Origin of the sequence: Paenibacillus hemerocallicola (genome assembly GCF_006265175.1) — a bacterium.
GTDB classification, from domain to species: domain Bacteria; phylum Bacillota; class Bacilli; order Paenibacillales; family NBRC-103111; genus Paenibacillus_AB; species Paenibacillus_AB hemerocallicola.
The window spans coordinates 1-57,671 of record NZ_VDCQ01000047.1; the positions used below are offsets into that span (position 1 = coordinate 1).

Annotated in this window: 46 protein-coding genes and 1 riboswitch (1 of these 47 running past the window's edge); of the genes, 38 read left to right on the forward strand and 8 right to left on the reverse strand. The window is 57.6% G+C overall.

Going from position 1 to position 57,671, the window contains the following annotated elements; translation table 11 throughout:
• From FE784_RS42960 to FE784_RS26820, 12 genes are all read left to right on the forward strand, one after another.
• Positions 1-81, forward strand: an 81-nt coding sequence (locus FE784_RS42960; protein ID WP_218103820.1) for a hypothetical protein, incomplete at its 5' end; no start/stop codon positions are given.
• Positions 82-297: 216 nt separating this feature from the next.
• Complete coding sequence (locus FE784_RS26770; RefSeq protein ID WP_139605325.1) at positions 298-618, forward strand: hypothetical protein; 321 nt, start codon at positions 298-300, stop codon at positions 616-618.
• Positions 619-840: 222 nt separating this feature from the next.
• A complete protein-coding gene (locus tag FE784_RS26775; protein ID WP_139605326.1) occupies positions 841-1,332 on the forward strand; it encodes an Lrp/AsnC family transcriptional regulator in 492 nt (163 codons plus the stop codon).
• Between the two features lie 21 nt (positions 1,333-1,353).
• Positions 1,354-2,574, forward strand: coding sequence for an aminotransferase class I/II-fold pyridoxal phosphate-dependent enzyme (locus FE784_RS26780; RefSeq protein ID WP_139605327.1), 1,221 nt, complete (start codon positions 1,354-1,356; stop codon positions 2,572-2,574).
• A gap of 115 nt (positions 2,575-2,689) precedes the next feature.
• A complete protein-coding gene (locus tag FE784_RS26785; RefSeq protein WP_246132197.1) occupies positions 2,690-2,971 on the forward strand; it encodes an aspartyl-phosphate phosphatase Spo0E family protein in 282 nt (93 codons plus the stop codon).
• Between the two features lie 79 nt (positions 2,972-3,050).
• Positions 3,051-3,269 carry a hypothetical protein gene (locus tag FE784_RS26790; RefSeq protein WP_139605328.1) on the forward strand — a complete coding sequence of 73 codons (219 nt, stop codon included), beginning with the start codon at positions 3,051-3,053 and terminating at the stop codon, positions 3,267-3,269.
• Positions 3,270-3,307: 38 nt separating this feature from the next.
• Complete coding sequence (locus tag FE784_RS26795) at positions 3,308-3,823, forward strand: type 2 periplasmic-binding domain-containing protein (protein WP_139605329.1); 516 nt, start codon at positions 3,308-3,310, stop codon at positions 3,821-3,823.
• Positions 3,824-3,977: 154 nt separating this feature from the next.
• Positions 3,978-5,546 (forward strand): spore germination protein, encoded by a 1,569-nt coding sequence (locus FE784_RS26800; RefSeq protein ID WP_139605330.1) that lies wholly within the window; start codon positions 3,978-3,980, stop codon positions 5,544-5,546.
• Positions 5,547-5,575: 29 nt separating this feature from the next.
• The gene (locus FE784_RS26805) at positions 5,576-6,745 is read left to right on the forward strand and encodes a Ger(x)C family spore germination protein (RefSeq protein WP_139605331.1); all 1,170 of its coding nucleotides are present in this window, start codon (positions 5,576-5,578) and stop codon (positions 6,743-6,745) included.
• A 15-nt stretch (positions 6,746-6,760) separates the two neighbouring features.
• Positions 6,761-7,006 carry a hypothetical protein gene (locus FE784_RS26810; RefSeq protein ID WP_139605332.1) on the forward strand — a complete coding sequence of 82 codons (246 nt, stop codon included), beginning with the start codon at positions 6,761-6,763 and terminating at the stop codon, positions 7,004-7,006.
• A gap of 27 nt (positions 7,007-7,033) precedes the next feature.
• Positions 7,034-8,140, forward strand: coding sequence for a GerAB/ArcD/ProY family transporter (locus FE784_RS26815; protein WP_139605333.1), 1,107 nt, complete (start codon positions 7,034-7,036; stop codon positions 8,138-8,140).
• A 204-nt stretch (positions 8,141-8,344) separates the two neighbouring features.
• The gene (locus FE784_RS26820; RefSeq protein ID WP_139605334.1) at positions 8,345-8,569 is read left to right on the forward strand and encodes a hypothetical protein; all 225 of its coding nucleotides are present in this window, start codon (positions 8,345-8,347) and stop codon (positions 8,567-8,569) included.
• A 100-nt stretch (positions 8,570-8,669) separates the two neighbouring features.
• On the opposite strand, the gene FE784_RS26825 is transcribed toward FE784_RS26820, so the two are convergent.
• Positions 8,670-9,647, reverse strand: coding sequence for a hypothetical protein (locus tag FE784_RS26825; RefSeq protein WP_139605335.1), 978 nt, complete (start codon positions 9,645-9,647; stop codon positions 8,670-8,672).
• Positions 9,648-9,874: 227 nt separating this feature from the next.
• Positions 9,875-10,080, forward strand: a riboswitch (cobalamin riboswitch).
• 154 nt (positions 10,081-10,234) lie between these two features.
• On the opposite strand from FE784_RS26825, the gene FE784_RS26830 reads away from it, so the two are divergent.
• From FE784_RS26830 to FE784_RS26875, 10 genes are read left to right on the forward strand one after another with little or no spacing between them, the layout of a single operon-like run.
• Complete coding sequence (locus FE784_RS26830) at positions 10,235-11,203, forward strand: ABC transporter substrate-binding protein (protein WP_139605336.1); 969 nt, start codon at positions 10,235-10,237, stop codon at positions 11,201-11,203.
• A gap of 1 nt (position 11,204) precedes the next feature.
• On the forward strand, positions 11,205-12,245 hold the full coding sequence (locus FE784_RS26835; RefSeq protein ID WP_139605337.1) for a FecCD family ABC transporter permease: 1,041 nt from the start codon (positions 11,205-11,207) through the stop codon (positions 12,243-12,245).
• Positions 12,246-12,249: 4 nt separating this feature from the next.
• Positions 12,250-13,071 carry a heme ABC transporter ATP-binding protein gene (locus FE784_RS26840; RefSeq protein ID WP_139605338.1) on the forward strand — a complete coding sequence of 274 codons (822 nt, stop codon included), beginning with the start codon at positions 12,250-12,252 and terminating at the stop codon, positions 13,069-13,071.
• A gap of 27 nt (positions 13,072-13,098) precedes the next feature.
• Positions 13,099-14,157: a nicotinate-nucleotide--dimethylbenzimidazole phosphoribosyltransferase gene (gene cobT / locus FE784_RS26845; RefSeq protein WP_139605339.1), complete on the forward strand. Its 1,059-nt coding sequence runs from the start codon at positions 13,099-13,101 to the stop codon at positions 14,155-14,157.
• A 36-nt stretch (positions 14,158-14,193) separates the two neighbouring features.
• Positions 14,194-14,748 carry a bifunctional adenosylcobinamide kinase/adenosylcobinamide-phosphate guanylyltransferase gene (cobU, locus tag FE784_RS26850; protein WP_139605340.1) on the forward strand — a complete coding sequence of 185 codons (555 nt, stop codon included), beginning with the start codon at positions 14,194-14,196 and terminating at the stop codon, positions 14,746-14,748.
• A 30-nt stretch (positions 14,749-14,778) separates the two neighbouring features.
• Positions 14,779-15,768 (forward strand): adenosylcobinamide-phosphate synthase CbiB, encoded by a 990-nt coding sequence (cbiB, locus tag FE784_RS26855; RefSeq protein WP_139605341.1) that lies wholly within the window; start codon positions 14,779-14,781, stop codon positions 15,766-15,768.
• Entirely contained in the window at positions 15,741-16,550 is an 810-nt protein-coding gene (gene cobS, locus FE784_RS26860; RefSeq protein ID WP_139605342.1) for an adenosylcobinamide-GDP ribazoletransferase, read from the forward strand. The genes cbiB and cobS overlap by 28 nt, the downstream gene beginning before the upstream one ends.
• 18 nt (positions 16,551-16,568) lie before the next feature.
• Positions 16,569-19,307, forward strand: coding sequence for a cobyric acid synthase (locus FE784_RS26865; RefSeq protein WP_139605343.1), 2,739 nt, complete (start codon positions 16,569-16,571; stop codon positions 19,305-19,307).
• Positions 19,304-19,876, forward strand: coding sequence for a cob(I)yrinic acid a,c-diamide adenosyltransferase (locus tag FE784_RS26870; protein WP_139605344.1), 573 nt, complete (start codon positions 19,304-19,306; stop codon positions 19,874-19,876). The genes FE784_RS26865 and FE784_RS26870 overlap by 4 nt, the downstream gene beginning before the upstream one ends.
• Positions 19,873-20,844, forward strand: coding sequence for an RluA family pseudouridine synthase (locus FE784_RS26875; RefSeq protein ID WP_139605345.1), 972 nt, complete (start codon positions 19,873-19,875; stop codon positions 20,842-20,844). The genes FE784_RS26870 and FE784_RS26875 overlap by 4 nt, the downstream gene beginning before the upstream one ends.
• Here FE784_RS26875 and FE784_RS41140 read toward each other — a convergent pair.
• On the reverse strand, positions 20,832-21,002 hold the full coding sequence (locus FE784_RS41140) for a hypothetical protein (RefSeq protein WP_176706541.1): 171 nt from the start codon (positions 21,000-21,002) through the stop codon (positions 20,832-20,834). The two genes, FE784_RS26875 and FE784_RS41140, sit on opposite strands and share 13 nt — an antisense overlap.
• A gap of 212 nt (positions 21,003-21,214) precedes the next feature.
• On the opposite strand from FE784_RS41140, the gene FE784_RS26880 reads away from it, so the two are divergent.
• The 6 genes from FE784_RS26880 to FE784_RS26905 all read left to right on the forward strand — a co-directional run bounded on the left by FE784_RS26880 (position 21,215) and on the right by FE784_RS26905 (position 29,769).
• The gene (locus tag FE784_RS26880) at positions 21,215-21,592 is read left to right on the forward strand and encodes an arsenate reductase family protein (RefSeq protein ID WP_139605346.1); all 378 of its coding nucleotides are present in this window, start codon (positions 21,215-21,217) and stop codon (positions 21,590-21,592) included.
• 66 nt (positions 21,593-21,658) lie between these two features.
• The gene (locus FE784_RS26885) at positions 21,659-22,753 is read left to right on the forward strand and encodes a site-2 protease family protein (RefSeq protein ID WP_139605347.1); all 1,095 of its coding nucleotides are present in this window, start codon (positions 21,659-21,661) and stop codon (positions 22,751-22,753) included.
• Positions 22,754-22,828: 75 nt separating this feature from the next.
• Positions 22,829-24,022: an aminotransferase class I/II-fold pyridoxal phosphate-dependent enzyme gene (locus tag FE784_RS26890; protein ID WP_139605348.1), complete on the forward strand. Its 1,194-nt coding sequence runs from the start codon at positions 22,829-22,831 to the stop codon at positions 24,020-24,022.
• Positions 24,023-25,303: 1,281 nt separating this feature from the next.
• Positions 25,304-26,578, forward strand: coding sequence for an MFS transporter (locus FE784_RS26895; RefSeq protein WP_139605383.1), 1,275 nt, complete (start codon positions 25,304-25,306; stop codon positions 26,576-26,578).
• Positions 26,579-26,615: 37 nt separating this feature from the next.
• Positions 26,616-27,551: a polysaccharide deacetylase family protein gene (locus FE784_RS26900; protein WP_139605349.1), complete on the forward strand. Its 936-nt coding sequence runs from the start codon at positions 26,616-26,618 to the stop codon at positions 27,549-27,551.
• Between the two features lie 181 nt (positions 27,552-27,732).
• Entirely contained in the window at positions 27,733-29,769 is a 2,037-nt protein-coding gene (locus tag FE784_RS26905; RefSeq protein ID WP_139605350.1) for a Na+/H+ antiporter, read from the forward strand.
• A 361-nt stretch (positions 29,770-30,130) separates the two neighbouring features.
• Here the strand turns inward: FE784_RS26905 and FE784_RS26910 are convergent, their stop codons facing one another.
• Positions 30,131-31,123 carry a helix-turn-helix domain-containing protein gene (locus FE784_RS26910; protein WP_139605351.1) on the reverse strand — a complete coding sequence of 331 codons (993 nt, stop codon included), beginning with the start codon at positions 31,121-31,123 and terminating at the stop codon, positions 30,131-30,133.
• A gap of 143 nt (positions 31,124-31,266) precedes the next feature.
• Here FE784_RS26910 and FE784_RS26915 point away from each other — a divergent pair, with 143 nt between their 5' ends.
• The 5 genes from FE784_RS26915 (at position 31,267) to FE784_RS26935 (ending at position 41,580) form a co-directional block, all read left to right on the forward strand.
• Positions 31,267-33,327 carry a glycoside hydrolase family 65 gene (locus FE784_RS26915; RefSeq protein WP_139605352.1) on the forward strand — a complete coding sequence of 687 codons (2,061 nt, stop codon included), beginning with the start codon at positions 31,267-31,269 and terminating at the stop codon, positions 33,325-33,327.
• A gap of 593 nt (positions 33,328-33,920) precedes the next feature.
• Positions 33,921-35,057 carry a DUF6807 domain-containing protein gene (locus tag FE784_RS26920; RefSeq protein ID WP_139605353.1) on the forward strand — a complete coding sequence of 379 codons (1,137 nt, stop codon included), beginning with the start codon at positions 33,921-33,923 and terminating at the stop codon, positions 35,055-35,057.
• 100 nt (positions 35,058-35,157) lie between these two features.
• Positions 35,158-37,671, forward strand: coding sequence for a glycosyl hydrolase family 95 catalytic domain-containing protein (locus tag FE784_RS26925; RefSeq protein WP_139605354.1), 2,514 nt, complete (start codon positions 35,158-35,160; stop codon positions 37,669-37,671).
• A 14-nt stretch (positions 37,672-37,685) separates the two neighbouring features.
• The gene (locus FE784_RS26930) at positions 37,686-40,232 is read left to right on the forward strand and encodes a glycosylhydrolase-like jelly roll fold domain-containing protein (RefSeq protein ID WP_139605355.1); all 2,547 of its coding nucleotides are present in this window, start codon (positions 37,686-37,688) and stop codon (positions 40,230-40,232) included.
• Between the two features lie 19 nt (positions 40,233-40,251).
• Positions 40,252-41,580, forward strand: coding sequence for an ABC transporter substrate-binding protein (locus FE784_RS26935; RefSeq protein WP_139605356.1), 1,329 nt, complete (start codon positions 40,252-40,254; stop codon positions 41,578-41,580).
• Between the two features lie 94 nt (positions 41,581-41,674).
• Here FE784_RS26935 and FE784_RS26940 read toward each other — a convergent pair whose 3' ends face one another.
• The 5 genes from FE784_RS26940 to FE784_RS26960 all read right to left on the reverse strand — a co-directional run bounded on the left by FE784_RS26940 (position 41,675) and on the right by FE784_RS26960 (position 49,238).
• The gene (locus FE784_RS26940; RefSeq protein WP_139605357.1) at positions 41,675-43,519 is read right to left on the reverse strand and encodes a right-handed parallel beta-helix repeat-containing protein; all 1,845 of its coding nucleotides are present in this window, start codon (positions 43,517-43,519) and stop codon (positions 41,675-41,677) included.
• A gap of 19 nt (positions 43,520-43,538) precedes the next feature.
• The gene (locus FE784_RS26945) at positions 43,539-44,564 is read right to left on the reverse strand and encodes a ComEC/Rec2 family competence protein (RefSeq protein ID WP_176706542.1); all 1,026 of its coding nucleotides are present in this window, start codon (positions 44,562-44,564) and stop codon (positions 43,539-43,541) included.
• A 104-nt stretch (positions 44,565-44,668) separates the two neighbouring features.
• Positions 44,669-46,303, reverse strand: coding sequence for a type 2 periplasmic-binding domain-containing protein (locus tag FE784_RS26950; RefSeq protein WP_139605359.1), 1,635 nt, complete (start codon positions 46,301-46,303; stop codon positions 44,669-44,671).
• 1,140 nt (positions 46,304-47,443) lie between these two features.
• Positions 47,444-48,331 carry a carbohydrate ABC transporter permease gene (locus FE784_RS26955; RefSeq protein WP_139605360.1) on the reverse strand — a complete coding sequence of 296 codons (888 nt, stop codon included), beginning with the start codon at positions 48,329-48,331 and terminating at the stop codon, positions 47,444-47,446.
• 13 nt (positions 48,332-48,344) lie between these two features.
• Positions 48,345-49,238, reverse strand: coding sequence for an ABC transporter permease (locus tag FE784_RS26960; protein ID WP_246132201.1), 894 nt, complete (start codon positions 49,236-49,238; stop codon positions 48,345-48,347).
• A gap of 289 nt (positions 49,239-49,527) precedes the next feature.
• Between FE784_RS26960 and FE784_RS26965 the strand changes: the two genes are divergently transcribed.
• The 5 genes from FE784_RS26965 to FE784_RS26985 all read left to right on the forward strand — a co-directional run.
• A complete protein-coding gene (locus FE784_RS26965; RefSeq protein WP_246132198.1) occupies positions 49,528-51,804 on the forward strand; it encodes an AraC family transcriptional regulator in 2,277 nt (758 codons plus the stop codon).
• A gap of 706 nt (positions 51,805-52,510) precedes the next feature.
• Entirely contained in the window at positions 52,511-54,277 is a 1,767-nt protein-coding gene (locus FE784_RS26970) for a sensor histidine kinase (RefSeq protein WP_139605362.1), read from the forward strand.
• On the forward strand, positions 54,219-55,349 hold the full coding sequence (locus FE784_RS26975; RefSeq protein ID WP_139605363.1) for a response regulator: 1,131 nt from the start codon (positions 54,219-54,221) through the stop codon (positions 55,347-55,349). Before FE784_RS26970 ends, FE784_RS26975 begins: the two co-directional genes overlap by 59 nt.
• Positions 55,350-55,369: 20 nt before the next feature.
• Positions 55,370-57,070, forward strand: coding sequence for an extracellular solute-binding protein (locus FE784_RS26980; RefSeq protein WP_139605364.1), 1,701 nt, complete (start codon positions 55,370-55,372; stop codon positions 57,068-57,070).
• A gap of 57 nt (positions 57,071-57,127) precedes the next feature.
• On the forward strand, positions 57,128-57,671 hold the 5' portion of the coding sequence (locus FE784_RS26985; RefSeq protein ID WP_139605365.1) for an alpha/beta hydrolase. 296 nt of this gene lie beyond the right edge of the window; the window shows 544 of its 840 coding nt (coding positions 1-544); it begins with the start codon at positions 57,128-57,130; the stop codon falls past the right edge of the window.

Sequence of the window (57,671 nt, forward strand, 5' to 3'; positions counted from 1 at the left end):
GTAAGTAGTCTTGATTCTGGAGTAGGTAGTCTTGAGTCTGGGGTAGGCAGTCTTGATTCTGGAGTAGGTAGTCTTGAGTAGCTTGAGTAGGTTCGCTTGAAGACGCACTTCTGAAAAGGCGCTTCTGGAGAGGCAACTCGGAGAAGTACGCCGGAAGAGGCGCTTGAAGATACGTACCGGACATGGCTCTATAATTCGTCTGAACACGCTTAGTATGCACGTGTTAGGTACTCCGTTGCGTTCCCTCTGTTGCATAATTATGCACAAAAGTGTATAATTACATCGAGGTGAACGATTATGAAAATCGCGTTTGACAATGCTTTGCCGGACAAAGCGAAGGTGGCGACTTTGATCGAAGCGAGCGGTCTTGAGGGCCATTGGGACGCCAACCGCTTTTTTGACGCGTATCCCGAGCAATGCCGCTTCATTTCCGCTTACGACCGCGACGAGCTTGTAGGCGTCGGCCGGATCGTCGACGGCGGGGAAGCCGGCGACGGAGACGGTGCGAACAGCCGGCTCGACATCGTCGTTTTGCCCGACTACCGGAATCGCGATATCGTCGGAACGATTTTCAAGCTGCTGAAGCGCCGTCGGTCTCTGCTTGCCAAGCGGGCATGATGCCGGATCGGCAGACCGTCACATACAATCCCCGGAAAAGCCGCGGAACAAGCGGCGAAGCCATCCGACGCTTGCGCGTCAAGCGTGGCCTCGACCGCGCAACCCCGGCCCGTTCCGGGGTTATTTTGCTTTGCTTCGCCCTTGAATTGGTGTATAGTGGTTTTAACGTTTTTTTCAGCGATTATGGGGAAATCCGCGAACCGTACAGGAGGTACACTCGACATGGAAGAATTGAAGCTGAAAGTGCTTGAGTTGCTGAAGGAAGACGCTCGTCGGACCCCGGATCTGGTGGCAACGATGCTTGGCGTCGATGTCGAAGAGGTCCGGCGAGCGATTAAGGAGATGGAAGCGGAGCATATCATCGTCAAGTACGCTACCGTCGTCAATTGGAGCAAGGTCGACGACGAGAAGGTGACCGCGCTGATCGAGGTGCAAATTACGCCCGAACGCGGCCGCGGCTTCGACGCGATTGCCGAACGCATCTATCTCCACCCCGAAGTGAAATCCGTATATTTGATGTCCGGCGCTTACGACCTTCTGGTCGAGGTTGAGGGGAAAAATTTGAAGGAAGTCGCTTCGTTCGTGTCGAGCAAGCTGTCGCCGATCGAAAGCGTGCTTTCCACGAAAACGCACTTCATCTTAAAAAAATATAAGCAGGACGGGATCATCTTCGAAGATCACGTCGAAGATTTCCGGATGCATATCTCTCCATAATGATCATAAAGGAAGATTCGGATGATTAAACAGGAACAGGTAAAAACGGAAACGGTCCGTGAGACGAAATCGATGACGCGGTTTTTGAATCCGCTCGTACGCGATATGCCGCCATCGGGCATTCGCAAATATTTTGATTTGGCCAGCGGCAACAAAGAAATAATTTCGCTCGGCGTAGGCGAGCCGGATTTCGTCACGCCTTGGCACGTCCGCGAAGCGGCGGTCGCCTCGCTCGAACGGGGACGGACGACTTACACCCCGAACGCCGGTCTGCCGGAGCTGCGCGAAGCGATTGGCGAATATTTGCACAACCAGTTCGATGTCACCTATGAGCCGAAGAACGAAATTATGGTGACGATCGGCGGCAGCGAAGCGATCGATCTGGCGCTCCGTACGTTCATCTGTCCGGGGGACGAGGTGCTGGTGCCTGAGCCATGCTACATTCCGTATTCGCCGATTACGACGATTACGGGCGGCGTGCCGGTCGGCATCGAGACGTTCGCCAAGGACAATTTCAGGCTGACGCCGGAAGCGCTCCGCGCCAAGCTGACGCCGCGTTCGAAGGTGCTCATTCTATGCTACCCGAGCAATCCGACCGGCGGGATCATGAGCTACGAGGATTTGCTGCCGATCGCGAAAATCGCCGAAGAGCACGATCTGATCGTCATCTCCGACGAAATATATGCCGAGCTGACGTACGGCACGCGGCATGTATCGATCGCCTCCTTGCCCGGCATGAAAGACCGGACCATACTGGTCAGCGGCTTCTCCAAAGCGTTCGCGATGACCGGCTGGCGGATGGGATATGCTTGCGGCCATCCGGAGATTATATCGGCCATGCTGAAAATCCATCAGTATACCGTCATGTGCGCCCCGGTCATGGGCCAGGTCGCGGCCTACGAGGCGCTGACGAAAGGGCTCGAGGAAAAGGACCGGATGATCGAGTCGTACAATCAGCGGCGCCGTCTGGTCGTAAAGGGCTTTCGCGAAATCGGTCTCGAATGCCACGAGCCGCAAGGAGCTTTTTACTTATTTCCTTCGATTGCGTCTACGGGACTATCTTCCGACGAATTCTGCGAACGGCTGCTCCGGGAAGGCAAAGTGGCCACCGTGGCCGGGCACGTGTTCGGATTGGGAGGGGAAGGCTTCATCCGCTGCTCCTACGCGTCGTCGGTTTCCCAGCTTCAAGAGGCGATTCACCGTATCGACGGATTCCTGAACAAGCTGAAGACGGAAGCTTGACTGCAACGTTCGCAGTTGTAAAAGGATTACACTTTCTCCAGTTCCTTTGATATAATGGGAATAACTCGCATTTGCAAACAGCCGCAACATTCAATCCAAGGAGGGATGGGCAACGATGGTCATGGATGTCGAATTCGGCAATGATTCGCACAGTGCCGCCACGGACATCGGCAATGCTCTACGACCGCTGCGATGGCCCAGCCGCCTCAAACGGAAGTCCCTACCGGGCGCAGCGTACGCTGCCACCGCTTTGGAGGATGAAATAGCGAGCTTGCGCCGCAGGATGGAAGATGCTTTTGTGCAATGCGATTCCTTGACTTCAGAGCCGGTTATGGAAATTAGCCGGATGCTGGATGCGAAAATTAACGAGTATATGAAAGCCGTACGGAAGAACTAGGGCGACCTGGTTCTTTTTTTTGTGGCTTCGGCAAGTCAGGCGGCTGCCGCTCTCGGACGATAGACGGAGGTTACGACGAATGGATTTGAATCATTGGAGGCTGATTTACGAGAACCCGCTCTCATCGCCGAAGGACGTGGAGCGGTTCCGGCAGAGCGTCGTTCACGATAGCTTGACCGTTTCGCAAACCAATCTCCCGTCTCTGCATGAGCGGATCGGCGGCGGCAAGCCGAAAGTCCCGGACCAGCACGGCGTGTCCTTCGAAACTTTCGTTTCTGTTTTTCGCATGCTATCATAGAAGGGTGATGGACTGCGGAGTGGAGGGAAGACATACAGATGAAAGCAAAATGGGGCAGGGGCGGTGTGCTGGCGGCGGTGCTTGTTTTGCTGCTGGCGGTGGCGACCGCATGCGGGGGGCCGAAGGCGGACGTATCCGTTTTTATGATGTTCCCGCAAAATTCGCCGTTCAACAAGCAGGACGAGGTGAAAAACGCGCTACAGGCGAAAATCGGCGAAGCGCCGACCGTAACCGTTTCGATCAGCCCGATGTTCGAGCCGCAAAAAATGTTTGTCGAGCTGGCTGCCGGCGATCACGGCGTGTTCGTGCTGCCGAAGGAGCAATTCGACGGCTTCAAAAAAGAAGGCGGCTTCGTGCCGCTGGACGACATATTGAAGAAGGAAGATTTCCCGAGCGGCGTGCATGACGGGCAGCTCGTGGGCATTCCGCTCAAAGATTCGAAGCTGCTGAAGGACGCGGGCTACAAAGGCGAGGAGATCTTCGCGTTCGTCACGCAACGGGTGAAGGATAAAGAGAAGGCGAAGCAAGTGCTGAAAGTGATGGCGGAAAAATAGAAGGAAGGGCCGTGCCGGTAGGCGCGGCCTTTTTGATCCCATGCGAATGCGTACGTATTCCCTCGCCATGATGGAATGTTGTGCATATAACCCGACCTATTGAGCCATACTATTTTCCAATATTAGTTAGCCAATCGAAACAGGGTGAACTCCGATGAGCAGGGAAACTTCGGATGCTTCCAAAGCAAACGGAACGGCGGATAGCTGCGGAACGTCCATCGGGAATCGGGAACGGCAAGGGGACGGACCGAAACGGCCGATTTCCGATCGACTGGAGGATAATGTCGGTTACTTGGAAACCGTATTCGCAAACAGCTGCGACGTCGTTTTCAATAGGGGGACATACGGTTCCGAGCCGCAGCGCACGGCTTGCTCGGTTTATTACGAGTCGCTTGTCGAAACCCGGAAGATGAATGCTATAAAAGCATCGCTTCAAGATATAGTCCCTCCTGAAGCGGGTACCGGAATGGCGGTCGATTCGGAGCAAATCAAATCCTTCATCGGCCGTCAAGGGATTACCGACAATCAAGCGACCCTAATTGACGACTTGGAAGTTGCGGTAGAACATATTTCGAGCGGACATGTCGTCATCTTCTTTCATAGCTGGAACACAGCTTTATCCTACAGCGCGCTTTCCGTCGAGAGCAGGCAGGTCCAGGAACCGATCAACGAGGCGACCGTTATGGGGCCGAAGGAAAGTACGGTCGAAAACCTGCAGATCAATATCAATCTCCTTCGTCTTCGCCTGAGAACCCCCAAATTTAAAATAGAATCGATTACGGCGGGCGGAATGACGAGAACGGCTGTCGTTTACGGCTATATCGAAGGCCGCGCGGATCCCGAAATGCTGTCGGAATTCAAAAGAAGAATCGAGCAAGTCAAGCAGGTTGAAATATTGGAATCGACCTATATCGAGCAGTTGATCGAAGATTCGACCTGGTCGCCCTTTCCCCAACACCGGTATACGGAACGTCCGGATGTAGCGGTGGCTGCCATGCTGGACGGCAAGATTGCGGTTCTTGTGCAAGGCACGGGCGGTATTTTGCTATGTCCGGGCTTGTTTACGGAATTTTTCCAATCCAGCGAAGATTATTATCAAAGAACGGTTATTTCCACGATGATCCGATGGCTTCGGATAGTCGCTTTTATTTTGGCTTTGACACTGCCCAGTATTTACATTGCTCTATCGACCTTTCATCCGGAACTGATTCCTACGGTACTGCTGCTGGCGATCGTCGATTCGAGGGAAGGCATACCGCTGCCGGCTTTCTTTGAAGCGCTCGTTATGGAATTTTTCTTCGAGCTGCTGCGGGAGGCGGGAGTAAGGCTGCCGAGGCCGATCGGCTCGGCGGTCAGCATCGTGGGGGCGCTTGTCATCGGGGAAGCGGCGATCAACGCCGGCATCGCCTCGCCGAACATGGTGATCGTCGTTGCTCTGACCGGCATCGCTTCGTTTGCGATTCCCCAATACAGCATCGCCATTGCGCTGCGGATATTAAGATTTCCGCTTATGGCATGCGCGGCGGTAATGGGAGGCTTCGGGATGATGGTTTGCTTTCTGTTCATTTTGCTTCATCTTTGCAAGCTTCGTTCGCTTGGACAACCGTACCTGGCGACACTCGCTCCGTTTCGGTTCGCCCAATTGCGGGACGTTATCGTGAGGGCTCCGTTAAAAGTGTTGCTGCGGTCGACACGCAAACCTATTCAAAAACCGGTCAAGTAGCCCGACGATATATCCGAGAAGGAGGGGCCATGAAAAAAATTGCGGTTCTGTTTTTGCTCTCGGCCCTCCTTCCTGCCCTTGCCGGCTGTTGGAACAAATACGAGCTGGATCAGTTCGGTTTTGTAATGGCGGTCGCTCTGGATCAAGGGGAAGACGGAAATCTCGATTTGACGACTCTCTTGTACCGTCCCGCTTCCAGCAAAGGCGGCCAAGGTGGAAGAGGATCGGAAAAGCAATCCTCGAACATTTTGATCAAGACGACGGATGATTCTCTTTTTGAAGCGATTCGCGACATACCGCTCAAATTGGGAAGAAAAGCGCAGTGGGGTCATATGCGCGCCATTTTGATCGGAGAGAAGCTGGCCATGTCGGCCGATGTCGGCAAGCTGATCGATTTTTTTTACCGGGATCACGAGCCGAGACATTCGACATCCATCTTGATTGCCAAGGGCCGTGCGGATCGAATATTGCAAAATGAACCGGTCATCGAGGAGACGACGGGCCAGCAGCTTTTGCTGACCTCGCAAGTGGCCCATAAAAATTCCGCCAAATCCATCGAAACTACGCTGCTCGATTTGGCGCTGCAGTTGAACAGCCCGCAAAACGATACCTTCATTGCCTACATCTATGAAGATCCGATAGAAACGGGCATGTTCACCGCGGCAGGTCTCGCCCTCCTCAAGAATGGAAAAATGAAGGGCATTGTGCCCGCGGATAAAGTGGAGGGTCTCGCCATGCTGAGAGACGAGTATAAATCCGGAATTGTCGAAATCCGCTGCCCGGGCAAACCAGGCGAAATAGAGACGGTTGAAATTCTTTCCCTGTCAACCAAACTGAAACCGAAGCTGAGGGAGGACAAGGTTGCCGTACAAATCAAGACGGAGGTGGACGGGGGAGTCGGCGAATTGAAATGTACCGAAATCAAAACAAGGGAGGATGAAGCCGAATTTGTCGGCAAATTGGAAAAAGCGATCAAACGGCAAATGATGACGACGATTCGTTATCTCCAATCGGAACAAACGGATGTTATAGGGATAGGAAACAAGATTTTCAGGATGGATCCCGACAAATGGAAAACGATGAAGAAGACGTGGGAGCGGCAATTTGCCGAGATCCCTTTCGATATTCAAGTCGAGTTGAAGCTCTTGACATCCGGAACGATAATCAGCAAACCGGCTGTATGGAAAGAGACCGAATAAAACGGAGGTTCCGATGTGAAAGAACGTATCATTGTCATGTTGATTGCCTTCGGTTCGATTGTTCTGTGCAACAAATCGTACTGGAAAAGCGGGATGAACAAGAGGGAGAGGTCCGTTTCTATCATCCTTATGCTCATTGCTTTATACCTGGGTATCCAATATGCGGCGAATCTGAATATGCTCGGGCTTTATGAGCTGGTTGATCTAGTATTTACCGATACGGCCCTGACGATCGATAAGTGGCTGACGGTGTCCGAATAATGATTGTGCCGTTGCGGAGGAGATACTGTGAACGAACAGGAAACGGTTAGTCCCCGGCAAATGGGCGTTCTTTTTTTTGCCTATATGACCGGCTCTTCCATCATCAACATCCCGGCACCGCTAATCGGCAAAGCGGAGAATGGCGCGTGGCTGTCGATCCTGATGTCCGGCGGAATCGGAATGGGGTTGTTGGCCTGCATCCTTTATTTGTACCGGAAATATCCGCATATGTCCTACGTAGATTACAGCCGCAAGCTGATCGGGGTATGGCCGACCGCGATCCTATCCGTGCTCCCGCTGCCGTATATGATCCATATGCTGACGGGGATCGTTCTGGATATCGGACTGTTCATGAGAAGCTCGATGATGAGAGAAACGCCGGTTTATGCGTTTTCCTTTCCGGTCCTGCTGCTGTCGGCCTTGACCGTCCGGGCCGGTATTGAAGTCATGGCCAGAATGTTTGCCTTGATTTTGCTGTTGGTCATCTTTTTTATCGGCTCGGTTCTGCTATTCGTCGCGACCGATTATAACCCGGCTTATCTGATCCCGGTTATGCCGGACGGGATAAAACCGGTGCTGAACGGCGCTTTTTTCACGTACGGCTTTCCATATGCCGAATGCTTTCTGTTCGTTATGCTTCTTCCGTTCGTTCGCGAGAACTCGACCGGTGAAGTAAAGAGGTCCATGAATGCAGCATTGATTCTGAACATTTTTACGTTATGTATTTCTACCGTTTGCACGATCATGATATTCGGTCCGCTCGCCGGGGTGAAGAAGTACTCCTTGTACGAAATTGCCCGTACGATCGAAGTTCAGGAGATTATTTCGAGGATTGAGTCGGTTATCGGCATGTCGCTTATTTCCGGTTCCTATATGAAAACGACGATTACGCTATATGGGGTAAGCCTGTTCGTCTCGCAGTTGTGCAAGCTGAACGACCATCGGACCATTGTGATGCCGCTCGCGCTCATCGTTTTTTTGTATACGCTGGTCGGCTTTGAATCGGCCCAACAGTGGGTGGACATCATATCGATCGTTCATCCGATATGGGGATCGGTCGCGTATGTGTTTCCGCTTATTTTGATAACGGTTATCGCTTTGTTCAAAAGAAAGTCGGGCGGGAGTTATCGGTGACGGGATTTTAAGCCCGAGACGTGCTGAATAGTAAGGGGACGGGTCGTGCCGGCAGGCGCGGCCTTTTTGTTCCGGTGTCGAATCCGGGATCGAATCGAATACACGGATGAGGCTTCCCGCACAGGCGGAAAGTTTTTTGTTTAAGTCCGTTTTTCTGATTGACCGGCGGACGGCGACACGACGCCATCGGTCGGCAAGGGCGGCTTGTTTGCTTTTGCCAATACGGCTCCGACCCTTGTCACGATGCTCGATGACGGAATGAACAACCAGACGATCGTAGTCAGGCTCGCGGTTAATACGACGATCGTGTATGGAGCCTCCACGATCCGGACGAAAGGCAATGTCGACATTGTCGGTGCAAATTCGAATCAGTTCATAACCTTTAAATGGATATCGGGCATTTGGTTCGAAATATCAAGAAGCTTTTAAGCAGCAAGGGCAGAGCGCATACGGAAAGCGATGGCGGGAAAGGAAAGGCAAAAGCCGTGCCGGTGGGCACGGCTTTTGCCGGCCGCATGGACCATAGCGGTTACCGGTCGATACCCGGCAGCAAGCCGGGAATATGCTCCCGCCCGTACTGCACGATGAAATCGTCCAGCTTCTCGGTTTCCCCATTCGGCTTATACCGGTCGGCCCCGAATTGCAAATCGCTGCTGTATGCCAAGGTTTGATTCCCGACTTCGAGGTGAATCTTGTACAAATACCCGGAAGTGCGCTCCGGGCCTTCGCATGGTTGCAGGACCAAGAGGCGCAAGTGCCTGTGTACGATTAAGCCGATTGTATACGAATCTTCGATCGTCAGCCGGCTGCCGTCCCCGTAACGGACTTCGATTTTCGCGACTTGCTCCAAATCGCTGCCGAGGATGGAAGTCACCGGAATATAAGGGTCCTCCTCTTCCGGTTGGTCCGTAACGCTGAGCTCCAGAAGCTCGGTTTGGCCGGGATAGCTACTCAGGATTATGCCGTAGCTCCATGCCTCGACCCGCTGGCCGAGCGCCAAATCCCGAAATGTCAGTTCCTTGCGATCCGAGGCCCGCACAATGATCCCGTCCTCGTACATTTTGGCCCAGACCGCGCCGGGTGCACCGTTAGGCAGTCTGTTGACGGCATCGACGATCAGCACGCGACCGAGAGCCTCGTCGATGGCCGTGATGCGACCTTCGATCTCCGGCTGCTCGGGCGAGGAATAAGGCTCGAGGACAAGCGGAAAAGGGCGGCCTGCCGCAGCGTACAGCGCATTTCCGAGACTCTCCAGCCGTTTTCCGTCCGGCTGCTCGCGGTGGTTGTAACGGTTGCGCACCATGACGCGCAGCGCTCCATCCCGTACATAAATCCCCATAGGCTGCAGCGACTCGGCCGCGAATGTGTCCTGAAGCATGATGACGCGACTGTAAATGTCTTGCAGCTCTTGTTCGCTTAGTGCGGGCGGAGCGTCGACGGTAGCCGCTTGCCGCGCCGACGCCGTAATGCCGAGTGCGAGCGCGATCGACAGGATGACTTGAAGCACGGTCGATCCCTCCTTTTGAGCGCGGGTTTCATTTACCTGATTATGTAGACGTTTGCTCCCTTCAATAGTTGTTTAATAATGGAAAAATTTCCGTGAAAGACTTCTCCCATCCGATGCGAATATTCCCCGTGAAGCTCCGCCCCGATGCAAAATCTATTGTCAGAAGCCCGGATTTGGCCTATAATCGATCCGTAAGCCGGATGCAAGGCTTGCCAAGTTTTGCGAAATACCGGAATTGTCCAACAGGTGCCCGAACGTGTCAGGCGATCGGGTTAAAAGGGAAGTCGGTGAGAATCCGACACGGTCCCGCCACTGTGAAATAGGAGCTTTCTCACGATGCCACTGTCCGAGCCCCGGACGGGAAGGCGGGAAAGCTGCGCACAATTGTCGTGCACCTATGAGTCAGGAGACCTGCCTGTATGGCGTAGCATAAGGAATCCTTCGAGGAAAAGGAACCGGCTCATTCGGGAAAGTGATCTCATTCGTGCCCATCGTGCGATTGCCCGTATTTGCTGATCCCCCATCCTTCCAATAGGATGGGGTTTTCTTTGTGGAGGAATAGCGGGGGAAAAAGGAGAGGGAAACGAATGAAAAAATTGGGAATGCTGCTAATGGCGCTCGCCCTGTCGCTTGCGGTCGCGGCTTGCGGTCAGAGCAAGCCGGCGGAAGGCGTCAAGGAGCCGGTACAGGCATCCGGGGGAGCGGCCAAAGCCGGAAGCGAGACTACGGGCAAAAGGACGACATATCCGCTAACGATCAAGGACGGCTCCGGCAAGGAATTTACGTTCGCGAAGGCGCCGCAGCGGATCGTATCGCTCTCGCCGACGGAGACGGAGGTGCTGTTCGCGCTCGGACTCGGCGATAAAATCGTCGGCGTATCCAATCTGGACGATTATCCCGAAGAGGCGAAGAGCAAGCCGAAGATGGGCGATCTGCAGGGGAACGCGGAATCGATTATCGCGGCCAGTCCGGATATCGTGTTCGCCGGGCTGTCGCTGAACAAAAACTCGGTAACGAAGCTGAACGACCTGAAGATGAACTTGTTCCAGACGAACCCGAAGACGGTCGACGAGGCGATGGAACGCGTGATCCTGTTCGGTCTCATTAACGACAAGCAGGAGCAGGCGGAAAAGGTCGTCGCGGAGATGAAGAAAGAAAAGCAGCAGGTCGTCGACGCGTTGAAAAGCTTGAAGCCGGAGCAAAAGAAAAAAGTATACATCGAATTTTCTCCGGGCTGGACGGTCGGCAAGGGCGAGTTTCTGGACGACATGATCACTCTCGCGGGCGGAATCAACGTAGCGTCCGATCTGCAGGGCTGGAAGCAAATCAGCGAGGAGAAAATCATTCAGGCGAACCCGGACGTCATCTTCTTCGCGAAGGGCGTGCCCGATCTGGAGAAGACGATCCGCGGACGGGGCGGTTGGGACAAGATCGCCGCGATCCAGGGCGGCAAGGTGGTCGGGCTTGACGACAATTTGCTGTCGCGTCCTGGACCGCGCATTACGAAGGCGCTCGTCGATATGGCCAAAGCGCTGCATCCGGATCTGGTGAAATAAGATGAAGCGAAGGCTGTTTGTATGGGGAGTGGCGGGCTTGCTGCTCCTTCTTCTTTCCGTCGTCGTCAGCTTGTCGCTCGGGTCCGCGCATATTCCGGTTGCGCAAGTGTGGGGCGTGCTGCTCAAGCAGATCCCTTATATAGGAAGCTCCGTTCCGGTCACGTGGCCCGAATCGTCGGAGCAAATCATTATGAAGGTCCGGCTGCCGAGAATCGTGCTCGGGATATTGATCGGCGCCGCCTTGTCCGTTGCGGGGGCCGGGTTCCAGGGCGTGCTGCGCAATCCGCTCGCCGATCCGTACACGCTCGGCGTCGCCTCGGGGGCATCGGTCGGGGCCGCCTTCCTGATCTCGTTCGGACTCCACTATGCGCTGTTCGGCATGTGGTCGATTCCGATCGTGGCGTTCGCCACCGGACTCGCGACGCTATGGGTCGTCTTCCGGCTGGCCGGCGTTCAAGGCCGCTTTCGCACGGAGACGGTCATCTTGTCCGGGGTAGTCGTCTCTTCCTTTCTTAGCGCAATCGTATCCTTCATGGTCGCCCTGAATTCGGACAAGATCGTCAACGAAATCTTATTCTGGCTCATGGGCAGTCTCGCGCTGAGGGGATGGCCCTACACGACGGTGATCCTGCCGTACTTGCTGATCGGGGCGGTCGTGCTCATCGCCTTCGCCCGTTCGCTTAACCTGTTCGCGCTCGGGGAACGGCATGCCGCGCATCTGGGGGTGCGCGTGGAGCGGACGAAATGGATCGTGCTGCTCGTCTCGACCGTATTGACCTCCGCCGCCGTCTCGGTATGCGGGGTCATCGGCTTCGTCGGTCTCATTACGCCGCATCTGGTCCGGCTGATGGTCGGCCCGGATTACCGGCTGCTCATTCCTTTGTCGCTGCTGTTCGGCGGCATATACGTGCTGTGGGCCGATACGCTCGCCCGCATGGTGCTCAGTCCGACGGAAATTCCGCTCGGCGTCGTCACCGCTTTTCTCGGGGCGCCGTTCTTCGCTTATTTGTTATCCAGACAAAAGAAGTTGTTGAAAGGTTGATCGTATGATCGAGGTGAATCGTCTGTCGAAATCGTTCGACGGCAGAACTGTCGTAAACGAAGTGTCGTTTGCCGTAGCCAAAGGGGAGACGCTGGGCATCATCGGGCCGAACGGGAGCGGCAAGTCGACGCTGCTCAAGCTCGTATCCGGCGTGGACCAGCCCGATTCGGGAGATATCCGGCTGCAGGATAAGGCGCTGAAAGCCTATTCGCGCAAGGAGCTGGCCCGGATGATCGCGGTGCTGCAGCAGGATGCGCTGCCGCCGATCGGCTTTACCGTGCGCGAGGTGCTCGAAATGGGCCGTTTTCCGTTCCAAAACTGGCTCGGCGAAGAGGCGGAGGACCAATCGGGCTTCATTGACGGCATATTGGAGCATTTGCGACTCGCGCCGTTCGCGTCCCGGACGCTCGAGCATTTGAGCGGGGGGGAGCGCCAGCGCGTGGCGCTGGGCAAGGTGATGGCGCAGCAGCCGAGACTGCTGCTGCTGGACGAGCCGACGACCTATCTCGACATCGGCTACCAGATGCAGATGATGGATACGGTGCGCCGCTGGCAGACGGAGGAGGAGCTGACGGTAGTCGCCGTCCTCCACGATTTGAATTTGGCCGCGCAATATTGCGACCGGCTGCTGCTCATCCACCAAGGCCGAATCGTCAAGATCGGCACGCCGTGGGAGGTGCTGGAACGTTCCCTCATCAAGGAGGTATACGAGACGGAACCGATCGTAACGTCCCATCCGGTGACGGGAGCCCCGCAATTGCTGCTGCAGCCGGGAGAATCGGCGTTTTATCGTTCGGGACGCGAGACGGCCGGACCGGTTTCGTAGTAAACTAGCAGGAGGAGGAAACCGATCATGGAGCTTTTGTCCGTATTGAAGCAAACGGTCGAACGCATTCGCGGCTTGGACGAAACCGCGATGCGGGATGCCGAGCATAGAATCGACAGGTTGACGAAGCCTCCGGGCAGCCTCGGCAGGCTCGAGGAGATCGCCAGACAGATGGCGGGCATCACCGGCGAGCTGCGTCCGGACTTGTCCGGCAAGGCGGTCATCGTGATGGCGGGGGATCACGGCGTATGCGCGGAAGGCGTCAGCGCGTTCCCGGCCGAGGTGACGCCGCAGATGGTATTGAACTTCCTGAACGGGGGGGCGGCGGTCAACGTGCTGTCGCGGCACGTCGGCGCGGACGTCGTATGCGTCGATATCGGCGTAAATGCCGACTTGAGCCACCCGAACCTGGTCGTCCGCAAAATCAGGAAAGGAACGGACAACATCGCGGCCGGACCGGCGATGAGCCTGGACGAAGCGGTGCGGTCGATCCGGACCGGCGTCGAAATCGTTGACGATCTGGCGGCCCGCGGCTACCGGTTGTTCGCTACGGGCGAGATGGGAATCGGCAACACGACTCCGAGCTCGGCGCTGCTCGCGGCGTTGACCGGCATGGACATCGAATCGGTCGTGGGTCGGGGAACGGGAATCGGCGACGAGGCGCTCCGGCACAAAAGGGATGTCATCCGTCGGGCGCTCGACACGAACCGGCCGAATGCGGAAGATCCGCTGGATACGCTGGCCAAAGTAGGCGGCTTCGAGATCGCCGGTCTGGTGGGTGTCATTCTGGGCGCGGCGGCGAACCGCTGTCCGGTCGTCATAGACGGGTTCATATCGTCGGCGGCCGCGCTTGTCGCCTCGCGCATCGCGCCTTTGTCGGCGGCATACATGCTGCCGTCGCATTTGTCCCATGAGCGCGGGCACCGATTGCTGATGGAGCATATCGGCTTGCAGCCGATTTTGCAGATGGATATGCGGCTGGGCGAAGGGACGGGAGCGGTCATGGCTTTTCCGATCGTGGAGGCGGCGGTGAAGCTGATGAACGAGATGGCTACGTTCGAAAGCGCGGGCGTATCGGAGAAGTAAAGCGAGCTGCGGGAGACGGCGGGAGGAGAAGCAAGCATGCGGATCATGGTGACAGGCGGTGCCAGAAGCGGAAAAAGCTCGTTCGCGGAACGATACGCGGCCCATCTGGGGAAGCAGGGCGTCTATATCGCCACCGCGCAGCCTTTCGACGACGAGATGGCGGCCAGACTGGCGCTGCACAGGGGGCGTCGGGACGCCTCGGGGTTTGCGTGGTCAACCGTCGAGCAATCGTTTGATGTTGCTGATTTTTTGCGCGAATACGAGCCGGCTGAAGGAGACGTCGTCCTGATCGACTGCTTGACGCTGTGGCTGTCCAACTGGGTGCTCCGGTTTGAGCGGGAGGCCGACATGGACAAGCGGGTCGGCGAACGGGTGGACGAGCTGGCCGATGCGTTAAGCCGGTATGAGGGAACGGTACTGCTCGTGACGAACGAAGTAGGCAGCGGCATCGTGCCGGAGTACAAGCTCGGCCGGGTGTACCGCGATTTGGCCGGACGGATGAATCAGCGGATCGCGGAAGCGTGCGACGAGGCGTTTCTCGTGACGAGCGGCATACCGGTCGAGCTGAAACGGCTGGCGTTTCGGTTCTAGCCGGAACGGGCGAAGGAGAGGGAGTCGGAAATGCTGCTGTACAGTTGGGAGGAGACGGCTTGGATGGCGCTTGCCGCCATCGCGGTGGACTGGATTGTCGGCGATCCGCGTTGGCCGACTCATCCCGTTATTTGGATCGGACGGCTCATCTCGCGTCTGGAACGTCGGCTTCGGCGGAAAGAGGCTTCCGGAGCCGTATCGCCGCGCCGGGTGCGGCTATCGGGCGTCGCTTTGACCGTGCTGACGGTGGGGGCGGCTTTTTCCATTATGCTCGGCATCGTGCTTATGTGCCGGTGGGTGCATCCGTGGCTCGGCTATGCGGCGAATATTTGGTTCATCTCGACGACTTTCGCCGTGAAAGGGTTGAAGGATGCGGCCATGCAAGTGTACCGTCCGCTTGCCGAGGGCAACATGCCTGACGCGCGCAAGTACGTCGGCTACATCGTCGGCCGCGATACGACCCGTCTCGAGGAGCCGGAGATCGTCCGAGCCACGGTCGAGACGGTAGCGGAGAATACGGTGGACGCCTTCGTCTCCCCGCTCGTATTCGCGCTGCTCGGCGGCGCGCCGCTGGCGATGCTGTACCGGGCGGCGAATACGCTCGACTCGATGGTCGGCTACAAGAACGACAAGTATTTGCACTTCGGCTGGGCTTCCGCCCGACTGGACGATGTGCTGAATTATATTCCGGCGCGTCTGACCGGCTGGATGATCGTGATCGTAAGTCTGTTCGGCCGGGGCTTGTCGGCGGCGAGAGCGGTCAAATCGGTCAGGACGTTCGCCGCGCTGCATCCGAGTCCGAACAGCGGCATCCCGGAGTCGGCGGTGGCGGGCGCGATCGGCATCGAGCTGGGCGGCTTGAACCGATACGGCGACGTCGTGAGCGACCGGGCGCGGATGGGCTGGCCGCTTCGCGAGAAAACGCGCGGGGACATCGTTCTCGCGACCCGGATTTGTTACGGAGTAAGCTATGTGGCGGCGGGAGGGCTTTTATGCGCAATGTTCGCGATGCATGGGTAACCGGGCTGCAGGCGTGCGCCTCGGCGTTCCAGTTTCTGACGCGTATCCCGGTCAACGTCCAATTGCCCTACTCGGACGATCTGTTCCGGCGAAGTACGGTTTATTACCCGATCGTGGGTCTGGTCATCGGTATGCTGCTGGCCGTGACGGGTTGGCTGCTCGGGCTCGCGATTCCGGCCGCGCCGGCTTCCGTGCTCGTGTTGGGCGCATGGGTGGCGGTAACTGGCGCGCTTCATCTGGACGGCTTGATGGACACGGCTGACGGACTGCTCAGCCACCGGCCGCGGGAGAGAATGCTGGAGATTATGAAGGATAGCCGCGTCGGCGCGATGGGAGTCGTGGCCGGCGTCCTGTTGCTGATGATGAAAGGGTCGCTGCTGCTCTCGCTAGTTACCGATAAGGACGGATTTCTCGCCTTTCTCGTCGTCGCGCCGATCTGGAGCAGATGGTTCGCCGTCTGGGCGATAGCGGGCTGGCCTTATGCGAGGGAAGGCGCGGGACTCGGCAGCCTGTTCGCTTCGGTGACGCGTTCGGAGGCGAGTAGGGCTACGGCGTGGGCGTTTGCGGCCAGCGTCGTTGTGTTTATGGCGCTGCGGTTCCCGTTGTGGGAGGCGATCGCTTATACGGCGGGTGTAAGCTTTATGACCGGGTTGCTCGGATACGGTCTGGCCCGCGGGATGGCGCGCAAGCTGGGCGGATTGACCGGCGACACGTACGGGGCACTGATCGAGCTGCTGGAATGCGCGGTATTGCTCGCGGCGGTTGCGGCGGCAAGCCGATAGAGACGGGGAGGAAGCGTTATGTTGGAGCGATATGGGCACGGTGGGGATTTGACGACCGCGGAGGCGGTGTTCGGCAAACCGTCCGGACAATTTGTCGATTTTAGTTCGAATATGAACCCGTTCGGCCCGCCGGAACGCGTCGGCAGGCTGTTGGCCGAACGGTGGCGGGAGCTTGCCCGTTATCCGGATCCGGCAGTTCGGGGGCTGCGCCGCGCAATCGCGGACAAGTATCGGATACCGGAGGAAAGCGTGCTGGTCGGCAACGGGGCGGCCGAATTGATCGACTTGTCCATCCGGGCATGGAGTCCCCGCTCGGTGGGACTGGCCCGGCCGTCCTTCTCGGAATACGAGGAAGCCGTTTTGAAAATTGGGGGCCGTATCGTCGATATTCCGCTGTCGGAGGAAGACGGCTTTTCTCTGCGCGAAGAGTCCGTCCGCATGGCGGCGGCGCAGGCCGATCTGCTGATGCTCGGGCATCCGAACAATCCGACCGGGCGTTTGGCCGACCGGGACATGCTGCTGCGGCTCGTCGGCGACCGGATTCCGTTGATCGTCGACGAAGCATTCGTCGATTTCGTGCCGGACGAGGAATCGGCAAGCCTGATCCGGCTGGCGGCGGAGACGGAAAGGCTGTGCGTGATCCGCTCGATGACGAAGTTTTACGCGATTCCGGGCATCCGGCTCGGCTTCGTCGTGGCGCATCCGAATGAAATCCGCAAGATGGCGGCCCTTCAGGTGCCATGGAGCGTCAACGCGATCGCCCAATGGGTCGGAGAGGCCGTATTCGCCGAACGGGAATATGCCGAGCGGACACGGAGCTGGCTTGCGGCAGAACGGCCATGGCTTGCGGAGAAGCTGCGGGAGCTCGGACTTTCCGTTTATCATAGCGACGTCAATTTCCTGCTCGTCTCGATCCCGGACTGTTTCGGCATCGATGCGAAGCGGCTTCAGCGGCTCATGGGCGAATCGGGCGTGCTGATCCGCGACGCTTCCCTGTTCCCCGGCCTCGGCTCCGCTTATTTCCGAGTCGCGATCCGGTTCAGGGAAGACAATGCGATTCTGGTCGACCGGCTCGGGCAGGCTTTGGACGATGGTCGGGAAGGAGCGCTATCGGCGGCATGCATACAGCAGTCGCCGGCGGAGGAAACAGCCGCCGGAGAAGCGGCGACAACAGCCGGAGAAGCTGCGGCAGGCGGTTGGCCGCAAGAGCCGATGGCGCCGACCATCATGTTCCAGGGGACGTCGTCGGATGCGGGCAAAAGCATCTTGACGACCGCACTTTGCCGCATTCTGCTGCAGGACGGACGAAAGGTTGCCCCGTTCAAATCGCAGAACATGTCGCTGAACTCGTACGTTACCCCGGACGGCAAAGAAATCGGCAGAGCGCAGGGGATGCAGGCGGACGCCTGCCGCATTCCCGCGACGACCGACATGAACCCGATTCTGCTGAAGCCGAAAAAGGACATGGTATCGCAGGTTGTCGTGCACGGCAAGCCGCTGCGCGATTACGACGCCAGGACTTACCGGGAAAAATATCTCGGCGAAGCCGAGCATATCGTCAAGGAAGCGCTCGGACGGTTGCGCAGCCGCTACGAGGTCGTCGTGATCGAAGGTGCCGGAAGCCCGGCGGAGGTCAACTTGAAAGACCGCGACATCGTCAACATGAGGCTGGCCGGGTGGGCCGATGCTCCCGTGCTGTTGATTGCCGACATCGACCGGGGCGGGGTATTCGCTTCCCTCGTCGGCACGCTCGACATTTTGACCCCGGAGGAACGGGATCGCGTGAAAGGCTTCGTCATCAACAAATTCCGCGGCGACGTCACGCTGCTGAAGCCCGGACTCGATTGGCTGGAAAATCGGACGGGCAAGCCGGTCTTGGGGGTCATTCCGTACTTGCCGGATCTCGGGCTGGAGGACGAGGATTCGGCCTCTCTCGATGCGAAGAGGGCAACCGCCGTGAAGCGGAAAGGTCAGGTGGATATCGCCGTCCTGCGCCTGCCGCGGCTGTCCAATTTTACCGATTTCGACCCGCTGTTCGAGGAGCCGGACGTCCATGTACGCTATGTCTCCACCGTCTCCGAGTGGGGCGATCCGGATGCGGTCGTTATTCCGGGAAGCAAGAACACGGTCGACGATTTGAAGTTTTTGCGCGCGACCGCGCTGGAGACGTGCATTCGCCGCCACGTCGAGGGCGGCGGAAGGCTGCTCGGCATTTGCGCCGGCTACCAGATGATGGGCAAGCGGCTGCTCGACCCGGAGCGGATCGAATCCGATACGGAGGAGCTTCCGGGAATCGGACTGTTCCCTGCGGAGACGACGTTCACGCCCGACAAGCGGACCGAGCGGGTGGCCGGGACCGTCGAGCTGCCGGGCAAAGGGAAGCTGGACGTAGACGGCTACGAGATTCATATGGGGCGTACCGCTTTTCTCGGGCCGATCCGCCAGCCTTTTTCGATTCGGGTTCACGACGCGCCGGATTCGGAGGACTCGTATCACCCGGACGGAGCCGTATCGGCGGACGGGAAAGTCTGGGGGACGTACATGCACGGCATTTTGCACAACGACGAGCTCAGACGGTTCTGGATCAACGAGATCCGCTCGGATAAAGGCTGGTCTCCCTTTGCCGGGGAGCTGAAGTTTATGAGCAAGCGCGAGGCGGCGTTCGACCGGCTGGCCGACCATGTGCGGCAGCATTTGGATATGGAGCGCATTTATGCGATGATGAATAGGGAGAACGAAAGGGGACGGGACGAATGAGAATTTACACGAGAACGGGCGACAAAGGACAGACCGGAGTCATCGGGGGACGCGTCGACAAGGACGACGCGCGCGTGGAAGCATACGGAACGACGGACGAGCTGAATTGCTTTCTCGGGCAAGCGATCAGCGTCATGACGGGCGACAAGCTCGCCGATTTGAAGGCGGATCTCGAGCTGATCCAGCACGAGCTGTTCGACTGCGGCTCCGACCTGGCCCTGCTCAAGCCGGAGCTTCGTCCTTACAAGGTGACGGCGGACATGGTGGACCGTCTGGAGGCTTGGATCGACAAATACGATGCGGAGACGCCGGATATTACCCGCTTCATCCTGCCGGGGGGATCGTCCGCTTCTTCGCTCCTCCACGTCTGCCGTACCGTATGCCGCCGAGCGGAAAGACGGTGCGTCACCTTGTCCAAGCAGGCGGAGATCAATGAAGAGGTTCGCCGCTATTTGAACCGGCTGTCCGACTTCTTCTTTACGGTCGCCCGTACCGCCAACCATCGCGAGGGAGTGCCGGATGTGGAATATGCCCGAAGCCCGGAAGTGTTCCGGCGCAAATCGAAATGAACTATTATGAGCCGCTGACCTACGTTGTTCCCCCGGAGCAGGACGGGGCAATGCTCAAGACGCTGCTTCGCGACAGGATGAAGCTGTCCCGCAAGCTGCTGTCCCGGTTGAAGCTGACTCCCGAAGGAATAACCGTCAACGGACAAAGGCGTTATACGTCCGCGCGCGTACAGGCCGGCGACGTCGTGGAAATCCGCATGGAGGAGGAGCAGTCCGAGGACATTTTGCCCCAGGACATTCCGCTCGACATTTTGCATGAGGACGAACACTTGTTAATCGTCAATAAACCCGCGGGCATTATCGTACACCCGACCCATGGCCATTATACGAATACGATTGCCAACGGAGTCGTCCATTATTGGCGGCAGCGGGGCGAGAAGATCCGCTTCCGGCCCGTCCACCGGCTCGACCGGGAGACGTCGGGAGTGCTCGCCATCGCCAAAAATCCGTACGCCCATCAGCATATTTCCGAGCAAATGCAGGCGGGCGGGGTGGACAAAACGTACTTGGCGATCGTCCACGGTTCGGTCGGGCCGGACGGCGGGACGATCGACGCTCCGATCGACCGCGATCCCGAATCGCCGCACGTCCGCATCGTGTTGCCGGGCGGGTATCGGTCCGTGACCCATTACAAGACGGTCGAACGGTACGGCTCGTTTGCCTCGCTCGTAAGACTGCGGCTCGAGACGGGCCGCACGCACCAAATCCGCGTCCATATGAAGCATCTCGGCCATCCTTTGGTAGGCGATGCGATGTACGGAATCGGTGCGCAATCGGGAAACGGACTCGAGACGGCTGTGCGCGAAGACGCAAAGACGGCCGAAGGAATATCCCTCGACCGTCACGCCCTGCACGCCGCCCGGCTCGCCTTCGCCCACCCCGCAGACCGGCGTCCCGTCGGCTTCGAGGCTCCGCTGCCGGCCGATATGGCCGGCTTGATCGGACGGCTGCGCGCTCACTTGGAATGAAGATTGCCGCTGTGCGTTTTATTGCCCGTCCCGCCCTGGGTGTCGTCCCGCTGCTCCAATTGCTGCTGCTTCACGGTCGAATTCGGGCCGCACCCGGCCGACAGGGCGGCGACAAGCATGACGGCGGCCAAGAAGGCCGCCGTTTTACGAAGTTTCATGACGCTGTCCTCCCCGTAAGGTATTCTCTTCCTGTTCTTGCTGTTCTTACTGTTTCATGATCCGCCTCATTTTATCCGCACCGATTCCGCCATTTTGTATGCCACGCCACTTTCTTGTTCGCTCTTTTCATGTATAATGAGAAAGTCTGTTATCGAACGGCGGCTGGAGCAGCGTTTTTAATTTACATAACGATAGCCGAAGGAGAGAAATGATGAGCAAGCAGCAATCGGTGTCCGTTTATTTATACCCGAAATGCGGGACGTGCCGGGACGCCCTGAAATCGTTGGACCGCAAAGGCGTCCGACCGGATGAGACGGTCAACATTTTCGAGACGCCGCCTTCCCGGGATCGCATGGCCGAAATGATCGCCAAGAGCGGACTTCCGATGAAAAAGTTTTTCAATACGTCCGGCGAAGTGTATAAGGAAATGCAGCTGAAGGACAAGCTGTCCGGGATGAGCGAAGCGGAGATGATCGATCTGCTCGCCTCCAACGGACGGCTGATCAAACGTCCGATCGTCTATGACGGGGAACGGGTTACGGTCGGGTTCAAGGAAGACGAATACGAGCGGGTATGGAAGCGAAGCTAGACAGAAACAAGGGACAGCGGCATTCGGCCGCTGCAGACCTGGAAAGATAGAAGGGGGGCCGGTCCGTTGAGGCGACAAACAAAACCGAATCGGAACGAAAAATGGGCGCCGAGCGCGGCCGGACTATTTTCGATTGCCGGAGTCAAGACGCTGCTGCAGTTTTTGCGGCTCGGCAAAAAGAGCGGAGCTTTGCTCAGCATGGCCGTCGCTACGGCCATTTATATGTGGTTTTACCAATGGGAGTTCGCGCTCGGCGTAACGCTCATGGTGCTTGTTCATGAGCTCGGTCATGTGGCGGCTGCCCGACATAAAGGCATTCCGGTAACGGCACCCTTCTTCATTCCGTTTCTCGGGGCGCTCATTATGCTTAAACGGAATCCGCGCGATGCGGAGACCGAAGCTTTCGTCGCCTTGGGAGGGCCGCTGCTCGGCACGCTCGGCGCGTTCGTTTCTTTCTTGATCGGCCTTGCGACCGGAGAGCCTTTGTTTTACGCAATCGCCTATATCGGCTTCACGCTGAACCTGATCAACCTTCTGCCGATACACCCGCTGGACGGAGGCCGGATCGCTTCGTCCGTTACGCGCTGGTTATGGGTGGCGGGCGCCTTGGGGGGCTTGGTCGCCGTCATTTTTCTGCACTCGATCCTGTTTTTCCTGCTGTGGGCTCTGTTCGTCTGGGATTTGATCTCCAAATATATCGTGCACAGAGGGAAAACGACGGAATACTCGTTCTGGGGCAAAATCGAGGTGCCGTTCGAGCAAATTCCGGGAGAGAATTGGATGCTCATCCCGTTTCGCGAACGCGAGCCGCTTCCGTATCGCACCTATTCCGATTTGGACGGGAAGCAGTGGGTGGAAATCGAGTGGGAGGAAGCCGATGTCGTCCATTTGATCAAAATGCAGGAGCAAGGCATTATCCGCTCCGTCGTCAGCACCAAGGTCGAACGGCGGTGGCGGCAAACGCCGAAGGTCGTCGTGCTTCGCTACCAAATCGATTACGAGCCGCACGAAATCGAAAATTATTACGAGGTGCCGGACAAGATTCGCTGGAAATTCGGCATCAGCTATGGAGCGCTTGCACTCGTGCTGTTCGTCATGCTCGATATCGTGCAAATGATGCTGAACGCGCAGGGAGGCTTCCTGCATTCGTTAAGAAAGTAAAAAGTTAACGGGATAAATCGAGTAAATGAACACAAAATGTTTTAGTTCAACTTCCTATAGGCGGGAGCGAGAGTGATGAAACGTTTCGGTTCGAGCCGGCTTCAGCTGCTGGGGTCGGCCATTTTCTCGGAAGTGGGCCAGTGGAAGCGGGCGGCGGAAGCGGCAGGGCACGACATCATCGATCTGGGCATCGGCAGTCCGGACCGCCCGCCTTCGGAACGCGTTATGGAGTCGCTGGCCAGCGCGGCCCGGAATCCGGCCAATTACGGATATCCGACCTCCGAGGGAACGCTCGCTTTCCGCAGCGCCGTTGCCCGCTGGTACGACTTCCGTTTCGGGGTCAAGCTGGATCCGGAGCTCGAGGTGACGACGTTGATGGGCTCGCAGGACGGGTTGGCCCATTTGGCGATGGCCATTGCCGATCCGGGCGATATAGCCATCGTGCCGGATCCCGGCTATCCGATTTATTCGGCCAGTCTCGTGCTCGCCGGAGTTACTCCTTACTTGCTTCCGCTTCGAGCGGAGAACGGCTTTTTGCCGGAATTCGCTGAAATCCCCGAGCGAACGGCTGCGTCCGCCAAGTTTATTTTGCTTAATTACCCGAGCAACCCGCTGTCGGCCGTGGCCGACTTCGGTTTTTACGAAGAGCTTGTCGATTTCGCCAAAAGGCACGGCATGCTTATCGTGCACGACGCGGCATACTCCGAGATGGCATACGACGGGTTTCGGCCGCGAAGCGTGCTGGAAGTTCCCGGTGCCAAGGAAATCGCTGTCGAATTTCACTCGTTGTCGAAAAGCTTCAATATGGCGGGCTGCAGGCTCGCTTTCCTGGTCGGCAACAAGGAGGCGGTGGGCGCGCTGCGGACGTTGAAGTCGAACATCGACTATGGCGTTTTTGCCGCCGTACAGGAAGCCGGTATTGCCGCGCTTGACGATCAGATGGCCGGTTCCGGCTGGGAAGTCGCCTCGGTTTACGAGCGAAGAAGGAATATCGTGGTCGACGGCTTGCGGGAGGTAGGCTGGAACGTACCCAAGCCGAAAGCGACCATGTTCCTTTGGGCGCCCATTCCGCCCGGCTGGACATCTCGACAAATTTCCCGGGAAATCTTGCTTTCCGTCGGCGTTGTCGTAATTCCGGGCGACGCGTTCGGCCAGCAGGGACAAGGCTTTGTCCGTATCGCACTCGTCCAGGAGGAGGAGCGGCTTGCGGAAGCAGTTCGCCGAATCGGTCGGTTTTTGCACGATAGGGGCGTCGGAGCGTCGAGTTAATGCGGGGCGCGGTCGGCTGTATCGGCTGATGTCGAATCGTTCGCAGGCGGGCTGACAGCGTGACGGACAAGGAAGAGCGGGAGGCGTAGGGCGACGGAGTCAGATTCCGTCCGCCTTCTTTTGCTGCGTCTGCTTTGCTGCCCTGAAACAGCTTTTTTATTTTCAGTGGTACGCTTCGAGAGACATGATTGCCACTATAATGGACTGAACTGGAAAACCTACATCTATTTTTGCTCGGTAAATCGCTAGGCGGTCTATAACTGGAAAAACTCCATCTAAATTCGCCGAAATCGCGTTTTCGGAGCGAAGCTGTTCTAATAGATGGAGGTTATCCATTTATTTCGGTGTCGTGACGAAAAATCATGGAAATAACAGCATGATTTCCATTTAAGGCTGGCAGCCGTGTCCAATCAAACCGGCATATCCCTCGACGAACGCAGAACTCCCGAAAGCGCTCGAAAAGCGCTCGAAAGACGCTCGAAAAGCGCTCGAAAGACGTTCGAAAAGCGCTCGAAAGACGCTCGAAAAGCGCTCGAAAGACGTTCGAAAAGCGCTCGAAAGGCGCTCAAAAGGCGCTCAAAAGGCGCTCAAAAGGCACTCGAAAGAGGGGGACGGAGCAAGATTCCGTCCGCCTTCTTTTGCTGCGTCTGCTCAGTTGTTTTGAAACAGCTTTTTTATTTTCAGTGGTACGCTTCGAAAGACATGGTTGCCACTATAATGGACTGAACTGGAAAACCTACATCTATTTTTGCTCGATAAATCGCCAGGCGGTCTATAACTGGAAAAACTCCATCTATATTCGCCGAAATCGCGTTTTCGAACGGAGCTGCTCTAATAGAGGGTATAGCGGGTTAGGCACTGAACGAATTCATTCCGATTAGCGGAAAGTTCGGGGCCAAATAGCGAAGAAGGTGTCGCTCCTCCGGTTTTGGATGGAGTGATGGTCTGCGTTTCCTCTTGAAAGCTTTATGTCGCAAATAGTAAACGTTGTAAGGAGGGCATTCGCGTCCCATTGACTCCTACGTATGATTTGCTGTATAATTGTGGAAAACAGCCATTGAAAACGAACAATCTGAAAGCGTTTACAAAAAATCCACAAACGATCCACAAACGATCCACAACGATCCACAACGATCGGGAACAACGATCGGGAACACGATCGGAAACAACGACCGTGAAACAACGATCGTGAAACAACGATCGTGAAACACCGATCGGGAGACAACGATCGTGAAACACCGATCGGGAGACAACGAGACGGCCCGGGAAGGAGACGATCGGATGCTCAAGAGGCTTGTCAATTCCCCCGTCATGTTTGCGCTCGGCATGTTCGCGATGATGGTGCCCGCCCACGCGTTCAGCTCGTTTTACAGCTATTATTACGTGGAGAAGCTCGGTCTCGGGATCGGCTTGGCGACGTTGGCCCGGACGATTTATTTGATCTGGGATGCCGTCAACAACCCGCTGCTCGGTTATTTTTCCGACAGAACGAGAACCCGCTGGGGGCGGCGCAAGCCATGGATATATTCGTCCATCCCCCTTTTGATGGCAACGTTCGTGATGGTATTCGCCGTACCGGACGGACTCGGCGGCACGAGTCTTTTCATCTGGTTTTTGGTCGCGCTCCTGCTGTTCGAAGGCGTCTCCACCGTCCTGTGGGTCAACTACGGCGCTTTGTTCCCCGAGCTGTTCCGGGGGGACCGCATCCGGGCGAAGGCGTCCGCCATCCAGCAAGCGTTCCAGATCGCGGCGATTCTCGTCGCCTCCGTATTGACGCCGATTTTGTTCGCAGCGATCGGCTTCGGCAAAATGGCGGTCGTGTTTGCTTGCGTCTTCGCCGTCTTCATGCTGCTGTTCGCGGCCAGCGTGAAGGAAAGCGATGAAGCGCTCCGGGAAACGCCGCTCAAGTTCAAGGAAGCGTTCCGGGAAACGTTGAAAAACAGGCAGTTTTGGATATTCAACATCGCCAACTCGTTCGCCCAAACCGTCAACGGCCTGCTCGGCTCGATGATTCCTTTCTACGCGAAATACGTGCTGCACATTCCCGAATCGCAGGTTTCCCTCCTGCTCGCCTCCATCTTCGTATCGGTTATACCGCTTGTGGCGGTATGGTATTGGATCGTCCGCAAGCTCGGCGGCATATCCGGCTGGCGACTTGCGCTGGCCGTTTACGGGCTGTCGGTCATTCCTCTATGGTTCGCTACCGATTTGGGCAGCGGCATTGCGGCCGGAATATCGGCCGGATTCGGCCTCGCCGGTTTTCTGGTTACGCCCCTCGTGCTCGGCAGCCAAATTATCGACCGCGACTTCGCCGAGACCGGCCGGAGGCGGGAAGGCGTGTATACGGCGGTCGGGGCGTTTATCACCCGTTCCAGCGGTCTCATCTCCGCTCTCGCCTTCTGGATCGTAGGCATGATTTTCGGCTACGTGAGCGGAGACGATCCGGGCTCCAATCCGGAGAGCACGTTCCGTTATTTGATCAGCGTCATCCCCTTTTGCTTATTGGCGGTTTCTTTCCTCATTTCCCTGCTCCTTAAAAACAAACCGAACGACTGAGCTGAAGCCTCGCACGTCGCTTGGACTGGAGGAATCGATGGACAAATATTTGATCATGAACTGCGACGATTTTGGCCAAAGCCGTGCGGCGAACAAGGCCATCATGCACCTGCTGGAGGAGGGGAAAGTATCGTCGGCGACGATAATGCCGCCGGCCCCCGCTTTCGAGGAAGCGGCCGAATGGTGCAGAAGCAGGCCGCATGTGAACATAGGGCTGCATTTGACTTTGACGAGCGAATTCTCGGGCTTGCGCTGGAAAAGCTTGACCGGGCTGTCGTCCTTGCATGACGAGAGCGGGTATATGCACCGGACGGTTATCGATTTCGAGCAATACGCGCTATCGAGAGACGTCAGAACGGAAATCCGGGCACAGTTCCAGGCGGCCAAGAGAGCCGGGCTGAACGTCGTGCATGCGGATAATCATATGGGCAGCCTGTACGGGCTTGCTACCGGACGAAGCCATCTGCCGTACGTTCTGCTGCAATGCTCCAAGAGGGGAATGCCGTTTCGGCTGTTCCGCAGTGTCGACCCGAACGACAAGTTTTTGGCTTCGATACCCGATGCGGACAAGGCGCTCGTGCAGGTCGTGGCGCTTGCGGATGCGCTCCGTGTCGGAATACCCGACTATTTGCTGTCCCATCCGTACCACGCGCAAGAGGGGGAAACTTACGACAGCTTCAAGCAATCGCTTATCGCGAAAATGTACGAATTGCCCAAAGGCGTAAGCGAAACGTACATTCATCCGGCCGTAGAGGACGAGGCGCTCGGCAAGCTGATTCCTTCTTGGAGAAAAAGGGTTTGGGAATACAAGCTGATGCTGGATCCGGATTTCGAATACGCCCTCCGCGACGCGAAGGTCAAGCTGACCGATTACCGGTATGTCCGGGACCATCTGAAACGGCCGCGGGTCCGTTCGATGGGGAAATTCGTGAAGGTGATGCTGACCAAGCGGCAAGCTTCGAACAAAGGATGAGACGCGATTGAATCGACTGCTCCATACGGTCGCCGGTGTATTGCCGAGCGGCCTTTTTGCCCGTCTACGCCCTCCCTTCGGCCGCCGATAGGATGTCGGAAGCTGTCGATGATTGTTTTCGGGAGAATGGGTATCATATAATTGGAAAAAAGTACATCGGAACTCGAAGGGAAGATGCCCCGTGGAACTATTTCTCGCCGTCCTCGTCATGCTTGCGCTAATCGGCGTCTCCAATGTCGTCAGTCGCTTTGTCCCCTTCATTCCGGTTCCTCTGATCCAGATCGGCTTGGGCGTCGTCGTCGCGCTCATCCCGTCGGGGCTGCACGTGGAGCTGGAGCCGGAGCTGTTCTTCGTTCTGTTCATCGCGCCGCTGCTGTATAACGACGGCAAGCATACGCCCCGCGACGAGCTTTGGAAGCTGCGCGCCCCGATATTGCTGCTGGCGGTCGGACTCGTATTCATTACCGTCTTCGTGGTCGGCTATGCGATCCACTGGATGATCCCGTCCATTCCGATTGCCGCCGCATTCGGGCTTGCCGCCATATTGTCGCCGACGGACGCCGTGGCGGTTGGCGCTTTGGCCGGAAGAATCCATATGCCCAAAAGCTTGATGCGGCTTCTCGAAGGGGAGGCGCTCATGAACGACGCTTCGGGACTCGTCGCGTTCAAGTTCGCCATTGCCGCCGCCGTGACGGGCGTATTCTCGTTGCCCCACGCTACGGTCAGCTTCTTCATCATCTCGGTCGGCGGACTGTTGATCGGGGCGATTATCGCCTTCCTGATCAGCTGGCTGCGGGTCGTTCTTCGCCGGGCCGGGATGGAAGACGTGACGATGCATATGCTGATTCAAATTTTGACTCCGTTCATGCTGTACATGATTGCGGAAGAGCTGGGGATGTCCGGCATCCTGGCCGCGGTGGCGGGGGGGATCGTGCATGCGATCGAGCGCGACCGCGCGGAAACGTCGATGATGAAATTGAAGGTCGTGTCGAACAGCACGTGGTCGGTCATTTTGTTTATTTTGAACGGTCTCGTTTTCGTTATTTTGGGCTTGCAAATTCCGCACGTGTCCGACATTATTTTGGCCGACCCGGCTTTCAACAACTTCAAGGTGATCGGCTATGCGGCTATTATTTTCGCGATGCTTATGGTGCTTCGCTTCGTTTGGACGTTCGCCTTCACGAGAGGAAGCCGCCTGCTCGGCATCAGGGGGGAACGCAGTATGCCGGGATTCAAAATGCTCGTGATGACATCGTTCTCCGGCGTGCGCGGCGCGGTTACGCTGGCAGGCGCTTTCTCCATTCCTCTCGTGCTGGAGGACGGGAGCCCATTTCCGGAGAGGAATCTGATCATCTTTCTGGCGGCCACCGTCATACTGCTCTCGCTTATCGTCGCGAGCGTCCTGCTGCCGCTGCTCTCGAAGAAGAAGGAGTCGGACGACGAAGCGGAGCGGGAGAAGACGGATCGGCAAATCCAGATTCAAGTGATGACCGCAGCCATCCAAGCGGTTCATCAGGAGCGTAACGAAGAGAACGAGGCGGCGGTTTCCTCCGTCATAGCGGACTATAAGCAATGGATTCAGCAAATGCGTCTGAAGGGCGCCGCCCGGAGAAGCGAGCCGCGTTCGCGAGAGAAAGAAAACGAGCTGCGACTGCTGGCGCTATCGGAGGAACGGGAATGCGCCCGCAATATGATGGAGAACGGGCAAATCAGCCGCGAGCATGCGCACCAGTTTTTCAAGACGCTGGATCAGGTCGAGCTCATTTTGGCGAACCGGTTTCATTTGTGGAAAATGATGCTGAAATTGTTTTTTGGCCGGCTGCAGACCAGCTTTACGAGAAAGGAAGTAGCGCTGGCCAAGCTGCCGGCTGCCGATATCGAGACGCTGCGGAATATTAAAATACGCACGTGCGAGGCGGCCATCAGCGAGGTCAAGAAGGTTCGCTGCGAGGATAACGAGCAGGCGGCCGTCGGCGTTATTTCTTACTATAATCACGTGCTCGACCGGCTGGCCCGTTTTCCCCGTGCGGTAAGGAGTCATGACAAGCACTTCGACGAGCGGAAGAAGGAGCTGCACTGGGTGGCGGTCCAGGCCGAGCGGGACGAGGTGCAGGCGCTCTACGAGAAGGGCGAAATTACCCGCGAGACGGCTGGCCGGCTGCGCGGGATCATCCGGGAGCGGGAAGCCTCGATGTTCGAGCAGGACGAAATCGGCTGATCGGGTCGGCGTCGCCGACGATCCGCGCAACTAATATGGCGGACGTTGCTTTTTTTACGACCGGGGCTTGCTTTATCGCTTAACCGTGCTTTCGCGACCGTTGCTTTGGAAAGTCGCTGCCGGAACGGTTTTCGTCGAGAGAGCGGAACGCTGTTCCGTTACATGCAGGCTTCGTGCGATTTTCGCACAAATAGAGGAACTATCTTCCGTTAAGGAGATAGTTCCTCTGCATTTTACACGGAGAAGACAAAATAACGGAACGCACTTCCTTTATTTCGCCCATATTCTACATTTACAGGACAATAACGGAAATATGTTCCGTTATCTAACTTACACAGAAGCAGTAGCGGACATTAACCGTTCACTCTCCCTCGCCGGACAGCGCCTTGTCATTTTTACGGTATTCCTGGGGGGTCATGCCGGTTTTGTGCCGGAACAGCTCATGGAAATGCTTCATATCGTGATAGCCGACCGTATTGGCGATTTGCTGGACGGTCTTGGAGGTCGTCTTCAGCAGCTCGCAGCATGTTTTGACGCGCAAATGCTGCACGTATGAGGTGAAGGAGGAGCCGGTCGCCTGCTTCAACAGCCGCTGCAGATGGCTTACGCTGAGAAACGAATGCTCCGCGACCTGCTTCAGGGTAATGTCCTCGAAGCAATGATGCTTGATATATTGAAGCGCGTCTTCGATCTTCGGGCTTCTTCTCTCATAGGAGCCGGTCATGACGGAATGCCGGTGCAGCAGGGCGATCAGCTGGCTGAAGAGCGAATGGACGACGACTTCGTAGCCGGGCTGTCTTTGCCGATACTCGGACAGAAGGTTGTAGAACAAATCGGCGAAAGCGCTGTCTTTATCATAAAGATGAAACCAGGGCCGCTCCATCGTATGTGGCTCGTACAGCACCTGGTGCAGCGCCGAGCCGGCCGGCGGAAAATCGGGCCATTGCCTCAGCGCTTCCGGCCGGAACACGCAGTTGATCACTCCCAGGCTGCCGACCTTGGCCGGCGAAGGAGGGCGATACACGTGGGCCGTACCCATCGGCAGCAAAAAAATGTCCCCCTGCTTGACCTGCAGCGTCGCATCGTTCATATACTGGAAGCCGGTTCCTTCGGTGACATAGCTGATCTCGATGGCATCATGGGTATGCTTGGACAGCTTGAACGCCTCGTAGGCGCGGTTGACGAATACGTGCATGCCCGGACGGAATCGTTCGTCCGATTTGAATACTTCCGTAGCGGCGGGAATCATGAACGGCAGCCTCCCCGAGCTTCTGACATTATCACCATTATATACATGGCCGCATGACGGATACAATCCTTGCTCCGCCTCGCCCCGATTTGTCGGACCACTCATAATGATTTATGACCCCTATATAATTCAGGTATAACCCCCATATTTGATTGGCCAGTTCGCGTATAATGAAAGCTATAAGACAGAGTGGTTCGGTCCGGCCGTCATCGCTCGCGATCCAAAACAAGCATCGCAAGGAGGTCTCTATGTCGAAAATCGATCGCCAAGCTTTAGTATCCCGGCATAATCCGGTTATCCGGGAAATCGTACCGATGGCTCCGCTTTCCGTAGGGAACGGAGAGTTCGCTTTTACGGCGGATATTACGGGGATGCAGTCGTTTCCCGAGAAGTACGAAGTTCCGCTGAGCACTCAGTCGCAATGGGCCTGGCACAGCTCGGGAGGGAGAGACGTTTGGCGGCTGGACGACGTAAGCATGCAGTACCGCGAAGGCGGACGCGGAGGCTATCCGCTCCGGGCGGAAGACCGCGAGGAGCCCTTTCATTGGTTAAGGCAAAATCCGCACCGGCTGCAGCTCGGCCAGTTCGGCTTCCGTTTTCTCTCGTCTGCGGGACGGACGCTTTCCGCAGAAGCGGTCACCGATATCGAACAGACGCTCGATCAATGGACCGGCATTCTCACGAGCCGTTTCCGCGTGGAAGGAATTCCGGTCCTTGTGCATACGTCCTGTCATCCGCTGCTGGACCAGTTCGGGATTATGGCCGAAAGTCCGCTGCTGTCCGAAGGGCGGATGGCCGTGTCGATCCGGTTCCCCGCGCCCGGAATGGTGTCGCGCAGCTGGGACCGGTCGATCGCGCTGAATTGGGACGAGGCGGATTCCCATGCTACGGCATTCACGCCGTTGTCGCCCGCAAGCGCTTTAATCGGCAGATCGATGGACAACGACGGTTACCGCGTCGAGCTTCGATGGTCGCAGGGCGTGCTGGAGCGGGAAAGCGCACACTCGTTCCTGCTGCGCGGAGACGGATCGGCCGAGCGACTTGATTTCGCGGCAGGCTTTACGCCGCCGGACCGGACGCCGACGCCCGTATCGGCGGGAGAGACGATGGAGGCGAGCCGGGAGCATTGGGAACGGTTCTGGCGCGAAGGCGGGGCGATCGAGCTGGCGGACAGCCGCGACCCGCGGGCGCCGGAGCTGGAACGACGCATCGTGCAATCGCAGTTTTTGACGGCGATTCACAGTGCGGGATCGCTGCCCCCGCAAGAGACCGGGCTGCTGTACAACAGCTGGTTCGGCAAATTCCACCTCGAGATGCATTGGTGGCACGCCTTTCATTTTCCTCTGTGGGGAAGAGCCGAATTGCTTCGGAAAAGTATGGGCTGGTACAGCGATATATTGCCGGAAGCGCGGGCGCTGGCGCAGTCGCAAGGGTATGCGGGGGCCAGATGGCCGAAGATGGTCGCGCCGGACGGAATTCAAAGCCCGTCTCCGATCGGTCCTCTGCTCATCTGGCAGCAGCCGCATCCGATCGCGCTGGCGGAGCTGTGCTATTTGGCCGACCCGACGGAGGAGACGCTGCGGGAATACGGCGAGCTCGTGCTCGAATCGGCGGAGTTCATGGCCTCGTTTGCGGAATGGGACGAGGCGGGGCAGCGGTACGTGCTGGGTCCTCCCGTCATCCCCGCTCAGGAGCGGCACAAGGGCGAGCATACGCGCAATCCGACCTATGAGCTGGAGTATTGGCGCCACGGGCTCGAGCTGGCCGCCGAATGGGCGAAGAGACTCGGCAAGGAAGCGGACCCTAAGTGGCAGGACGTCCGCGAGCGATTGTCTGTGCTTCCCGTAGCGGAAGGCGTCTATTTGGCCCATGAGAACTGCCCGGATACGTTTACCCGTACCAATACCGATCATCCTTCCATGCTTGGCGCACTTGGGATGCTGCCGGGCAAGAAGGTCGACCTTGCCATCATGCGGGCTACGCTGGCGCGGGTCATGGAAAGCTGGCAATGGGAAACGACGTGGGGCTGGGACTATCCGATGGCCGCCATGACCGCGGCCCGCCTCGGGGAACGAAAAGCGGCCGTGGACCTGCTTCTGATGGACGTAACCAAAAATTTGTATTTGCCGAACGGCCACAATTACCAGCGGCCGGGCTTGATGGCTTATTTGCCCGGCAACGGGGGCTTGCTGATCGCAGTCGCCATGATGGCGTGCGGATGGCAGGACGGTCCGCACGAGCACGCGCCGGGATTCCCCGACGACGGAAGCTGGACGGTACGCTGGGAAGGGTTGAACCGGTGGATGTGAACGGGAACGTGCGAGTCTGCGGCAAGCGGTCCCCGCCCGCAGACTCGATCCGCTGCTTTTGCGCCGCAAAGACGAAACGGCCCAAATGATTCATTATCCCTGTACAGCTGATGCAGGACCCCCATAAAGACGCAAACGGAAATGATATAATTTTGTAGAAGAGACAAATCGCTCTTAGTCCGGCTTTTCGGTAAAAGCCGGTTCGTTGAAGTAAACGCTTTCCCCGACAAGCTCCGGAAAAGGAGCCCGTTTCCGGGTACGATACGCTGGAACTGATTCGGTTGGGACCAACAGCTCGTTGTACGTTAGTACCCAGAATCCGCTTGAATCGGATGTCGTATTTGCGCCGTCCTATCGATAACAGCAAACAGTGGAATTGATAGGCGCAATGGTGTGAGTTACAGCGGTCAGCGAACTTAATACGCGCCATCGCATGACCAAGACCAAAAGCAAACCCGCATCCAGTGAGCATACAGACGATAGCGGTCGTCATGCGAAGATGGCGAAGGCCATAGCGATACGATTGCGCATAAGCCCGCAACAAGTACGCATCAGGCATTGGCGAAATAAAAATCACGCAAGGAGCGGATTCCATGTCTACTCTGTTCAAATTGCAGGCAAATGCCGGCTTCCATCGCCGTGAGCATTGTCCGGTGTCGTTCCGCATCCCGGCAGATTCTCCGTTGCTGCAAGGCCGTAAAGCCGCGGATTTGGGCATGCTCGGGCCGGACGGCGAGCCGGTCGCGCTACAATGCGAGGAGGCGGAGGGAGGCGCTCTCCTCCTGCACTGGATCATCCGCAGCGCTTCCCCCGGCGATAAGCCGGTATACACCGTTTATGAGGGCAATAATCGGCCTATCGGGCCGGAAGAGGGAATACGGCTCGTCGAGACGGAGAACCGGGTCGACATCGTGGCGGAAGGAAGCTTCTTCACCTCTTGCGTATTCGATCCGCAGCTCGCCAAGCCGTATATCGGTCCGGTTGCAGGTCCGTACGGGGAAAGCTTCACCCGGCTCGACTTCGAGACGAAGGAGCATCCGCACCACCGTTCCCTATGGCTCGCGATCGGCGATGTCAACGGCATAGACTTCTGGAATGAGCCGGCGGACCGCCATGGGAAGCAGATGCTGGCGGAGCTGTCGGGGAAGACGGACGGTCCGGTTTTGGCGAGATTGACGTCTACCCAAAATTGGTGCTCGCACGGAGGCAAAGCCCAATTGTCCGAGACCCGGACGATGACGTTCTACAACACACCGGCGAACGGACGGCTGATCGATCTCGATTTCGAGCTTGCGGCGAATAAGGATCGGATCGAGTTCGGCGCGACGAAGGAAGCTGGTCCGCTGGGCATCCGGGTCGCCGAGTCGATGAAGGCGGACAACGGGGGGACGATCGTCAACGCTTACGGCTCCGTCGGGGAGAAGGAATGCTGGGGCAAGCGCGCCCCCTGGTGCGATTATTACGGGGAAGCGGGAGGCCATACGCTCGGCATCGCCGCCTTCGATTATCCGGACAACGACGATTTCCCGACGTATTGGCATGTCCGCGATTACGGGCTGCTTGCGGCGAACAACCTGTATTTTGCCGGCGGCAAGCTGTTCCGCAAAGGACAGTCGATCCGGTACAGGCACCGCATTTATTTCCACGAAGGCGATACGGCGGCCGCCAAAGTGGCGGACAAATACCAGGACTACATCCATCCGCCCGCAGTGGCGCTGTTTAACGTATAGATTACGGACGCCGGTTGCCAAGCGACGCCAAGCGAACCATGGAACGAGCGACGGTACCGGCACATAGAGAACGGTCCATAACGGAGGGGAGGGATACCGCATGAATGCATCGCGGTTTGCACGGCAACCGGGCCGCAATCGGCTCGTAATGAGACGTCCGTCCTCGTGGTGGGGGAGCCTTTGGCGGGAAGCGCTTCCTTCGGGCAACGGCATCGTCGGCGCAGCCGTCTACGGCGGCGTTCGTGCCGAAACGGTGCTGATCAACCACTCCGAGCTGTGGCACGGCGGCGTGAAAGGGCAATTGCCCGACGTAAGCCCGCTGCTGCCGGACATTCGCGCGCAGATGCGGGATGGCAACTATGCCGCGGCCAAAACGGCGCTGACCGAAGCGCTGGCCGAGCGGCGGTACGAATCGAAGAGGGAGGTGCCCCTGCCCCTTGGCGATATCAAGGTGACGATGACCGCGGGTGACGCTTTCCGGCGGTACAGACGCTCGCTCGACATGGAGACGGGGGAGGTTTCCGTTTGCTGGGAGAGCGCTGCCGCATCTTATGAAAGGGTGCTCTTCGTGTCCCGCCGGGACGACATGGTCGTGTACGAGCTGCGGGCCGGCGGAGGGACGATCGAGGCGGAAATCGGGCTGATGCCGCACGATAAGGCGGATTCCTCGCCGTCCATTCCGTCGTATGTAGAGTCGACGGCGGAAACGATAGCCGGCGACGGATATTTGTTTTATGCGGCGAAGAATGAGGACGGGCGGGACTTCGGGGCCGTGCTGCGGGTTATTCCGGACGGAGGCCGGGTCGTCTTCTCGGACGGCAAAGCGATCGTTTCCGGAGCGGAGCGCGCGCTGCTGCTGCTGAAAACGTTCGTGCGCGGCGAACGGGCGAAAGAATGGCCGTCTCTCGCGGAGACGCTCGGAGCTGTCGCATTTTCCTACGACGAGCTGCTGGAGCGGCATACGGCATTGCACCGCCCTCTGTTCCTGTCCGCGCGAATTCGTCTGGGCCCGGAACAGGAAGGGAAGTCGAACGAGGAGCTGCTGCTGGAGGCGTATGAGGGAGAAGGTCTTCCTCCCGGCTTGGCCGAGAAAATGTGGGCGTTCGGTCGTTACCTGTTCATCTCGGCGACGAGGCCGGACGGGATGCCATTCCCGCTGTACGGGCTGTGGGGCGGCGAATATCGTCTGATGTGGAGCCATTTCATGGCGAACGAAAATATCCAGATGATGTATTGGCACGCCTCCGTCGGCGGCTTGTCCGAGCTCGTCCCGGCTTTGTTCCGCTATTACGAGGGCATGATGGACGTCTTTCGCGACAATGCCCGCAAGCTGTACGGCTGCCGGGGCATCTTCATCCCGGCGGGGACGACGCCGAATGTCGGCACGCCGTTCCAGACCGTGCCCGTCATTTTGTACTGGACGGGGGCCGCCGGATGGCTGGCGCAGCATGTATACGAGTACGCCTTGTTCACGGGGGACCGGTCTTTTTTGAAGGAGCGGGCGTTGCCCTTCATGCGGGAAGCGGCGCTGTTTTACCAGGATTTTCTCGAGGTGGGGGAAGACGGGTATTACCGTTCCTATCCGTCCGTATCGCCGGAAAACACCCCGGCCAATTTTTACCCGTCCGGACCGAAGCCGTTGGCCCATCCGATGCCGAGCGCCATCAACGCGACACTGGATTTTGCCATCGCCAGGGAGCTGCTGACGAATCTGGTCGAGGGCAGCCGGACAGCCGGAGTGTACGAGGAGGAGCGCGGCGAATGGGAGCGAATGCTCCGCCGCATTCCGCCGTATCAGATCAACGGCGACGGTGCTGTCAAGGAATGGATGCATCCGGATTTCGAGGACAACTACCGGCATCGGCACATTTCGCATTCGTACCCTGTTTTCCCGGGCAGGGAAATTACGAGACAAAGCGATCCCGCGCTGTTCGCGGCATTCGGCACGGCGATCGAGAAGCGGCTCGTCATCGGGATCGCCGACCAGACCGCGTGGTCGCTAGCGCACTTGGCCAACTTGTACGCGCGGATGGAGGACGGCGAGCGCGCCCTCGAATGTCTCGAGCTGATGTCCCGCTCCTGTGTGCTCGGCAACCTGTATACGGTGCATAACGATTGGAGGGGCATGGGCGTTACGCTGTCCGACCGGAAGGCGCCGGTTCAGCTCGACGGCAACATGGGCTGGGTATCCGCCGTACAGGAGATGCTGCTGTACGTATCGCCGAAGCTGGTCAAATTGCTGCCGGCGTTGCCTGCCGATTGGAAGCAGGGGTCCGTGAACGGACTGCGCTTTTGCGCAGGCACGGTCGCGATGGATTGGGATGTCGGGCAGGGACGGTTCGAGGCCGCGCTCCATGCGGAGCGGGAAGCCGGGATCAGCGTGAAAGCGCCTCCCCTGTTCGGCGAATGCCGTTGGCGGCTGGAACGTGCCGACGGAGAGCAGGCGGAAGGCGACGCAGGCGGGCCGGCGGGAGAGACAAGCGACACGCTGCCGGACGTTCAGCTCCGAGCGGGCGACACGCTGCGCATAACATTCGATCGGAGCCGGCTCGCCCGGGAGCTTGCAGGGCAAGCCGCGGCGTCGGGAAACGGTTTGGAACCGAGCACGAAGTGAGAGGGGGAGCGTCGATGGGCGAGAGGGAAGTCGAGCAAACGCTTGAGCGGACGATTGACCGGACGGCCGGACAAGAGAAGATACAGACGATCGATCGGACGTTTGAACGGCAATTCATAACGCCTTCCGACGAGTATACGCCGATCCCGTTCTGGTTTTGGAACGACGCGCTTGACGAGGTGGAGCTGCTCGGACAGATCGGCAGCTTTGCGGAGAAAGGCGTCATGGGCTTCGTCATCCATCCCCGGATGGGCATTCCCGAAGAGATCCCGTATTTGTCGGACCGCTTCATGGATCTGGTCGAAGCCGCCGTCCGGGAAGCTTCCCGCCGCGGGATGACCGTCTTTTTGTACGACGAGGCGATGTACCCGTCCGGTTCGGCCAACGGTCTCGTTGTCGAAGGCAATCCCGAATTCGCGAGCCGAGGCTTGAAAATGGCCGAATTCGACTGTAACGAGCCGGTGCTCCTGGCTTCCGCGCTGGAGCGGGGGGACACGCTCGTCTCGGCGCAGGCGATCCGCAAGACGGGGGAAAAGGCGGCCGATCCCGATTCGGCGGTCGTCGTGCAGCCGGCTGGCGGCGCGGTATCGTTCGAGCCTCCGGATTCCGGCAGATGGTCGATTGTCCTGTTCATCGAAACGAACTCCCGGGGGACGATCCGGGGCATCCACGCAGGAGAGGATGACGGTCAGCCGGATGCGCCGGCGGCCGCCGACTTGTTGAACCCCGCCGCTACCGCCAAATTTATCCGGATTACCCACGAACGGTATTACGGGCGGCTGGCGCGCTATTTCGGCAATACGGTCCAAGCGTTCTTCACGGACGAACCGGATATGCTCGGCCGCAGGCATAAGAAAGGACTCGTGCCGTGGACCGGAAGCTTTCTGGATCTCTTTCTTGAGGAAGGGCTAAGGGAAACCGATCTGCCGCTGCTGTGGCTGGAAGCGGAGACGTCCGGAGACGTTCGCGCCAAATATCGCAGAGCCGTGCGCAAGCGGCTGTCCTTCGCCTATTACGAGCCGCTGGCCGACTGGTGCACGCGGCACGGCATCGCCTTCACCGGCCATCCGGCGGCGAGCGACGATATCGGCCTCCAGGACCATTTCCACATTCCCGGGCAGGATGTCGTGTGGCGCTGGGTCGGGCCTGAGGACGGGCTTGCGCTGGAGGGGCGGCACAGCACGATGGCCAAATGCTCCTCGGACGCGGCCAGACACCGGGGCAGGCGCCGGAATTTGAACGAGGTGCTGGGCGTATGCGGGAAAGGAAACGGCTGGGCGCTGACCGCAGACGACATGAAATGGTATCTCGATTGGCTGTTCGTACGCGGAGTCAACATGCTGGTGCCGCACGCTTTCTATTATTCCGTCGGCGGACCTCTCCGTTACAAGGAGCGGCCGCCGGACGTAGGGCCGAACAATATTTGGTGGCCGCATTACAAGCCGTTCGTCGATTATATGAAGCGAATGTGCTGGCTCATGACCGACAGCCGCAACGTGACGCCGGTCGCCGTGCTTTGCCGTGAAGATTGGCTGCCTTGGAAAATCGTGAAACCGCTTTACGAGCACCAGATCGAATTCAATTATTTGGAGGAAAGACTGCTGTCCGGCATTGCCGACATACGGAACGGAGCGATCCGGATTGCCGGCCAAACCTATACCGTGCTGGCAGTGGAGAACGGCGGCGTGTGGGAGCAGGAAACGTATGAAGCGGTTAATCGATTCCGGGACTCGGGGGGAACGGTAATCGTTCTGGACGAAGCCGGTGAAGCGTCCCGCTTGCTGCCCTTCACGCGGCACATCGCGGAGGCGGAGCACATCGTCGCCGCGCTGGACGAAAGCACGCCGAGAGTCGTTCGGATGCATCCGCCGAGCGCCGATATCCGCGCCAGCCTTCTCGTCAAGGAGGGCCAGCATGTTCTCGTGCTGGTTAACGAAGGCGAAGGCGGCTACGAAGGTCGCGTCACGGTTCCCGTATCCGGCCGGGTCGAGCTCTGGAATGCGTGGAGCGGAGAAATACATCCGGCGGATACGCGCCGAGCGGAAGCGGGGTCGGATATTGGAGTTGTCCTGGAACGAAGACAGAGCGTCGTGTACCGGATCGATCCGGACGGAGTGGGGCAGGCTGGAGAGGACGATGCAGGTCCTGCTCCGGCAGCTTCGGGACGCGAGCTTCTTTTGACCGAAGGCTGGCGAGCGGAGGCTCCCGATTTTCCGGGCGATGTCGCAGGATTGGGCTCTTGGACGGAGCGGCCGGGCTTGGAGCACATATCGGGTACGGCGGTGTACCGCTGTTCGTTCGGGCTGGATGAGCCGGGAGCGGGAAAAAGGCTGCTGCTGAACCTTGGAGAAGTGCATGAAATCGCCGAGGTGCGGGTCAACGGGCAAGCGGCGGGAGTCGCGATGTGGGCGCCATACGTCATCGATATAAGACCTTACGTGCGTCAGGGCGCGAACGAGCTTGCCGTAGCCGTCACGAACAGTCTGGCCAACCGGCTCGACGGCGAAAGCCTTCCTTCCGGCCTGATCGGACCGATAACCATTACGGTCGCGAATTCATAATAATCATGGGGGGATTAATATGAGTCTTAAAGGAACACGCAAAGTATTTGCCGTGGCGGCCGGTTTCAGCCTGGTCTTTGTCACGGCCTGCTCCGGAGGAGGAGGAAGCGCCGGCACCGGGGAAGCGCCGGGCAAGCAAGCGGCCGCGAAGGCGGACGAACCGGCAAGCCTGGTCGTCTATTCCAACAGCGGGGATTCCGTCGAAAGCTGGAACGACCGGTTCGGCAACGCGCTTAAGCAGAAATTCCCCAACTACACGATCAAATACATCCAGAAGACGAAGGAAGTCGGGCTCAAGGAGCTGCTGACGAACGGCGAGACGATCGACCTGTACTGGGATTCGATCGGCGGCTTCGCCTCGACGCTTGCGGACAGCAGCCTGCAGTACGACATGACCGAGCTGATGAAAGCGCGCGGCGTCAATTTCTCCAAGATGGAGCCGACCGTCGCCGACTCCGTCAAGCTGATCGACCCGGCCAAAGTATACGGCATTCCCGTGTTCAACAACAATATGGTGCTTTATTACAACAAGGACGTGTTCGACCGGTTCGGGGTGCCGTACCCTAAGGACGGCATGACCTGGACCGAGACGAACAAGCTGGCGGAGAAGCTGACTCGTCACGATGGCAAGCAGTATATCGGGCTATCCTCCTCGCAGACGCATATGCTGCTCATGAACCAGCTGTCCATCCCGTTCGTCGATCCGGCCAAAAGCTCGCCGACGATCGCGAGCGACGAGAGGTGGAAACAGTTTTTCGACACCGTCTTCGTCGGTCCGGCGCAGGCTCCCGGCTACAAGGAGTACATGGAAGCGCACAAAAACGTTATCCCGTACCGCGATGAATTTCTCAAGGAAAAAGAGGTCGGCATGTTCGCCTGGCTCTCCTCGATCATCTTCGTATACCCCGAGGAGTTCAAGAGCATGAATTGGGATATGGTGTCGCTGCCCACCTTCGAGAAGCTGCCGAATACCGGCTCGCAGGCGTATCCGACCTACTTTACGGTCACGAGCATGTCCAAGCAGAAGGAGCAGGCAATGAACGTCATCGAATATCTTATCTCGGAAGATATGCAGAAGCAGCTCAGCCGAAAAGGCGTCATGACCGTGCTCAAGGACGAAGCGATCCATAAGCTGTACGGACAGGAGAGCGCCTTTAAAGAGAAACGGCTGCAAGCGGCTTTCTACAACAAGTTCGCCGCGATTCCGGCCAAGACGCGCTTCGAAAGCTTGCTGCTCACCCCTTATGCGAAAGCGGTTCCGAAGGTGATTCAGACCGGCGACGCCAATACCGTATTCCGCGCGACGGAAGAAGAAACCGCCAAGAAGATCGCCGAAGCGGCCAAATAGCTCAATATAGATTTATAGAAAGAACAAGGGAGAAAGGCGCAAGGTGTAGCGCTTTCCTCCCTTGTTTCGTTTCTTGCAGTTGCGGGCCGTTCTCTCAGCCCGGGGTATAGACCGGCAAACCGTCATTGCCGATCGTCATTTTGTACCTCGTTCCGTTCGGAGCATGGATGTAGATGCCGTCGAAGTTCGACGCGCCTTGGACCGATACGGGGGCCGTTTTGCCTTCCGCGTTATTGTCGGTTATTTGCACGTTGCTGCATGTCGAGGTGACGTTGATGCCGTATTGGTTTTGATTGCCGGACGGGGCTTTCGTGATGCGGTTGCCCGCGACCGTTCCGTTTTTCGCCGAATTGGCCACCGTAATGCCGTGCCGCGTATTGTCGGTTTCCGTAGCCGGGGAAGCGATGAAGTTGTCTTTGACCTGGAACCGGTCCATACTCTGGATATAGATTCCGGTTCTGCCGCAGCGCTCGATCTGATTGTGATGGATGTTGATATGGGCCGTATGGCCTTTGTTTTTGTAATCGGCATCGGGCTCTTCGGAGTATACCGCTTCCGTCTTGGTATCCTGAAAGTGGTTGTCGCCGATGTTAGCTCGGCTAACGTAAGACAGCCATATTCCGCGGTACACGTTCCGGAACACATTGCCGGTCACGGTCAAGTTGTTCGTCCAGCGCATCGTTATATTGCTGCTCGTCGTAACGGCCTGCTCGAACGTATTGCCGGTAATCGTCACCGACTCGACCTTGGCGTAGACGGCGTTGTCTTTCGGCCAGCCGACGCAGTAAATGTTTTCGGCGAGCGTCGCTTTGAATATATTGTCCGAAATGATCACGTTTCTCGAAGATTGGGGGAGTCCGGTCTGATTGCCGGCCGCGTCCTTGGACGACTCCGTGTTGCCCGCCGGGTTGGACAGCATGATGCCTCGCTTGCAGCCGGAGAACGTGTTGCCGGACACGAGCAGATCGGCGAATTTGAAGCTGCGCACGCCCGCGAACGTCATCCCTTCGAACGTATTGCCGGCGATTTTGATGTTGGAGTTGAACGAATCGTAGACGGCGTAATGGTTGCCCACGCCGCTGGGCCATGCCTGGGTGCCCGCCGTTCCGCTGGCGCCGAAGTAGCAGTCGCGGATGACGATATTCGTGCAAGGCGTACCGTCAAAGGCGCCCCATTGGGAGAAGCCGGCCTGCGTATGATTGGCGAGCTGGATCGCTTCCGGATAGTCGCGGGATTGGTCCGGCGTGCCGTCCCGGTATCCGAGAAACCGGCAATTTTCGATCCATACGTTGTCGCAGGCGTTCATGTCGATACCGTGATTGGAGACGATATCGCGAAGCTCGGTATTCCGCACGACGATGTTGCGGCCTCTGGCCAAGCCGAAGCCGTTATAGGCGTCGGGATAGAGCAAAATATTGCCTTCCCAGACGCCCCCCTCGATGACGATATTGCCGTGTCCCTCGTAGCCTTGGTACGTCGAGCCGTTGTCGCCGTTGACCAGGAACGAGTAGTCGTGGCAGCGCAAAATTTTCGCGCCCGGGTCCAGCGTGAGCCGCGTGTTCCTGTAAATTCTGAGCGTATCGATGACTTTATAAGTGCCCTTCGGGATGAGTACGTGCGAGCGTCCGCCCTGCAGCGATTCATTCAAAGCGGCTTGTATGGCGGCCGTATCGTCCGTCGTGCCGTCTCCGGCCGCGCCGAAATCTTTCACGTTGCAGAAGGGAAGCGATTCGGCGAGCAGCGTTTGCAGCTTGCCGTTCTCCTTGTCCTTTTCCTTGCCTTTATCCTTGTAAACGGCGTCGGATACCGATTGAGCGGATACCGCGGTATCCGAACGGAAGATGCCGCTTCCGGCGGCCATCGCCACACCCGTCATGCCCAAGGCGGCAAGCAGCTTTCTTCTGCTGATCGTACGGCCCGGCTTTTGTCGCTCTGTCATTACACATTCCTCCTTATGGTCACTTCTTCTCCGCGGTTTTGGGAGGCGCCCAGTCTTTTTCCGTGACGACCTCGATCGTTTTGCCGTCGGAATGGAGCAAGATGTTGCCGTGCAGTCCCGTGGAATATACGTTTGCGCCCTTTTTCTCGAGCCGTTCCTTCAAGTTCGGGCTTTGAAACACGTTTTGGCTCATGACGACGATTTTCGGCGACACGGCTTGCAGGAACGCCTCGGAGGAAGAGGTAGACTCGCTGCCGTGGTGCGGGATGTCCATCATGTCGACCTTCAGCTTGTCTTTCCAGGGCGAGGCGGACAGCTCGATTTCGCGGTGCTTGTAGATGTCGGCCGTGAACAGAAACGTCCGGTCGCCATACGTCATCCGCAGCACCATCGAATAATCGTTCAGCTCCTGGGCGGAGAACGCTTTCACCGCATCCGGCAGCTCGCCCTTCGGCGGGTTCAGCACCTCGAAGCGGACGCTGTCGCCGAGCTGAAACATGTCGCCTTCCTCCAGCGTTTTCTTCGGCACGTTGTTCGCATCGATCGCGGCTATCGCATTGTTGTAGGCCGAAGATTTCGGATAGGGCAGATTTTCCATGTAAAACTGCTTGATCGGAATTTCCTTCGCTATCGTCGCGTAGCCGCCGATATGATCGATATGCGGATGCGTGTTCAAGGCGATATCCAGCGACGGGATGCCGAGCTTCTTCAAATAGGCTACGACTTGGCTGCCGACCTCGGGCAGACCGGCGTCGACCAGCATCGTTTTGCCGTCCGGCGATTGGATCAGGAAGCTGTCCCCGGTCAAGTTTTCCCCGGCCAGATGGAAATAGCGGATCGTCAGCTTGCCTTTGTAAGCATTGTTGTCGAATATTTGATCCGTCCGCTGTGCGGCCGTCTTTGGCGTTTCCTGGACGGGCGCAGGCGCGTTCGCGGTCAGTCCGGGTTCGGAAGCGGCTCCGGTGCACCCGGCCAGCAGCGAGGAAAGAACCGCGATCATACTCCATGATTTGACGGCGGCGGTGCGGCATGACTTGAAAAACATGGTTGGCGCCTCCTTTCGTTTCGCGATGCGGGCGTGAAGAAACAGGAGGGCGAATGTGGCCGCACCCTCCTGAAGTATACTTGCTGCTGCCGGCGGCATCGGGTTTACTTGCTGTTTTTGTAGCGCTCGTACGCTTGCTTGTACGTTTTCATGTATGGGTCTTGACCCATTTTTTGCACGGTCGCGACGTATTTGTCCCACTCGGACATCGGCTGCGAGCCGGTGATGAACTTCGCTTCCATCTCGCCGATGTACGTCTGGATGTCCGAGCCTACCGTGGAGCGGAATTCGGTCTCTTCTTCCGTGAAGTTGAAGTTGTTCCACAGCTCCTTGATCGCGTGCGGCTGGGCTTTCTTGCCGACGGCGACCGATTCGGGCAGCGTCTCCGACCCTTTGAAATATTTCTCCTGCACATAGCCGGGGTAGCTTCCGCCGAGCCAAGTAATGTATTTGGCCAAAGCCTGGTCCATCGTCAGACCGCTCGGGTTTTTCGTAATTTCGTCCACGAATTCGAGCTTGCCGTCCGCGGTTTTTTTGTACGTCTGGCCTTCGATGCCCATGAAGTAGAACGTAGCCCCTTCGTCGCCGAAGAAATGGTCGATCCAGCGGACCGTCGCTTCGGGATGCTTGTTCTTGTCCGTGATGACGAACGCCCCGGGCCATACGGCCGGTACTTTGACATGGGAGTACAGCTGGTCGCCCTGAGGCCCTTTCAGCGCGCCGAGTCCGAAATAGCCGGCCTGGTTCAGCTGGGTGGTCGGGTTCGGGTTGATCGTCGCTCCGAATACGCCTTTTTGGCCTTTCGCGTACAGGGCGCTCGTCTTGATCGTAAATATTTCTTTATCGATCAGCCCTTCGGTATACAGCTTGCGAACGTACTCGATCACTTCTTTGTATTTCGGGTCGGTGCGGAAAAAGCGCAGATCGTTCGTCTTCGGGTCGACGTCGACGAATTTGTGCCCGAGGCCGCGGTTGCCGAAGCCCCATGCGCCTCTGACCTGCTCGATCAGCGGATTGATGCCTTCTCCGGCATAAGGGATTTCGTCCGCCTGTCCGTTTCCGTTCAGGTCGGTTTGCTTGACCGCCTTCAAATACTGGTACAGCTCCTCGGTCGTCGTCGGCTCCTTCATGCCCAGCTTGTCGAGCCATTCCTGCTTCACCCATAGCGGCGTACCGATGAGCATCGGCAAAAAGTCAGGGCTGTAAAACGACGGGAACGAGTAAATGTTGCCGTCCGGCATCGTCAGCCCTTTTTTCAAATCCGGATATTTGTCCATCAGCTTCTTGAAGTTGGGGGCATATTTGTCGATCAGGTCGTTCAGCTTGATGAACGTTCCCTGAGATCCGTATTTCATCAGGTCGGAAGCCGGGACCCGCGCGGAATAGAACGCATCGGGATAGTCTCCGCCGGCCAGCGCCAAATTGCGCTTCTCGGTCAAGTTCTCGAACGGCACGAGCTGGAACTTGATATTCATGTTGGACTTCTTGGCGTATTCCTTCCATACGAGCGTTTCCTCGAAGTTGTTGCCGTTGGTCGCCGCTTTGCCCGTAAAAAAGGTGAGCGAGATCGGCTCCTTCACGATCGGCATTCCCGCCGGGTTCAGGTTGGCGACCTCCTTCGCCGCGCTTTCCTTGCCGGACTCGTTTGTTGCGGTCTTCCCGTCGCTGCCGCAGGCCGCCAGCAAGCTGCCCGCTACCGCCACGGTCGCGGTCATCGCGATCCACCGTTTTGTGTTCATGGATGCATGTCCTCCCTTTTCTCCATTGTCATTATGCGCTAATAGGGCTCCGCCCTCAATAGCCGAGTGAATAAAGCGCTTACCTGTGCATCGTCTAGCGATGGCTCGGTTTGGAGCCAAGCAGAGATGCTGCGGTCCGGATACCGGACGCCTCCGTGATGCAAAGCGTCCATCCTGAACGAGAATAGTGCAGCAGGTACACGTGGTGTTCTGCTTGCGAAAAAAATGGGGCATGCCCCGTCAAGCGGAAGGGAAAGTTCCGCTATTCGCCCAGAGCCGCCCGAAGACCGGGCAATACGGAACAAGGAGTTCCTTTCTTTCACGACGATCGTTCATTTTTGTCGGATTTGCGGGCGATAGCGGAACCGATTGTTCCTTTACGGCCGTTTTTAGGGCCGAATTTATCGAATAGCGGAACAGGAAGTTCCGCGAAGCCATAGACGATAGCGATTGAACTGACGATGGCACGTTTGAGGGCGAACCTTACTTATGGTCCGTCTCATTGACGCCAGGCTGGCAGCTCTTTGGGCAAAATAGACGGCACTCGGAGTAATAGTGTTCAAACCAGCCTTATCCACGCGAAAACTTGCCCCCGAGCGCCGAATAGTGCTGGAATCGATGTTATTTGCTCGGCTGATGGGCGTGGGGCCAAGAAAATGGGCCAGCTCCGGAGTAATAGTGTTCAAACCAGCCTTATCCACGCGAAAACTTGCCCCCGAGCGCCGAATAGTGCTGGAATCGATGTTAATGGCTCGGTGGGAGGGAAGTTGGCCGGCAAAAGCGGGATATGCTTTATATGGTAATGTGGAAGGAGCATGGGTCTGCCTAACGCCGCCAAACGTTCGCCCCGCCCGACGACGCCCGTACCCGACGCGCAGCCGTTCCTTCATCCCGTGAACGTCTCGTGACCTTAATCTTTAATCGCCCCAAACTTTCACCCCAAAAAGTGAAGAGAGTCTTCGAAGTTTATTCCGAGTGCTTTCCGGAAACCCCGGATCTTCACCCCGAAAAGTGAAAAGTGCCTTCGAAGCTTATATCGAGTACTTTCCGGAAACCCCGGATCTTCACCCCAAAAAAGTGAAAAGTGCCTTCGAAGCTTATACCGAATACTTCTCGGGGACCCCGGGTCTAACGGCGCCATCATCCTTTAATCGCCCCGATCATGACGCCTTTGACGAAATATTTTTGCAGGAACGGATACAGCAGCAGCACCGGCAAATTGGCCACGATGACGACGGCGTATTTGATCGCTTCGCCTTCCATGACGCTTCTCGCGTGGGAATCGTCGCCGATGCCGAGCATCTCCTGCATTTGTCCCTGAATGAGAATTTCCCGCAGAAACAGCTGGAGCGGATACTTGTCGCGATCGGTCAAATACATGAGCGCGCTGAAGTAGGCGTTCCAGTGTCCGACGCTGTAGAACAGGATCATGACCGCGATAATCGGCATCGACAGCGGCAGCACGATTCTCGCCAGCGTGGACAGGTTGGAGCAGCCGTCGATCGCGGCCGCTTCCTGCATCTCGTAAGGGATGCCGCTCTGGAAAAAGGTGCGCATGATCAAAATGTTGTACACCGACACGGCTCCCGGAATAATGAGCGCCCACATCGTGTTGAGCATGCCGAGATTTTTCACCAGCAAGTACGTCGGGACCATGCCCCCGCTGAAAAACATCGTGAATACCATCATCGCCGCGATTACGTTGCGGCCGTAGAAGTCTTTGCGCGAGAGCGGGTACGCCGCGGCGACGGACATGACCAGATTGATGGCGGTGCCGACCAAGGTGTATAGAATCGTGTTCATATATCCGGATAAAATCTCGCTGTTTTGGAAAATTTTCTGGTATCCGACCAGCGTGACGTTTTTCGGCCACAGCCATACTTCGCCGCGCATGACCGCTTCGGGACTGCTGAACGAAGCGACGAGGACGAAGACGAGCGGATACAGGACGATGACGCATATGAGCGCCAACGCGGCATGGACGGCCCAGTCGAACAGCTTGTCGCCGGTGCTCTGTTGTTGGTTCATACCGCATCACCTCCTACCACAAGCTTGTGTCGTTGACTTTGCGGGCGATCCGGTTGACGACCACCAGCAGGATGAAATTGACGATTGAATTGAACAGTCCGACCGCAGCCGAATAGCTGTACTGCCCGTCGATAATGCCTTTGCGGTACACGTGGGTGGAGATGATATCCGATGCCTGCATATTCAGCGAGTTTTGCATCAGGAACACCTTCTCGAAGCCGACGCTGAGCAGGGAGCCCATATTCAGAATGAGCAAAATCGTAATCGTCGGCATAATGCCCGGCAGGTTGATATGCCAGATGCGCTGCCAGCGGTTCGCCCCGTCCACCCGGGCCGCCTCGTGCTGCTGCGGATCGATGCCGGTCAAGGCGGCGAGATAAATGATCGAGCTCCATCCCATCTGCTGCCATACGCCCGACAAGACGTAGATGCTTTTGAACCAGGCCGGCTCGGTCAGAAATTCGATCGGTTCCCCGCGAATCCAGGTGATAACATTGTTCAGCAGCCCGGTTTGCGGCGAGAGGAAAATCATCAGAATGCCGACCATGACGACCGTGGACAAAAAATGCGGCGCATACGTAACCGTTTGCACGAACCGGCTGAATTTTTTCGACCGCACCTCATTGATCATAAGGGCGAGCACGATCGGAACCGGGAACCCGACGAACAGCTGGTACAGCCCGATGCCGAGCGTATTTTTGAGCAGCCTCCAAAAATAATAGCTTTCGAAGAAACGCTCGAAGTGGCGAAACCCGACCCAGGGGCTGCCCCAGATGCCTTTGGTGGCGATGAAATTTTTGAAGGCGATCTGCACCCCGTACATCGGCACGTATTCGAAAATAATAAAGAAGGCGATGACCGGCGCGATCAATAAATACAAATCCCAGTTTTTGCGAATCCTTCTCATGACCGCCGATCGGCTCGGCTTGATTCCGGCGTCCTTGGCTGCCGCCGGCAAGGAAGCTTGCTTGGACAAAACCCCACCACCTGCTTTCGTTCTGTTCTTCCCGGAGCATAGCAGAGCGCCCGCGGAAAAGGTATTTACACTTCTTTCGTTCATTGGCGGCTCATTGTCCGGGCTTAAAAAAAGATAACAACCTAAAAAAAAGCATGTTTTGCGGAAAACGATCTTTCGATACAATGGGTAAGAATTATAATGAAGCCGGTCAAACCGGGGGCAAAGGGGTAGGCGGAGCTTGAAATGGGCTGTTTGGAACGGTCGCTCGCTAATGTTCAATATTTTCATCAGCTTCCTCGGCATCATCGTGCTGTTTTCCGTCTTTAACGCGCTGTCCGTCCATTTGTTCAATAAAGGCGTGCAGAAGGAGATTATCCAATACAACCGTCTGATGCTGAAAAATACGGCGGAACGATACCAAACGCACTTCGAGCGGATCAAAACGCTGCTGTTCGACACGTACACGGACGAGAAAATCGTCGCGTTCAACCGTCAGCTGCAGGTGAAGGGCGAATCGGACATCGAGTATTGGAAAGCTTCGGAAATGCTGAAGGAGCTCCGGTCGGAAGCGTATAATCCGATGTTTTATCTCAACAATCTGATCGTGTACTTCGATTCCCACTCGTTTATCGTGGAGAAGGAGGGGACCGTGGAGGCGGACATGTTTTTCTCCCGCTTCTATGTCAGCCCGGATTATCCGTTCGCGTACTGGAAGGAGCAGTTCGGACGGACCGGCAACTACAAGCTTCATCCGCAAAAAACGTTCACCGTGTCGACGCTGAATTCGTCGGCCTCTCACGAGCTCATCCCGTTCTCGTTCCGGATGCCGTCCTCGAACTATCAGGTCATCGCCCTGCTGGACGCCCGGATGCTGCAGGAGGCGTTTTACGGGACGGAGGACAACAGGCAGTTCATGATATTGCAAAAGGACGGCTCGCTGCTGTACCGTTCGTCCACGGAGCTGTCCGCGGCGAACATCCCGGCATTCGAGAACGGCAGCGGCTACGGTTTGTCGCGCGGCTACTACTATTTTGTCGAGAAGGATACCGAGGGGAATCTCACCTATGTCACGGCCGTTCCATATGCGAATATCGCGTCCCGGGTGCGGAACGCCAGCTTGACGCTGCTCCTGGTCTTTGCGGTGTCGATCGTGATCGGGCTGCTCGCCTCCCTTTATTTCAGCCGCAAAATCAACCGGCCGGTGAAGCAAATGGTCACCTCGATTCTCCAAAGGGACCCCGTCGAGCTGCGGAGCCCGATCCGCGAATTCGACCTGATCCATCGGAACATCCACGAGCTGATGCGGGAGAAAGAGGCCGTTCACAAGGAGCTGCTCGATAAACGGTCGCTGCTGACGAGCTTCGGCTATATAAACAAACTGAAGTCGATCACGTCCGACATCAACGAATGGAAAGATATCGCCGTCATGGACGAATCGTTTTTCATCGTGCTGTTCCAGCTTCATTTCAAGCTGCAGCCGGTCGCCGACAGCGAGATGAAGACCGAGCGGATGGCTTATTACATCCAGGAATATATCAGTCTCGTCCTGAGTGAGCGGCTGCCTTCGTCGCATACGTTCCAGATCGAGAACAACCAAATTTTGTCGCTGATCCGCAGCAAAGAAATACCCGAGGCGCTGGACGAGACGCTGACGAGGCTGAAGACGATACTGGATCGCGACAAGGCGTATTTTCTGGTGACGATCGCGATCAGTCCGGTGTACGACCGTTCCGCGCAATTCAATGACGCTTACCGCGAGGTGCTGGAGATGGCGCAGCAGGCGCGGCCGATGGACGAGAGCCAGGTGATCCGCGAGCGCCGCAGCGTTCCGGCCCAGCTCGTGTTTACCGTGCCGCAGGAGCAGGAGCTGTATGCGAATCTGCAGGCGGGCAACCGCCAATTATTTTGCGTGGCGTTCATGGAGCGGATGCTCGATCAGATGGACAAGAAGGAAGCGAGTATCCAGCAGCTGCGGCAGCTTGCCGAAGGCGTGATCGCGAGGGTGGCGAAAATATTGGAGCCGTACGGGGCGGATGCGGATTCCTCGTTGCAGCGGAGGCAGTCGGCACTTATGCAGGAGTGCTGCACGCTCGAGCAGTTCAAGCAGTTTTACGGGCAGCTGTTCCACGCGGCCGCGGCCGTGATCCAGACGAAGAAGGAGGAGCAGGACCCGACCGTTTCCTTCGTCATGGATTACGTGGAGAACAAGTTTGCCGACGATGCGTCGCTCGACCTGCTTGCCGACAAATTGAATTTGTCGTCGGCCTACTTGTCGGTGTATATCAAGGAGAAGACCGGCGCCAATTTCAGCGAGCACATCAACGCCGTCCGCATCCGCAAGGCGAAGGAGCTGCTGTCCGCTACCGACCTGAGCGTTCAGGAGATCAGCGCGCGAATCGGCTACCGGAACGTGACCTCCTTTATCCGGATGTTCAAGAAGATGACGGGCATTCCCCCCGGAGAATTCCGCAAAAACCGGGTGATCGAATCGGAGAAGCCCGACCGGGAGCCGTGACCGCTGGTCAAGCGGTTTCCCGCCGGACGGCCTGGTTAGCCCTCGTTCGGCGTTTACGCCACACCATGCACCAAAATTCGCTAATCGTGAACTTCGTTGCGCCAATTTGGAGCTTTCGGACGAATCCGTAAATTACTGGGCAAAGTTGCGTTCAAAACAAATCCTTTCTTCCCCTGCCTGCGTCAATTCGTGGTTGTTTCTATTCCTTTTACTTGTTTGGGCGGTTTTTCGTTTTTTTTCTACTGCCGCATATTTGGTGACTAGACGTTGCCGTATATAGCGGAGCCGAGTTCCGTTATCGTCCGGAATTTCGTTGTACTCCCGAATATAACGGCACAGGCTTCCGCTATTTCGATCTGTCGAGGTGAAAATGAGGGTGAACGGCGGAATAGAGGAACGGTTTTCCGTTATTGTGCTGCCGACACTTGCATTCGGGTCAATAGCATACTCCAGCTCCGCTATTTGTTGGATTCGCGGTCCCGCAAGGTGCCGGCAAAGGCAGCCAGCCTTCACCGATCATGCCGTACATGCTCTCCCGTACGCGAATTATGCTGTCGTAGTTTTTTTCGACATAGTTGCGATTGTATTTCCGGCTTAGTTCCAGTAAGCTGACTATAGAACCGTCCGGGGGACGAACAGGCTGCCCGGAAAGCCAAATGAGACGGCGATTCGCCGTCATCGAGACCCGATATGGAACCGGAGCGCCATGAAACTGATAACGAAAATGCTGCTGCTGATCGCGATGCTGATGGTCCCGGTTATCGCGCTGTATATGTATTCGAATGACCAAAGCATCGGCGTCGTCGAGGAGCAGATCAATATCGCCAACCAAAACCGGCTGAAGCTGTTCCTGGAAAAAATCGAGGGCACGATGGACCAGGTGTCCAACTATTCCAACATTATTACGAAGGACCCGGATTTGTACGGGATGACGGGAAATGCGCTGCCGGCCGACCGGTACGACTACGCCGTTCTCGTGGACAGCATCGAACGCAAGCTCGGCCTGTTCAGCTTGTCCACCGATTGGATGAGCCGCTTCAGCTTATATTTTCCCGCATCCGGCCGCGCCGTTTCCTCCCATTCCTCGATCGTTTACGACGAATCCTATTTGACCGAACATTTGAGCGCCAACTGGATATTCCGTCCGATCACGGTCAACGGCATACCGAAACGGGCGTTTACCCGCTATTTCGTCGAGCCGTACGCCGGCGTAACCGATTTGCGGCAAGCCTCCATTATCGTCGAGGTCGATCTGATGGAGGACAATATCGTGTCGCTGCTCGACAGCTTCAAGTCCCAGGGCAACAACGATCCGTTTCTATACAAGGCGCCGGACGGCTACGTGCTGAACGGAACGGCCGACGGAGGCATCGCGCGCCGCATCATCGATTCGTACGACGTGGCGGCAAACGTCCGCGCGAAAAACCACGATACGATCATGCTGGACAACAAGCGGTATTTGATTTACTTCTTCCAATCCCCGAAGCTTGGCTGGACGCTGATCGATTACGTGCCGCTAGCGGACATCGTGGCGCCTTTGACCAAAAGCCGGTATTTGTTTTACGTCACGGTAGGGCTTCTGCTGTTTCTGGGGGGAGCCGCGGCTTATTTGCTGTACGTGCATGTGCAGGTGCCCGTAGAGCTGTTGACGGAAAGCGTATCCAAGCTCAAGAAGGGGCAGTTCTCCGTCCGTCTTCCGTTGAACCGGAACCGGGAGTTCCGGCGGCTGATCGCTCAATTCAACGAAATGGCGGCGCAAATTCAGCATTTGGTGGAGAAGGTTTACAGCGAGGAGCTGCGGTCGAAGGAAGCGGTGATGAAGCAGCTGCAATCGCAAATCAACCCGCATTTTTTGTACAACAGCCTCGCTTACATCATCAGCATGGCCAAAATGAACCGACCGAAGCCGATCGAGGCGATGGCTTACAGCTTGGCCGATTATTTCAAATATACGACCCGCAACGTGTCGATGACGACGACGATCCGCGAAGAAATCGATTTTGTCACTTCCTACATGGAAATTATGAACTACCAGCTGAACAAAATCTGTTGGCGCATCGCGATACCGGACTCGATGCAGCATATGCCGATTCCCCGCCTGCTCATTCAGCCGGTGGTGGAGAACGCCATCGTGCACGGCCTGGAGTCCAAGCCGGACGAAGGCGAAATCCGCATTATCGGCACGGACGAGGCGGACTGGTGCACCATTACGGTCGAGGACGACGGCGCCGGCTTGACCGCGGAGGAGCTGGAACGGCTGAACGGACGGATTGCGCAAATCGAGACGGACGGAGACAGCTTCGGCTTGTGGAACGTCAATCAGCGGCTGCGCCATCAATTCGGAGGACAATCCGGCATCGCGATCGAATCGTCGGCGGACGGCGGCTTGAGGGTCGTGCTGCGCTGGGAAAAAAATGAAGCGGCAAAGGAAGGCGATTCCCATTTTTTCGGTTCTGATCGTGGACGACCATAAGCATCTCGTCGAAAGTATGGCCATTACGATCCCTTGGGAGCGGTATGGCGTGAGCCGCGTCTTTCAGGCGTTCTCGGGACCGGAGGCGCTGGAGACGATCGCGGGCCAAGCCGTCGATATTCTCATAACGGATATCCGGATGCCCGTCATGTCCGGACTCGAGCTGATCGAGCGCGTTCGCGCTTCCGGGCACGATATCGACTGCATCCTGCTGACCGGCCATTCCGATTTTCAATACGCGAAGCGGGCGATGGAGCTCCAGGCGATCAATTATTTGGTGAAGCCGGTCCGGGACGAAGAGCTGCTGCGCACGATCGGCGGCATTACGGCCAAACGGCTGGAGCGGCTGGATCGTCAGGCGGAGCTGGAACGGCTGCGCGATGCGGCGCGGGACCAGATTCCGCGGCTGAAGGCGGATTTATTGGCGGCCAAGGCGCAAGCGGAGCTGTCCGTTCACGAGGAGCGGGAGCGGATCGCCGAGGACATTCACGATATCGTCGGACATACGCTGACCGCCACCTTGTTTCAGATCGAGGCGGCCCGGAAGCTCCTCGTGCGCAACGATGCCGAAGGGCTGACCCGGCTAGAGCAATCGCAGCAACTGGTGCGCAAAAGCTTGCAGGACATCCGCGAGGCGGTCGGCATGCTGAAGCACCCGGACGAGGATGCCGATCTGGAAAGCGTACTGAGGCGGTTCGCCGCGGAAGCCGAGCGGATGGCCGGCATCTCGGTCCATTGCTCGATCGGGCTTGACTGGCCCGTTGCGGATACCGCGATCATCAAGATCGTCTGTCACGCCCTTCAGGAGGGGATCACGAACGGAATCCGGCACGGAAAAGCCGCGACCTTCGCATTCGGTCTGCATGAGGAAGCGGGTGTCCTGTTCGGGTCGCTGCGCAGTGCCGGGATTCCTTACGGCGGCCAGGCTCTGGGCTTCGGGCTTCGCGCGATGCAGGAGCGGATGCGGCGTCTGGGCGGCAGCTTGAGCTTGGCGGCGGTCCGGGATCCGGACGGGACGCTGCTATCTTTCCGGGTGCCTCTGACGGACGTTCCGGATGGGGCGACAACCTGATACAAGGAGCGTACGAGACGATGCTCGAGAAGCTCGTAAAAGCCGTGCTGCCGGCGGCGCTTGCCGTCGCGGCATTGACCGGCTGCAAAGAAGAGGCGTCGCCGCCGAGGCCCGTAACCGGACTCGCGGGCGCGCCGGGCAAATTCGATCCGCCCGTCGTCATCTCGACGGCGAAGGCGCTGCGCAACGACGATAAGCTGAAGGACGGCGACACGACGGAGGACAACCCGATCAGCCGATGGGCGCGCGACAGGCTCGGCATTATCCAGACGAACAAATGGATCGTAACCGACCAGAACGACGCGCTGACGACCCGGATCAAGCTGGCGCTGTCCGGCGGGGAAGAGCTGCCGGACGTGCTGTTCCTGACCGACGCGCAAATCCCCGGTCTGCTGCCCGATCTGGTCGCTTCCGGCAGCATAATGGATATTGCCGAGGCGTTCGAAGCCTACGCGCCTGCCCGCGTCAAAGAAGCGTACGAGAAAAACCCGAGCGTCTGGAGAAGCGTCATGCTGAACGGAAAAAGGTGGGGTCTCCCGCAAATTTCCGACGGCAAAGTCGGGGACCCGATTCTGTGGGTCCGCCAAGACTGGCTGGACCGACTCGGGCTTAAGCCTCCGGCCACGCTGGACGAGCTGGAAACGGTGCTGGACGCCTTCGCGAACGGCGATCCCGACGGCAACGGCAAGCGCGACACGATCGGTCTCGCCCTCGCCGGCAAGCGCTATCTGAACGACTGGATCGGCGACGCCAGTTTCCTGTTCGGCGCCTACGGCGACCAGCCTTACCAATGGAACCGGACGAAGGACGGCACGCTCGCTTACGGCTCCATACAGCCCGGCGTAAAATTCGCGCTCGCCCGGTTAAGCGAATGGTACGCGAAAGGATACCTGGATCCCGATTTCGGCACCCACGACGAGCAGAAGGCGTCCTCGCTGTTCGCGAGCGGCGCGGCCGGCGTCATTTCCGGGCCCGGCTGGATGGGCGGGTGGCCGCTTAGCGACGCGAGCGGGACGCTGCCGGGAGCGGTATTCAAGCCGATCCCCTACCCGACCGGACCCGACGGCAAAATCGGCCGGATCGGCTCAAAGCTGTCGTACGGAAGCTACTTTTTCCGCAAAGGCTTCGACCGCATGGATGCCGCGTTCCTTTACTGGGATGCCGTATACGGCTCGCTTATCGAGGACCCCGCTTCCGATTTCGCATATGGTTACGCGGAAGGCTACGATTACATCCTGAAGGACGGCGAGCTCGTCTATGACTTCCCGGGCGCCACCAGCACGATATCGAAGCATCTGTTGTTCGGGCCGGGCAGCGCGCCCCCGAACGTCATGCCGGGCGAGAGCATAGAACGGCGGGTCCTTCAAGGCCATATCCGGTCGCCTTACGAGAAGAAGCTCGCCTCCACCGCTTCCCGCCTGTTTTTGGAAGGGCGGCTCGTGGGCGATATCCAGCTGGAGCATTCGCGGAAAAACGAATTCGTAGGCCCGCATCCCCCGACGATGTCGGCGAAAGGGCCGCTCCTCGCCAAGCTGGAGCGGGAGGCGTTCCTGAAAATCGTATACGGCAAGGCGCCCGCCGATTCATTCGACGAATTCGTCAAGCAATGGCGCGAAAACGGCGGAGACGCGATTACGGAAGAGGTGAACAGGTGGGATCTGGAGAACGGGCGAGTCGCGTCGGCGGCGGAAAAGCTTGCATCCGGGGTAACTCTCCGTTAATTTGGTAGTAGCGGTCAATAGATTGCATATTTTTGCTGGGAGAGGTGATCGGGCTTCATGCATGTGATGGAGTACAAGGACGTCGTATACGGTCCGCATGAAAGAAACGTATTGGACGCGTATCTGGTAGGGAACGAAGAAAGCCCTTCGCCGGCGGTGCTGTTCCTTCACGGAGGAGGCTATGTCGGCGGAGACAAAAACGCCGTCCTGTCCACGAGACTGATGAAGGAATGCATCGAGGCCGGCATTTCCGTCGTGTCGGCCAATTACCGGTTTATTACGAAATACCCGTTCCCGGCCCCGATGGAGGACGGTACGCGGGCGATCCAGTTCGTGCGCCACAAGGCGGCGGAGTGGGGGATCGATCCGACCCGCATCGCATCGGCCGGTTCATCGGCCGGAGGGCATATCGCGTTATGGAATGCGCTCAAGGGCGATTTGTCCAAGCCGGACAGCCGCGACCCGGTGGAGCGGGAGTCTTCCGAAGTAAAGGCGTTCGTAGGCTTCGGTACGCAAGCGTCGAAGGATCAACGATTTTATGAGGGGATCTACGAGGGACCGCACATTCAGCCGAACCTGAAGCTGTTTTACGGCATGGATT

Coding starts and splice junctions, on each gene's coding strand:
- FE784_RS26770 (WP_139605325.1), top strand. CDS start 298: ATGAAAATCGCGTTTGACAATGCTTTGCCGGACAAAGCGAAGGTGGCG.
- FE784_RS26775 (WP_139605326.1), top strand. CDS start 841: ATGGAAGAATTGAAGCTGAAAGTGCTTGAGTTGCTGAAGGAAGACGCT.
- FE784_RS26780 (WP_139605327.1), top strand. CDS start 1,354: ATGATTAAACAGGAACAGGTAAAAACGGAAACGGTCCGTGAGACGAAA.
- FE784_RS26785 (WP_246132197.1), top strand. CDS start 2,690: ATGGTCATGGATGTCGAATTCGGCAATGATTCGCACAGTGCCGCCACG.
- FE784_RS26790 (WP_139605328.1), top strand. CDS start 3,051: ATGGATTTGAATCATTGGAGGCTGATTTACGAGAACCCGCTCTCATCG.
- FE784_RS26795 (WP_139605329.1), top strand. CDS start 3,308: ATGAAAGCAAAATGGGGCAGGGGCGGTGTGCTGGCGGCGGTGCTTGTT.
- FE784_RS26800 (WP_139605330.1), top strand. CDS start 3,978: ATGAGCAGGGAAACTTCGGATGCTTCCAAAGCAAACGGAACGGCGGAT.
- FE784_RS26805 (WP_139605331.1), top strand. CDS start 5,576: ATGAAAAAAATTGCGGTTCTGTTTTTGCTCTCGGCCCTCCTTCCTGCC.
- FE784_RS26830 (WP_139605336.1), top strand. CDS start 10,235: ATGAAAAAATTGGGAATGCTGCTAATGGCGCTCGCCCTGTCGCTTGCG.
- FE784_RS26835 (WP_139605337.1), top strand. CDS start 11,205: ATGAAGCGAAGGCTGTTTGTATGGGGAGTGGCGGGCTTGCTGCTCCTT.
- FE784_RS26840 (WP_139605338.1), top strand. CDS start 12,250: ATGATCGAGGTGAATCGTCTGTCGAAATCGTTCGACGGCAGAACTGTC.
- cobT (WP_139605339.1), top strand. CDS start 13,099: ATGGAGCTTTTGTCCGTATTGAAGCAAACGGTCGAACGCATTCGCGGC.
- cobU (WP_139605340.1), top strand. CDS start 14,194: ATGCGGATCATGGTGACAGGCGGTGCCAGAAGCGGAAAAAGCTCGTTC.
- cbiB (WP_139605341.1), top strand. CDS start 14,779: ATGCTGCTGTACAGTTGGGAGGAGACGGCTTGGATGGCGCTTGCCGCC.
- cobS (WP_139605342.1), top strand. CDS start 15,741: ATGCGCAATGTTCGCGATGCATGGGTAACCGGGCTGCAGGCGTGCGCC.
- FE784_RS26865 (WP_139605343.1), top strand. CDS start 16,569: ATGTTGGAGCGATATGGGCACGGTGGGGATTTGACGACCGCGGAGGCG.
- FE784_RS26870 (WP_139605344.1), top strand. CDS start 19,304: ATGAGAATTTACACGAGAACGGGCGACAAAGGACAGACCGGAGTCATC.
- FE784_RS26875 (WP_139605345.1), top strand. CDS start 19,873: ATGAACTATTATGAGCCGCTGACCTACGTTGTTCCCCCGGAGCAGGAC.
- FE784_RS41140 (WP_176706541.1), bottom strand. CDS start 21,002: ATGAAACTTCGTAAAACGGCGGCCTTCTTGGCCGCCGTCATGCTTGTC.
- FE784_RS26880 (WP_139605346.1), top strand. CDS start 21,215: ATGAGCAAGCAGCAATCGGTGTCCGTTTATTTATACCCGAAATGCGGG.
- FE784_RS26890 (WP_139605348.1), top strand. CDS start 22,829: ATGAAACGTTTCGGTTCGAGCCGGCTTCAGCTGCTGGGGTCGGCCATT.
- FE784_RS26895 (WP_139605383.1), top strand. CDS start 25,304: ATGCTCAAGAGGCTTGTCAATTCCCCCGTCATGTTTGCGCTCGGCATG.
- FE784_RS26900 (WP_139605349.1), top strand. CDS start 26,616: ATGGACAAATATTTGATCATGAACTGCGACGATTTTGGCCAAAGCCGT.
- FE784_RS26910 (WP_139605351.1), bottom strand. CDS start 31,123: ATGAGTGGTCCGACAAATCGGGGCGAGGCGGAGCAAGGATTGTATCCG.
- FE784_RS26915 (WP_139605352.1), top strand. CDS start 31,267: ATGTCGAAAATCGATCGCCAAGCTTTAGTATCCCGGCATAATCCGGTT.
- FE784_RS26920 (WP_139605353.1), top strand. CDS start 33,921: ATGTCTACTCTGTTCAAATTGCAGGCAAATGCCGGCTTCCATCGCCGT.
- FE784_RS26925 (WP_139605354.1), top strand. CDS start 35,158: ATGAATGCATCGCGGTTTGCACGGCAACCGGGCCGCAATCGGCTCGTA.
- FE784_RS26930 (WP_139605355.1), top strand. CDS start 37,686: ATGGGCGAGAGGGAAGTCGAGCAAACGCTTGAGCGGACGATTGACCGG.
- FE784_RS26935 (WP_139605356.1), top strand. CDS start 40,252: ATGAGTCTTAAAGGAACACGCAAAGTATTTGCCGTGGCGGCCGGTTTC.
- FE784_RS26940 (WP_139605357.1), bottom strand. CDS start 43,519: ATGACAGAGCGACAAAAGCCGGGCCGTACGATCAGCAGAAGAAAGCTG.
- FE784_RS26945 (WP_176706542.1), bottom strand. CDS start 44,564: ATGTTTTTCAAGTCATGCCGCACCGCCGCCGTCAAATCATGGAGTATG.
- FE784_RS26950 (WP_139605359.1), bottom strand. CDS start 46,303: ATGAACACAAAACGGTGGATCGCGATGACCGCGACCGTGGCGGTAGCG.
- FE784_RS26955 (WP_139605360.1), bottom strand. CDS start 48,331: ATGAACCAACAACAGAGCACCGGCGACAAGCTGTTCGACTGGGCCGTC.
- FE784_RS26960 (WP_246132201.1), bottom strand. CDS start 49,238: ATGAGAAGGATTCGCAAAAACTGGGATTTGTATTTATTGATCGCGCCG.
- FE784_RS26970 (WP_139605362.1), top strand. CDS start 52,511: ATGAAACTGATAACGAAAATGCTGCTGCTGATCGCGATGCTGATGGTC.
- FE784_RS26975 (WP_139605363.1), top strand. CDS start 54,219: ATGAAGCGGCAAAGGAAGGCGATTCCCATTTTTTCGGTTCTGATCGTG.
- FE784_RS26980 (WP_139605364.1), top strand. CDS start 55,370: ATGCTCGAGAAGCTCGTAAAAGCCGTGCTGCCGGCGGCGCTTGCCGTC.